Origin of the sequence: Clostridium lacusfryxellense, from assembly GCF_018861735.1 — a bacterium.
Lineage (GTDB): Bacteria > Bacillota > Clostridia > Clostridiales > Clostridiaceae > Clostridium_AD > Clostridium_AD lacusfryxellense.
Window position 1 is genome coordinate 1 of sequence record NZ_JAHLEB010000008.1, and the last position, 57,671, is coordinate 57,671.

Below are 57,671 nucleotides of genomic sequence, written 5' to 3' on the forward strand. Positions count from 1 at the left end.
ATCCCCCCTGTAAGATAGTTACTACCATTTTACAGGAATTTAATGTTAGATGGTAAACTAATTCGATATCGAAATAGCTTCAAGTGGTACACTTATATAGTATCATTCACAGCTACTTTTTAATTTTAATGACACTGCACTAAATAATACTTTTATGCCAGGTGCTAAACTATCAATGATAGTAATCTTACTAATTCTAATATCATTAATTTATATAATGATAAAACTCTCTAAATCAGATAGAAAACTTAATACAGAAAACACTTTAGGGACTAATTTAAGCTTTACGCTACTAAAAGACGAAATAATAGATTATATAAGTGAAAGAAAGTTAATTAAAGATGGAAAAGCTATTAAAAAAGTTAAACTTGGTTGGATTTATTCTCCTGATAAAATAGAGGAATGGCTAGAGAACATGGAAATCAAGGGTTATAACCTTTATAGGATGAATGGATCAGGTAATACTTTTTACTTTAAGAAAGGTAATTCAAGAAACATAAAATATTCTTTAGACTTTCAAGTTAAAGTAAATGAAAGCTATTTCGAAATTCATGAGTCTAACGATTGGAAAATGATATTTACATCTTCTTCAATTTTCACAAAACATACATTGTGGTGTAAAGAGTATACTTGGCAAAAACCAGCCTTATACTCAGATACTAACCATATAATTAAACATGCAAGAAATCACTGTATGTTTTATTGCATTTTATTTACTCCCGTAACTATAATATATTTATCCCTAATAATTTTAAACCTAAAAATGTATTTAAAAGGTTTTACAGTAAACTGGCTATTACTTATAGTGTTTTCATTAGGAATAGTTGAATTTGGATATTTTATAGTAAAATCTCTAGGCTACTATATAAGGATTAAAAAGAAAATCAGTTAAATTATCTCCTGAGGGTTTCAATATTAAATACTTCAAAGTCTGTTAACCAAACGTTAACAGGCTTTGTGTTTTATACTGCTTAATTTTCAACAGTAATAATCTTTTCCTATTTTTATAATTTCATATTTTTAGCTTTTCTAGATTTTGTTGACATTAAATGCTAAAACGCATATACTGAGTATATAGTATATATACACTATGTACAAAGGAGTTAACCATGAATATTATAATATCTAATTCATCACAGGATCCAATTTATGAGCAAATAGTAACACAAATTAAAACCTCCATTATGAGAGAGGAGCTTTCAGCAGGAGATACCCTACCGTCTATAAGACTTTTAGCAAAAGAGCTTCAGATAAGTGTTATAACAACTAAAAGAGCTTATGAAGAACTTGAAAGAGAAGGTTTTATAGAAACAGTTCCTGGAAAAGGGTCCTATGTTTCTGGCCAAAACAAAGATTTAATTAGAGAAAAACGATTAGCAGCTATAGAAGAAAAACTAACTGAAGTAACCTCTGAGTGCAAACTGTTGAATTTAAGCTTAGGAGAATTACAAAATATGCTTACGTTATTATACAACGAAGAAAATTAACATCACTAAGTAAAACTAGTTAATAATCTATGATTATTATATTTTATGAACTATTCAAGGAGGCAAAAATATGGATAATATTTTAGAAATAAAAAATTTAACAAAGTCGTATAAGGATTTCACTTTAGATAATCTAAGTTTTAATGTTCCAAGAGGTTCTGTAATGGGATTTATAGGTCCGAATGGTTCAGGAAAGAGTACTACTATAAAACTTATAATGAATCTTATTAAGAAAAACAGTGGGGAAATAAATGTTTTTGGACTAGACCATTTAAAACACAATAAAGAAATTAAACAGAAAATAGGTTTTGTTTATGACGAAAATTATTTCTATGAGGAATTGAATATTATAGAGATGAAAAATATCATTAAACCTTTTTACACTGCCTGGAATGACACCTTCTTTGAAAAATATATAAAAGAATTTGAACTTCCTAAAAAAAATAAAATCAAAAACTTATCAAAAGGAATGAAAATGAAACTTTCTCTAGCGCTTGCCCTTTCTCATAATGCAGAGCTAATTATTATGGATGAACCTACCTCAGGACTCGACCCCGTCTTTCGCAGTGAGCTACTAGATATTTTGTACAGTATAATTCAAGATGAAAATGTAAGTATATTCTTTTCAACTCACGTAACTACAGATCTTGAAAAAATAGCAGATTATATTACATTTATAAATAAAGGTAAATTAGTTTTCTCGCAAACTAAAGATGAAATTGTAGAGAATTATGGAATAGTTAAAGGAAGTAAAGACCTTTTAGACAATGACATAAGAGGCGAATTTGTAAGTATAAAAGAAACTGATTTTGGATTTGAGGCTCTTACTAAAAATATTACTCGTGCAAGGCAAATATTTAAAGGTAAAGGTGTTATTGAAAAAGCTTCTCTTGAAGATATTATGGTGTATACAGTTAGGGGGAATATTTAATGATGAATTTAATAATAAAGGATATTCTTATTCAGAAAAAGATGTTGGTATATTCTCTTCTTTACACTATTTTTGCGGCACTCACTTTATCTTCCATGGGCCCGAGTGGACTTGCTTTATATGTACTATCGCCAACGGTAACTACCTATCTATTCATAACTACTGCTGTAACTTATGATGATAAAAACAAAAGTCAAATTGTATTAATTAGTTTACCGATTAAAAGAGATGATATTGTTTTTTCAAAATATATATCAACATTTGTATTTGGAGCTTTTGGCATTATCTATTCTATATTAATTGGGTTTATAGGCAAGATTATTGGACTACCAATGTTTACTAGATCAATTTCATTATTGGATATTGTTTTAGTTCTATCGTTTATATGTATATTTAGTTCTATATTTTTTCCTGTGTATTTTAAATTTGGCGATGCTAAAATGAAGATATTTACTTTTATAATCTTTATGGCAATTTTTTTTGTACCATCTTTAGCTTTTGACTACATTACTTCTAATCCGGATAATATTTTAGTTCATAAACTTAATTATTTTATTAATAACACTTCTAGTCTAACACAAAATTCTTTAGCTTTAATGGTAGGTTTAATTTTTCTTTTAATTTCTCTAATGATTTCAATCCGTATTTATAATAATAAGGAGTTTTAAACTCTTGTAATTCAACACTATAAAAAATAATAAAGATGGAGGTATTCCAAATGAAAAAAAATAAGTTTTTAAACAGGTTATCTAGCAATTTTCATACCTACAAAGTTAGTTACACCATGGTTCTGCTTGTTTTATCAGCTGAACTTGGTATCGTAGGAAATAAATTTGGTACATTATATTTAATTCTGTCGTTTTTACCTATTCTTGTATGGGGTCTTCTTCTTAGTAATGATAGGAATAATACTGATTTATAACTAAAGTAGAAATTAAATTTTCTCTGCGCCTTAAATTTAATTAACATTAACTAATACTTAACTCCTAAAATTACCGATTTCAAACCATTATTAGCCTCTTAGTTAAACTTTATTCATATTTTTATTAAATTTAATAAAATTCTAATTAATTTTACCAAATATAATTTATTTTTAAAAGGTATTTGGTAATATATGGAGAATACTATCTATATATAATTAGGAGGCGCATACAATGATTTATGATGCATTTAAAATTGCTAAACAATTAAACGTAAGTAAAGTAACAGCTTATGCTAAAATGAAATTACCTGAAATAAAACCTTTTTTAATATTCCATAATGGTAAAACCTGTGTAGATGATAAAGGTCTCGAAGCAATTAAACAAAGTCTAAAATATAATCAAAATTCTGAAGCCCAGGCAGAAGTTGCAGCAACTTCAGTTACACTATTAAAAGAAGATATGATTGAAATCCTTAAAAATAATATAGATTTTATTAAGGAACAATTGAATGTAAAAGATGGACAAATATATAATATTAATAAATTATTAGAAAATACACAAGTCCTATTTAAACAGGAACAAGAGAAAAATAAAATTGTGTTATCATTACCCGAAACCATTAAAGAGCACGATATTCAATTGGTTAATACTCTAAATGAATCTCTTGAAAGACAAAGAGCTATAACCGCTGCTGTGGAAGATTCACGTAGAAAAAGAGGAATTTTCCAAAAGTTATTTGATAGATAAAAAGAAAAAAAGTATATATTACTATTAATGCAGTCGCTTCGCTAAGAACTACTAATTTTTTTTAATTTAATCTGCTAAAAACATAAACTCGCTATCGCTCAAACATATGTTTTCCTTACGCATCTTAATTAAAATAAAATAAGAAGTTCTAAAGCTCGCTTCAATGCATTATACGTAATATATACTTTTTTAGCGCATAAAAACAGGCCTATACTCTAATCTTCAAAGTATAAGACCTGTTTTATAATTAATCTTATTATTTATATATTTCCTCTAATACGTCTTTCACTCCGCCTAATGAATTAAAAATAAGAGTAGGTTGTATTTCAGAATCAACTAAATCCTCCATTTTTGCTTCACCTGATAAAACAAGGATACTCACAGAATCGTTACCATTACTAATAGCTATATCTGTATAAAGTCTGTCTCCTACAAAAGCAATTTCTTCCTCTTTAAATCCAGTATTTTCGATTACATATTTTAATGTATGATGTGAGGGTTTACCAAAGTATTCTGGAACCACTCCAGTAGATGCTGTGATCATAGAACATATTGATCCGCAATCTGGAATGAATCCATCTTCAGTTGGACAATTAAAGTCAGGATTTACACCTAGGAATGTTGCTCCATTTCTTATATATTCACAAGCTTTAGAAACATTTTCATATACAAGAGATGTATCAAAACCAACCACAACAACATCAGCGTCCTCGGTAACAACATTAATATTTGCAGCCCTAAAATCAGCTTTTAAATACTCAGTTCCTAAAACAAATACTTTTTTATTTGGCATATTTTCTTTTAGATAATTAATAATTACAAAATTAGAAATAAGCATTTTATCATCACTTAAGTTATATCCCATTTTTTTAATTCTATTTATATAAACTTCTGCATTTTTAGATGAGTTATTTGTGAAGAATTTAAATGCTATATTGTTTTTTTCTAGCTCTTCTAAAAATTTAATAGAACCATCTAATATTTTATCACCTAAATAAACAGTTCCATCAAGATCAAGAATAAAGCATTTTACTCCTTTTAAAATATCTATTGAAGTCTCTTTTGTATCAATTGTTCTACCCATACCTATAACATCTCCTTTTATACATAGTTTTAGAGTAGCCTCTAATTTATTTATAATAAATATTTGTTATATAATCAGCGGCCGCGTCAAGCATTCCTATATCTTCAAGAAGTTGCATAATACCATATCTATTACGCATATCCTTTGCAGCAATAAAACTTTTTCTAAAGAGTTCTTTACTTAGTCCTACCTCACTCGGATTCCAAACTGCACCTGCTTTTTTCAATGTCTTAATTATTTCCTCAGGCTCTGGAACATTAACATCACAAACTTTTTTTATAGCGTCCCAGTTTGACACTATTTTATTCATACTTACTTTTCTTTCTGCTTCATTAAAATTAATAGCATCTTGCTTAAATTCAATAATATTTTTTGCACTTACAGTAAATACATCTGTTATATTTTGTATCCATTTATTTTTATCAAGATGCACGTAATCGCCTTTTTTAAGTATTTCGTTAATATCTAAATCTTTAGCATATTTAAATGCATAAGCTACAACTCCTACACCTACACCTACTGTATTACCATGGAGCCATTCTCCATTCTCACCACTGTTCAAAGCCATCATTTCATAACAATGGGATATATAGTGCTCTCCGCCAGATGCAGGTCTTGAAGCTCCAACCATTCCAATTGCGACTCCAGATAAAATTAGTGCATCAGTTATGTTTTCTACTGTTTTAGGATCTCTACTTGTTACCCCAGCTGCAGCTTCCTCACATTTCTTAAGTGATGTAAGAACTAATTTCTCAACTTCAGCACAAAAATATTCTCCATTTAAAATTTTTGCAATATGCCAATCTGCAAGGGCCGTATATTTACCTAGAATATCTCCAAGACCCGCTTGAATCATTAGCATAGGTGCATCCTTCATAATATCACTGTCGCAAATAATTGCTAGTGGATATACTCCATCATAAGTAACTTTAACACTATCGCGAATTAGTGGAGAAACTACTGATGCATAACCATCCATTGAAGGAGCTGTTCCCACAATAACATAAGGAATATGTAGCTTACAGCTCATAAACCTTGAAATATCATTAATTGTACCTGATCCTACTGCAATTATAAGTGATGTATCGCCAGGTATTTCAAGTAATAATTTCCCAAGAGCAAGTTCATTAGGATGTAAATGTTCCTCATTAAATACATACTTACTAACATTAAATTTATCTTTTAATAACTCTTCAACTTGTTTTCCCGCTACCTTGTAGGTATGTGTGTCTTCAATAATAAATACTTTTTTGCCTTCATAACTCTTAATTACTGTTGATAGTTCAACTATAACACCTTGTCCAACTTTTATAGTTTCTATTCCTACACTATGATTCTTACCACATGTACACATGTAATCAAGACCAGTCATTTCTTCCGCACTTAGGGTTGATAAATCTTTCATAAGCTCATCCTCCTTGGATTACATTTATTATATACCGCCATTACCTAACTTTTTATATTATTGTTTCTGTTTCGAAAGCCTTCCAAGGAATATCAACAGCAGCAGCCCCGCCATTAATAATATTATCAACATGCATTAATAGTGGGAAATCGCTAAGTTTTACAATTCCTCTTTTTGCAAGGGCACGCACGCCACGTGCTGTACGAGTAGCGATAACTATTGATTCTAGCGTTACTCCTTCTAATTTTTTGATAGATTCTTCGATTGAAAGCCCTTGTCCAAGTAGAGTTCCGACTTTACGTGTACGTCCACCAAATACAGTTACATAAAGATCACCAGCAGATAATATAATATTTTCTTCTCCACCACCAACTATTTCAAGTAGATGTTTCATTTCCTTTACGCTTTGTCCAAACAGTCCAGCCTGAGAATTATAATGTTCATGCCCTGATCCATCGGCTCCAATAGCAAGGCCTATAGCTAATGATACGCCTAGTGCATATCCGTTTTTAAGTGCTACTGCACACTCAACGCCTACAACATCTGTAGATAAACTGATATGATAGTAAGGAGCTTCGAATAAACTCTTAAGCATTCTAAGGGTTTCTATGTTATCTCCACAAAAGGATACAACAGAATTATCTTTGTCAGCAAGTTCATAACTAGTGCATGGACCGCCTATAGCATTAATGGATAGTTTTTTATTTGAAACAAGTTTGCTTTGAAAGTATTGTGGATAAGTAATCATAGTACCGTCTTCTAAATCAATCATTCCTTTTGTTATTGAAAGAAGAGGAACATTTTCAGGTATGATATGCAATATGTTTTCTGCAAACCAGTCAACACCAAAACTACTTACTCCACAAATAACAACATCAGCACCATCTAATGCTTTATCTACATCCTCTATTTGAAAGTACTCAATACCTGTTTTAGGTAATTGACGTTTTAATAAAGTATGAAAACCTGTAGATTTTGCTGTTTCAACGACTTCTCTATCAAGTGGAGTACCAACTACCCTTACCTTGTTACCATTTTCAGTTGCAGGAAATGATAAGGCACATGCCATCTGTCCAGCTCCAATAATTGTTATAATTTTCATAATATAGCCTCCTATTAAAATTATTAATAAAATTAATTATAAACCTAAATGTTTCCTTAAATATGAATTTATTTATAAATGATAAAGAGTGCCGGTTAGCACTCTTTAAGTTTTCATATATTACCTAATTAAAATATAAATCCACCTGTGAATACTTGGAATACTTTGACTATTATCCAATTTAAGAAGTTACCACCTAAATCTAAACTTGAAATCATAGTTGTTCCAGCTGGCATTTTAAACTGCGCCATTTGTGCAATTTGAGTGTGGAACCCAGCAATGTTTGTTGCCATGAGTAATGCAAGTGCCATAACTACAGTTCCAGATATAACTGAATGAATAATATTGCCCTTTGTTGATCCTACTATAAATGCAACATAAAAACATATTGTAGTTAAATCTCCAAAAGGTAGAACCTTATTACCAGGCAATACAACAGCTAAGAATAATGTAATAGGAACTAATACAAGTGCAGTTGCTATAACTGCTGGATGTCCAACTGCAACAGCTGCGTCTAGTCCTATTGTTAATTTTCTATCTTTACCAAAGTTAGTTTTCTGTAAAAATTCTCTAACTCCTTCTGAGATTGGAATTAAACCTTCCATTAATATTTTAACCATACGAGGCATTAAGAACATTACACCGGCCATAATAATACCTAATTGAACACATTTTCCAATATCGTATCCAGCTAGAAATCCAATTAATACACCAAGTACTAAACCCATCATCATAGGTTCTCCAAAAACACCAAACCTTTTTTGAATGGATTCTGGATCTGCTTTCAAATTCTTTACTCCAGGAATCATTCCTACTACTTTTGCAACTGGGATACCTATAAGACCACAAGCTGCAGTTGAACCTGTTGGTAATGATACTCCTTCAAGTCCGAAAAATTCTTCAACCATAGGTGCTGTCCAATCAGCAATTTTAAGAACTGCAATTTCATATATTACTGCTGCGAGTATTGCAAGTCCCCAATTTCCGTTTGTTAAAACCAGTACTGTTGCTCCTGCTGCTGTAAAGTGCCAATAATTCCATATATCTATATTAACTACATTTGTAAATTTTAAAAATAATAATATAACGTTTACAAGCATTGCTATTGGTATCATTACCGCTGCTATTGGAGAAGCCCAACTAATTGCAGCTGCTGCTGGCCAACCAACATCTAATACACTTAAATGTAATCCATATCTGGTTACCATCATTGATGTAGCTGCTCCTAAATTTTCAGTAAGTAGTCCTATAACTAAATTAATACCTACGAAACCAACTCCGATTGTAATACCTGATTTAAACGATTTCTTAAATCCTAATTTAAAACAAATTCCCATGATTGTAATTGTAAGTGGTAATATTACTGTCGGTCCTAAACCTAAGATGTATTGAACAACTTTTAGTAACATGAATTTTCCCCCTTATATTTAAATTTATTTTTAAAAAACTTTGTAAATAACCGGATTTATATATTAGCTCAAATCCTATTCTTTTAGAGCATCTATAATAGCTTGATCTACCTTTTGTGTATTTATGTTAGTTAAATAATTTATTGCCTTAATTACAGGGATTTTATATGTTCTTGATGCAATTGTTGTTGTAACTAAAAGATCTGCACTATCTTCATAACCAGGAACCTCCGAAATTTTACATTGAATAACTCTTGCATTTATATTATTAGCTAGTATTAAATCCTCTACCTTTTTACACACAACTGTTGAAGTTGCTATTCCAGTACCGCATGCAACCAATACTACTTTTTGCTTATTCATAATATTACCTCCGTTAAATTATTTTTATATTAAACACAATCGAATTTTGATACTATAGCATACACTTCTTCGCTATCTTTTGCTTCATTCAAGCTCTTTAAAATATCTTCATTTTGAATTAAAAGCATTAGTTGCTGCAACATCATTATCTGACTGTGAGGTTCATTTAGAACCATTGCAAATACAACATTGACTTCGACTTGACCATCCCCATCCATATTATTAAATGTTACTGGATGCTTTAATGTTGCAATCGCTATAGCTGGCTTAATTACATGAATTGCATCAGTATGAGGTATTGCTACATTGTATTCCCCGAGTGTTAAACCAGTTGGAAATTTACTTTCTCTTTTCACTAAGCCATCATAAAAGGAATCCTTTACATAGTTAGCTTTTAACAACATTTCGGACAAAGCATAAAAAATATCGTCCGTTGTTTTTGCTTCAAGATTGCTTATTATTAAATCCTTGTTTAAATATTCATTAATACTTTCTGCCATTACACTTCCCCCTTTTGGGTTTAATTTTTAATGATTTTCTTTTGTACTTACTCTTTCTACATAATTATTAAAGCAATTATCGTGCCAGAAACCTGTTGAAAAAGTAATAGATTGTTTTTTATAAAAAAGATAACCTTACTTACTAACTTTCCTATATGTAATTATTAAAGCAATTGTCGTGCCAGAAACCTGTTGAAAAAATAATGGGTTACATTTTCAATAAAAAAAAGAAGATAAAAGCCTCTACGCTTCTACCTTCTAATATATTTTATTAATATATTATTCTTCTAAAAATAAATTAGCAATCTCTTTCGCCGATTTTGCTTGACCTATTTTTCCAATTATTTCTCCTTTAGAGAATAAATCAAATAATTTCAAAATTATCTCCTTATCATTTTCTTTGATTGCTATCATAATTATTAAATTTGTTTCAATATCATTCTCCCAAGTTATAGAATGTTTGAGTTTAAAAATAGCTAATGAAGATTTTACAACGCATTCCGGTAATCCATGTGGTATTGCAACATTACCTACAATTATTGTCCCACCCATCATTTCTCTTTTATATATACTCATTGCATAATTTTCATTAACATTACCTGTCACTTTTAAGAGCTTGGACATCTCATCAATTACATCAACTTTTAAAAATAGATCATCCCGAATTTGTATGAGTTCTTCATCTATTACATTTGCTAATGGACTAATTACCTTTATTCCCATTAGATTCTTTAACAATCGTTTGCCATCTTCTTTTAAAATATCCTGAAATGAAATGAATGGAATCTGTAAAATATCTGGATTTATAGTCCCAACTATTGCAATTATATTATGATCTTCACTAAGCTTACGGATTTTATCTTGTGCACTATCTCTGTTCATAATTCCAATTGGAATTATATTTATATTTTCACTCGAGCAATCCATTATATCTTCAAGATATGTCTTGATTTTAAGTGCTGTTCCCTCACCTGTTATACATACCGTAATTATTGTCTTTAAATACTTTTTAGTTCCCTTTACCTGACCGACATAGGATTTATCTCCATCTAAAGCATCAGCTATTTCGTCCAGATCACTTGTTATCAGTGCACGCCTAACCGCTTCGAGAACCATTACTGTGTCCACTCTACCAATTATCCTTGTAGGAATTCCTGTCTGTTTAGTAATAATCTCGCCAAAAGTGACTAATGACCCCATATCCACGAGTAACAAACACCCTTTACCTTCATGCACTTTTTTTACTGTTTCTATTGTTTTTTTAAGTAGTGTTTGAGGACTCTCATCAAGGGACATTTCAATTCCTATAGCGAGGTTTGTTCCTAATAGCTTATTTGATACATCGGCCATTCCACAAGCTACGTGACCATGACTTAATACAATTACATTAACTCTACTTATCTCTTGGTCTATAGTAGAAAAGGTTTTTAAATACATAGCTATAAAACCAACTTCATCTTCTGGTAACTCTATATCTAAACTGTTATTTATCTCTTCAGTAAGTATTTTAGCAACTCTGTATTCATTATGATATTCATTTTTAATATATTCTAATTGAGAATTTATAATTATCTTTCCTTTTTTTATACGATCATAAGTAGAATTAAGATGCACTGCTATACAATAATAAAAATTTTCCTTTAAATTCTTTATATAACTTTTAGCTATGTTAGTTACATTTTCAACAACCCTCAATACTTTTTCATCAACTATATTCTTTAATTCTTCTTTAGAAAAAAATGTATTTGACTCTATATTTTTAGCAAATCTATTTAAATCAAACTTCATTTTATTCCATATAATCTTATTTATTTCCTCTTTTTTAAGTCCCTGTTTTTCAAGATGATAATATTTTTCTTGTATATTACTATATATTTCATCAGGCAATATATACCTGTCATCTTTTAGCTTATGTGTGCTTACAATTCCAGGATTAACAACTAAATCATCATTGCATATATCGTCTGTTATTGAATTCCTGCTTGCAACACTTAATATTCCCAAAGGTACATGATCAGGTAAGTCTGTTATTTCAATAACCACAGCTAAATTATTACTTAATGAATTCAAAAACCCTTTCGCACATGCCACCTGTATATCACTTCTTAATTGCCCTATATTACCAGGACAATTATATAAAAGCAAAGACCTAATAACATAAAACCTAATAGTAATCTCTTTTCCAACCCTCTGTGCTTCCTGCGAAAAGAAATTTTCAATCAATATGTATCTTTCGCTAATTGGCCTGTCATTAATAGACGGTAGATCAATTATCATTGGTATTCTTCGACGAAAGGTTAACAACAATGATGATTCTGGATCCTCTGTCGTAGCAGCAGTAATCATAACATTGGCTGTTCTACTATTTTCGGTTTCACCTAGTCTCCTATAATTACCCTTGTCGAGTAAATGAAATAAGATTTCTTGCCCTTCATTAGGTAATCTATGCACTTCATCTAAAAATAATATACCACCATTAGCCTTTTCTACTACCCCAATTTTATCAGAATTTGCGCCAGTAAAAGCACCTTTTACATATCCAAATAATTGAGATAGAAGTAATTGGGGATTCTCCGCATAATCTGCACAATTGAATACTATGAATGGTGCGTTATTATTAAAATTAGAGGAATTAATTGCAAATTTATACATAGCTTCTGCAAAAAAACTTTTCCCTACCCCAGAAGGACCAAGTATTAGTGTATGGAGCCCATGTGGTGGATATAAAATTGCTGCTTCCGCTTGCCTTATTTGATTCCTGAGTGATCCATGGTATCCTATAATTTCCCTTAAATTATTATTTATATCTTTCTTGTTCAAATTTTCCCCATTACTTAAATTAGTATCAGTAACATTTTCTACAACTTTTATTATACTTTCCACTGCATTTTCATCATTATCAACTTCGTGCGTCACATCTAAATCAAGTTGCCTTCTTATTTGAGTGGCAGAGTACCTAGAAACGTCATATCCAATATCCAAAAGTCTTTTACTTAACATATTATCTGATATTAATTTATCATTAGTAATAATTCTTATAATATCATCTCGCAATATCTCTTCTCTTCTTTGGTTTGAATTAGGTACATTATTTTCTTTTCTAAATTGAGTTATGTATGCTCTAGTTGTATTTACTCTCTTTGCAATATCATTATCAGTTAATGGATTTTTTTTGTCTTCAGTTTCAATTAGCTCAAGTATCGTATTTTCAATCACATTTCATACCTCCCATAACCATTTTGAATTCTACATTTAATTGTATTCGATTTCAAATACAGTTTCAATGTAAATATATGTTACAATTAAAAAAAGTATGATTTATCATTAGAAATGAATTCATACTTTTATTGATTTTCTCTTTCCTAATTCTATATTGTTTTGAAAACTACTAATTATTATGGTGGAGATAGGGGGACTCGAACCCCCGACCTCTTGAATGCCATCCAAGCGCGCTCCCAACTGCGCCATACCCCCATATAGATATCTTGAGAATATTTTATTAATATCCTTAAATAATTATATCACAGATATTCTATAATTTTTATACTCAAATAAAAATTTCCTTGGAAATATTACTTATTAAAGCGAATCTATCTCACTTGTGCTAAACTATATATTAAAGAAGGTGCCAAAATGAATAATAAACTCACTAAAAAAGATGTTGAGGAACTTCAAAAGGAATTTGATTATCGTAAAGGTCCATTAACAATGGAAATTGCTCATGAAAAGATGATAGCTGCAGCCCATGGTGATAGAAGTGAAAATGCTGAATATAAAGCTGCTAAAACAAGTATGTACGAAAACTTCAGAAGAATGGGTTATTTAATAAAAATGATTAGATCTGCCCAGATTATAGATGATATTATTGATAATACTAAAGGTGCAAATATAGGTAATAAGCTAACAATAAAATTTGAAGGAAGTGATGACATAGAAGAAATAGAGCTTGTTACAACATTACAAGTAGATATATTAAAAGGCAAGTACAGTATTGAATCACCAATAGGAAAAGTATTATTCGGAAAAACAATAGGATCTATAGTTGATGTTGGATCACCTGATGGGAATTATAAAATAGAGCTAATTAACATATCTAAAAATTGATATTCCCCCGAACTATAAGTCCGAGGGAATATCAAACAGCCTATTTTTTTAACATTAATTCTTCTATTCGACTCGCCGGCATTGGTTTGTAGTAATAATAACCTTGTATTTCATCACACATTTCATCTCTTAGGAAATCTAATTGTTCTTTTGTTTCCACACCTTCTGCAATTACTTTTAATCCTAGATTTTTAGCTAATGAAATTATAACCCTAATAATTGCTTCATCTTTCTTGTCTATGTTTATTCCTTTAACAAATGACATATCTATTTTTATTTTATCCACTGGTAATTGTTTAATATAGTTTAGAGAAGAATATTCCGTTCCAAAATCATCTATTGCAATTTTTACCCCAAGTTGTTTTATTTGTTTTAATGATTCGATGATATACTCTGTTTCCTTCATAATTATATTTTCTGTTATTTCAAGTTCTAAATCTTTTGGATCTAAACCCGTTTCATTTAATATTTTAACAATATCTTCAATTATTCTTATATTTTGAAACTGATTTACCGATAGATTAACCGCTATTGGAACATTTAAAATACCTCTATCTTGCCATTCTTTGTTTTGACTACAAGCGCGTTTAATTACCCATTCACCAATCGGCAATATCAAACCTGTTTTTTCAGCAATGTGTATAAAACTTCCTGGATTCACCATACCGAGTTCTGAGTTATTCCATCTTATTAATGCTTCTAACCCAATAATTTGACCTGATAATATATTTACTTGAGGTTGATAGTATAGTTCTAATTCATTTCTCTCTATAGCTCTATATAAATCTTTCGTTAACTTCATTTCTTCAACCAAACTATTTTTAATAAGTGTTGTACATAGCTCAAATTTATTTCTACCTTTTTCTTTTGCACTATACATTGCAATATCAGCATTTTTTATTAATGTCTCTACGTCATTTCCATCTATAGGATAAATGGCGCCACCAATACTAGTAGTCATATACAAATCATTGTTATCTATTTTGAATGATTCATCAAACATATTAAGAATTTTTTCTGCAACTCTTTTAACGTGAAATTCGGTTTCTATATTCGGAATTAAGATAAGAAACTCGTCACCGCCAACTCTGCAAACAGTATCACTTTCCCTTAATATATCAACCAACCTCTTTGAAACCATTCTCAAAAGTTCATCGCCATTAGAATGTCCCATTGTGTCGTTTATCCTTTTAAAAGAATCCAAATCAAGAAATAGCACCCCTAGTGCTTTCCCATTGCTAAATGCGTCAAAGATACACTGATTTAATCTATCAATGAATAATCTTCTATTTGGTAGACCTGTTAAATAATCGTAATAAGCTAGTTTTTTAATTTTTTCTTCCATTACTATACGAACATTTATTTGTTGCTCTAACTCTTTATTAGAATTACTTAGCTCACTAGTTCTTTCCTTAACTTTTATCTCAAGCTCATCATAAGACTTTACTAATTTTTTTTCGACTAACTTAATTTCTGAAATATCCTGAAATATACACACAATTCCTAATGAATCTCCCCATTCATCTTCTAAAATTGATGAAGATAGAAGAACCGGTAATTTATTATTGTTACTTTGCACAATTTCAATTTCCAAACTACTACAATTTGTTAGTTTTGATAAATCTATAGTCTCCGAGAACAAATCACTTATCAATTTATCCTTAATTTGATTTTTTTTAAAACCTAATAATTTAAGGGCACCATTGTTAATGTTTTTTATAATACCTTCATGATTAGCAATAATTAATCCCTCACTCATTATTTTCAAAACCTCTAAAGCGAAATTTTCAGGATTAAGGTCCATTAGTTTATATTTTTTTATAGAATACCATATTCCAATAATGGGTATTCCAATTAAAATAATACCAACTGAAGGCATAAATGGTCTTGTAAATATTGGAATCAGAATATCCGTAGTTCCACCTAATATTATTGTTATTAATATGGTAATTAATATAAGTTTTGCCTGTTTTCTTTCCCTTATAATTTTTGAATTTTTCCACCATGTAACGAGAAAAAATATTACTGTTATCATATAAGTAAAATAATATAGGTTGTAAAAATTTGTCCACATAAATCCTTTATCTGTTGAAGCAATATAAACCCACCCTAAATTTGTTCTCACAAAATTTTGCGATGTTTCAGGTTGAAAAACATACAAATATAATGCCAGTAAAGCAGGAAAATAAATAATTAAATATGCAAATCGCTTTTCTATTATGTGTTCTTTATCTGTTAATATGATAACATAATGTAAAAATAAGCAATAAAAAGTTGTCCACGAATATGTAGAATATAGATAGAAATCACTTGCAGTTTTTGCATCATTAGATCCATTCATTAAAGCGGTCATGAATGCCCAATAGGCTAAATTCATACAACTTATAGTAAATAATTTGTTTAATTTATTCTTTGAATCATTAAAAAATGTAAATATACCTAATATTAGATATGTTATCCCGCACAAAAGATATAAAGTTGTTAAAACAACCATTATGTATTCTCCTCCAGTAGTATTTATTTATTATTGATAATATAACTACCCGAATACTTTTTGGGCAAATATAATTAATTCTAAACTGTATCTTTTTATAATATAATTAATTATCGTACTTATTACACCTAATCTTTAGTTTTTCATAAAAATAATTTATATTATATAAGTATACTATTGAATTCAAAAAAACGTAAAGATAATTATTGAAAATTGTCTTCACGTTATTTTTAGATTAATTATATGTAACTGACAAGAAACTAATTTATTATATAAATATATATTTGGCCCTTTTACCTCAAGTACTTATATTCTCTTACTTATTAAAGCAAATTTATTCCATTACTTGTTAAAGATTTTTGCATATCAACCATCATTAAATCAGGTGCATGTAATACCGGTAACCCTGAAAGAATACGTACAACAAGTGCACCAGCAAAAGAACCGACCGCATACGCTCCAGGGGAAACCTGTGAAGCTGGACACGGCTTGCCATCATCCATTAATACTAGGGCTTTACCTACTGCATTTAATACACTTGGATCCAACTGGTCCTGAAGCCTATCGATAACTTTTGAAAAAGTTTCGGCGTATTGGTAATTATCAACTGGACCTTCAGCAGGTAATGAAAATATTTGTCTGAATGTACAGATTGAATCTGGATCAAAGTAAATACATCCTGCACCCCATCCAATAGCCAAAGCTGAAATTATATGCTTTCTTTGTTTTTTACACTCATCATGCAACGCTACAATTCCCGTCAAATCCAAAAAATCAATTGTGTCAAAGACTATATCTGCTTCATTAACAATTTCAGTTACATTTTTTTCAGATATAAATTTATCAAACTGTTTAACTTTAACTGATGGATTAATTGCTTTAAGCCTTTCTGCTAATGCTTTTACTTTAAGCTTTCCAATATCATCTGCAGTGAAACATTGACGATTTAAATTATGATCATTAACTATATCCCCATCTGCTAAAATTATATTTTCAAATCCTAATCTAACCGCTACTTCCGCAAATGAACTTCCGATTCCACAACCTGCTATTAAAATAGTTGTATTACGTATTTTATTTTGTAATTCGTTTGGTATATAGTCTATGTTTCTTAACGTGAATTGTTCATACAACATGTTTATTCCCCCTTTTAGTCTTGCTCATACTTTATCATAATTATTACTTTATTACTTTATTTTTTACAAAATAATCTTCCACATCATTTAATATTAAACAAGTTGGAATTGTATACCCTCCGAAATAATCCTTGCCCTCTTTTATAGGTTTAAAAGGGTAACCCTTTCTATTTATATAAACCATAAAATCATTTTCAATTATTGAATAAGCGTGTGTCATTCCATTTTTAATTGCCCATTCAAAAATTGTTCGAATTAATCCCATCGAAATATTATAACCTCTTTTATCTTTCGGAATAACTAATCTAGAAACTTCCAACCTCTTTTGATTAAAGTCTGAGGCAATTTGAAAACTTTCTTCTATTGGAATCTTCATATTACTCTCCGGGAAAATAAGTCTAACGCTTCCTACCAATATATTATTAATATCAAAAGCACCAAAGTGAAGGGAAGTTTCATCATACTTATCTTTTTCTAAACATTTTGAATATTCAGATGAGTCTAACCATCTTTTCTCCTCACAATAAATATCATATCTTAACTTGTATATAAGTTCTTTTTCTTCAGCGTCTTCGACTATTCTATACGTATACATTTTTTTACAACTCCATTCATTAAACATTAATATTTTAGCATATTAACTAAGAATTTACAATGCTTCTGAATTTCTATTCAAAAACAGCACCCGTTGCCGAGTGCCTCTGGTATCGAAGGATAATGTTGATTTAAGTTTAGGTGTCTATATACACATTGTGTTTATTTTGATATCTTCAATTTTACTTAAGTCTTCCTTTAAATTTGATATCTCTTTTTCTTCCCCACTTAGTTGCAATATTATGAGCCCTCTATCTGCACACAAATCTTTTGATGCTTCATGTAGACCTAATCTCATGCTAATTATGCAACCGTGTTTTGTTAGAATTTCTTGTAAATTTGGAGCAAACCTATTTCTTCCTTCTAAAGCAATAGCCATGATTGTAGTTTTCATATTAAAACCTCTTCCTTCCTAATTATTTTGTTGTTAATCTTTTTTATTGATAATAGCATTATTTTATACAAATTATATCATATAAAACAAATAAAATGTATCATAGCATTCGACAATATAATCTAACCTATACCAACAAATATAAAGGCAGGTATTAAAAAAAACTATACTTTGTACATAATATATTTTATTTGGTATATAACTATAATTTTGGGCAATATTTATAAGTATAAGAGCTAATTTATAAATTTAAAAAATTGTACAGTATAATTAGGAGGGTAAAATGTTAGAAATGAACAACATGGACGGAAATAAACGATTTATAACTATAGACGATCAATCTTATTTATTAACAGTAGGTTGCAAAACTATTTTAAATAAAGGAATAATAACAAACTATTTAATTAATATAGAAGACTATGCTGGCTCTATCACTGTATTACTTGATAAGAATGGAGATTCTATGCTCTCTCAATTAAGTTTATAATAAGTTAAAAAAGTAGGTCATCTAATTAATCAGATGACCTACTTTTTATTATAGTACCTTACTTAAAAATTCTTTAGTTCTTACATTTTTAGGATTGCTAAAAATTTCTTCTGGTTTTCCTTCTTCAACGAGGTATCCATCTGACATGAATAATACTCTATTTGCTACTTCTCTTGCAAATCCCATTTCATGAGTTACTACAATCATAGTCATGCCTTCTCTTGCTAGGTCCTTCATAACCTGAAGAACTTCTCCAACCATTTCAGGATCAAGTGCGGAAGTAGGTTCATCAAATAACATTATTTCTGGTCCCATAGCTAGTGCTCTAGCTATAGCCACTCTTTGTTTTTGTCCACCAGACAATTTATCTGGGTAAACATCAGCTTTTTCTCTCAATCCTACTTTATCTAAAAGACTATAAGCTTGTTTTTGTGCTTCTGCTTTAGTTAATTTCTTTATTTGTAATGGTGATAAAGTAATATTCTCAGTTACAGTAAGATGTGGAAACAAATTAAATGATTGAAATACCATGCCCAATTTTTCTCTAAGCTTATTTACATCTAATTTACTGTGAGAAATATCTTCTCCATCAACAAAAACCGCGCCTCCATCAATCTCTTCAAGCCTATTAAGGCATCTAAGCACCGTACTTTTTCCTGATCCCGAAGGTCCTATTAAGCAAACAACTTCTCCTTTACTTATAGTAAAGTCTATACCTTTTAAAACCTCTAAATCATTAAACACCTTTCTTAATCCTTTAACTTCTATCATCTCTGCACTCATCTTTGCAATCTCCTTTCCACGTACCTAGCTGCGTAAGTTAGTGTCATAATCATAATAAAGTAAAAGATTGCAATGAAACTCCAAGTTTCAAATACGCGATAATTTGTTGCAATAATTATTTCACCACTCTGCGTGAGCTCTCTAATTCCAATTACAGATAAAAGTGAAGTATCTTTTAATGAAATAATGAATTGATTAATAATCGCCGGAATCATATTCCTTATCGCCTGTGGCAATATAACTAGTTTCATAGTTTTACCATAAGGCAATCCTAAACTTCTAGCTGCTTCCATTTGTCCCTTATCCACAGCCATAATACCTGCTCTAAAAATTTCTACCATATATGCACCCGCATTTAAACTAATACAAAGTACACCTGCTACAAATACCGGTATCTTTAAATCAAAGGCAGCTGGAATTGCGAAATAAATAAATATTGCTTGCACTATAAGAGGTGTTCCTCTTAATATATCAACATAGATAGTAGCCACAATTTTCAAAATTTTATTCTTGCTTATTGACATCATCCCAAAAGATAAACCAATTATAGTAGCGATTACTAATGATATTGCAGTTATTTGTAATGTTACATATGCCCCGGATAAAAGAGAAGGAAGGCTTTGTTTTAGTAGTGTTAATATTTCCAAAGGTCTTACCCCCTTTCAATCTATATTATAATTTTATTTTTTAATATATTTTGCTATTATTTTGTCATACTCACCATTTGCTTTTAATTTTTTTAGACCATCATTGAAAGCAGTTAATAGTTCTGTATTGCTTCCTTTTTTAACTGCAAAACCGTAATTTTGTTTTGTTATTTTCTCACCAACAATTTTTAAATTAGATTTTGGATCTACTGAAATCATGTATGCAATTACAGGGTAATCCTCAAAAGTAATATCCGCATTACCATTCTTAACTTCTTGCATCATAGAAGCTGTGTTATTAAAATACTTAACTGTTATTCCTAATTTAGCTTTATTTTCTTCAGCATACGAAGCTCCAAGTGTTCCTTTTTTAACAGCAAAAATCTTACCCTTAAAATCTTCTATTGATTTTATTTTATCGTTACCCTCTTTAGCAACTGCTGAAAGTCCAGATTCAAAGTAACCCTCTGACATATCTAAAACCTTTTTACGATCATCTGTAATTCCCATACCTGCAATAGCACCATCAATTTGATTTGCTTGAAGTGCTGGAATTATTCCTTTGAAATCCATTGGCTTTAATTCATATTCAAATCCTTCTGATTTTGCTATAGCAGCTAATAAATCAATGTCAATACCAATATATTTACCATCTTTTTCATACTCAAAAGGAGCATATGTTGCATCTGTTGAAATAACATATTTTTTGCTGAATTTTTTATCTGTATTATCACTTGTATTTTTACTCGTATTTCCACACCCAACTAATCCAATTGTAACCATTGCTACTATTAATACTTTTAATATTGTTTTTTTCATTATTTTCCCCCTTGTCTTGTCTACACAAATCTTGTATAAGAATCATAATACTAAAAATCAATGCAGGATGCAATACTAATTTATTCACTTTATCTATCTTTTTGATTATTCAAAGATGTATTATGCAAGTTACCGTTATCATATTTCAAATTATATCGACTTTACTAGCCTTTCCATTGACATTAATATTTTTTAATGTTAAGATTCTCCTTAAATTAACTATATTATTATTGCGAAGATGGAGATTGTTATTTTATAAGCTTAAGTTACAGAGAATCGATATTGCTGAGAGTCGATACTAAGTGTAAAATTCAAATCACTCCTGAGCTGCTTTTCCGAATAAAGTAGGATAAGCCGGAGAGCCCCGATAAAAAGCTTAGGTTTTATGAACCGAAAGAGAGGTATCTTTTTATTAAGATACAATTAAGGTGGTACCGCGACTTACACTCGTCCTTGAATTTATTTTCAATGACGAGTTTTTTTTGTATAAAAAGAACTTTATTATTAAATTGGAGGCTTTAAATATGGAAAAGGTATATACAAATTTATCATCAAATCGAGAATTAAAAATTCACCTTCGCGAAATTCAGAAGGCACAATTAAATTTAAAAGGTATTTCTAAAAAAACAGCCCTTATATACAGTGATGTTTTCTCAAGCGAATGTGGGAATGAAGTTTATATTAAACCTGAAAATTTGCAGATTACTGGGGCCTTTAAAATCCGTGGAGCATATAACAAGCTTTGCACCTTAACACCTTCTGAGAGAGATCGAGGTGTAATTGCATCTTCAGCAGGAAACCATGCACAAGGAGTTGCATATTCAGCGCAGAAACTTGGTATTGCAGCCACAATTGTAATGCCTAAAACAACACCGCTTATTAAGGTTGAGGCAACAAAAAGCTATGGTGCAACTGTAATTTTAATCGGAGACTGTTATGATGAAGCTTATGCAGAAGCAAAAAAACTGGAAAAAGAACATAATTATGTTTTTGTACATCCTTTCGATGATTTAGATGTAATGTATGGTCAAGGTACCATCGCCTCAGAAATTTTAGAAGAAATCGATGATATAGATTGTATACTTGTTCCTGTTGGTGGTGGTGGCTTAATTGCAGGAATTGCTCTTGCAGCAAAAGCCTTGAATCATAACATTAAAATAATAGGTGTTGAGCCCGAGGGTGCAAAAGCAATGAAAGAATCTCTAGACAATAATGGGATTGTAAACCTTAAAACGGTTCGTACTATAGCTGATGGTGTGGCTGTAAAAAAACCTGGAGATCTCACCTTTGAGATTATCAGAAATTATGTGGATGAGATAGTAACAGTTTCAGATTTTGATATAATGGAATCTTTTCTACTACTACTTGAAAAACATAAGCTTATCGCAGAAGCTTCTGGGGCATTATCATTTGCAGGACTTAAGAAAATAAAAGAAAAAGGTAAAAAAGTAGCATGTATATTAAGTGGCGGAAATATTGACGTTGTTACAATATCCTCCATGATAAATAGAGGTTTGGTATCTAGAGGTAGACTATTCTGCTTTAGCATAGAACTCTCAGATAAACCCGGAGAACTAGTTAAGGTATCAACAATTCTATCAAATGCAAATGCCAATGTAATAAAGCTCGATCATAATCAATTCAAAACTAGTGATCGCTTTATGCAAGTACAACTTGAAATTACCGTAGAAACAAATGGCCATGATCATGTTAACGGAATCATAACAGCATTAAATAATGAGGGATATAAAGTCAATAAAATATACTAATATAATGATTAAATAACCAAGTCAAAACACTTTGAGAAAATACCATAATTTCTCAAAGTGTTTTTTTTATTGGCACAATTTATGAAGAGTATTTTTCTATATTACTGATGGTATCCCTTTTATAAACAAGTTTTAATAGCATAGGTGTTAAAAGTGTAGTTACTATGACTACAATAACCACCGGAACAAAAAATACTTTACTCATAAGCCCCGCTACAGCACCTTTTCCTGCTACTATAAGAGCAACTTCGCCTCTAGAAATCATTCCAATACCAATTTTCAAAGAATTTTCATTGGTAAAACCAGTTAGTTTGGCTCCTAATCCGCACCCAATAATCTTTGATAAAATTGCTACCAATAGTAAAAGTGTTGTGAATATTAAAAGATTACTTGAAATACCAGTAATATGTGTCTTTATCCCTATGCTTGCAAAAAATATAGGTGATAGAAGCATATAAGATAACACTTCAAACTTACCTAATATATAATCGGATTGATTGACATTTGAGATAATAATACCAGCCAAATAAGCACCTGTTATATCTGTTATGCCAAAGAATTTTTCTGATACATAGGATAACATCAAGCAAAAAACCATTCCATATATCGGCACTCTTCTCTTTTGCACATATTTATCACTGAGGTGCTTGAATACATAATTAAACACAATTGCTATAATGATTGCAAATACAAAAAACAAGAGAATTCTAATTAGGATACTCATTACACCAATAGATGGATCTGCAAAACCTAAAATAATTGTAAATAGAATTATTCCGATAATATCATCAATAACTGCAGCACCCAAAATAGCTGTACCTGTTGGCGTTTTTAGTTTCCCCATTTCCCTTAAAGTCTCAACTGTAATACTTACTGAAGTTGCTGTAAGAATGACACCGATGAAAATATTCTTCAATAATTCAATTTGAGACATTGCACTTAATGGTGTGTCTGAAAAAGCAATAGCAACAAGAAAACCACCACCTAAAGGTATTAGAACTCCCAAAAGTGCAATAACAAAGGATGATTTGCCGCACTTTTTCATTTCTTTAACATCTGTTTCTAATCCTGCAATAAACATCAACCCTATAACACCAAGTTCAGCCATTTTATCAATAAACGCTGTTTCATGAACTACATTCAAAATTGTTGGTCCAAGTATTAATCCTGCAATTAAAGCACCCACAACCTGTGGCATCTGAATTTTTTTAGTTAAAAGACCTAATACTTTTGTGCTAATTAAAATAATAGCCAAATCTAATAAAAAATTAATATCTAACAAATAAATTACCTTCTTTCAACAAATTTAAGATTGTTCTATTATTATTGTTATCAAGATATTGCATTAACTTTATAGGCTTCGCTAATATCAAAATTAACTGATTTTGCGGTGTATACGTTTAATACTATACTAGTCTTCTTGTCCTGTTTTGTCAATTATAGATAATATTTACAAGCAACTTTAAAGTAAAAAAAACACTTTGAGAAAATATAATTTCTCAAAGTGTTTTTTTATAACTATTTATATAGTTATATATAATATTCTTTATAAAAACCTAATTTAACTTCATCTCACATTGGCACAAATAATTCAGTCTCTCTATCTTAAAGTTTGACTTCGAGAGTATTTCTGGCCAAATTTTAACCATCTGATATACCTTTGTTTTCTTCTCCTCGAGCAATTTGCACCAAGGTACAAGTGCTGGATCAGTTTTTTTAGCCGCGTCTTTAGTTTCACCATACTTCCAACCACTCTTTTTTCTAAGGCGGTATAACCTCATATGTTCCTTTTCGGCTAAAATATCTAATTCTTTAATTGTAAATTCATTATATTCTGGTTTATCCTTAACGGAGACAACATCATAATTAATTTCCAGTAAGGAGTTAGGAATACTTCTAGCTCCATTTCGATTAGAGTTTTTAGACTCTTCGCTCAGATCTTGCCATGGCACTATACTGTTCCCTATCATACCGCCTTCTTCTTCATTAATTAGTCCACACTTTTCATAAATTGCTATAGCAAGGCTTTCAATTTTTTCACTATAAAATGCATCATGCATTAAATGGCGTAAAAACTGATCTTCATCTACATGCAGTTTCAGCTGTTCTTTGGAAGGCAAATGCGATTGCTCCCATTTCCTGGCATTATTTAACATACTCATCTCAAGTATAGCTTCCATAGACCTTGATTCATGTTTATATCTTGGGATTTTAAGAAGCGCTCTTAATACACCATTATCAATCTGAGTCTCACCACTATCATTTATAAGATGTGGTACTTTACGTTCAAGTAACGAACGTAGCAACATTGATCTTCGAATTATAAATAGCTGATCTCTTTTATCATCGGTTTGATTTGGTCCAAGAATATTTACATAACCTCTTAAACGACTTATAAAGTCAGGACCTTTTGCACCCTTAAATTCTAGTGAAAACTGTTTTTGTTCTTTTTCTCCCTCAATATCTTCTCCACAAAATCCTTTAAAAGTACTGCTTGTTCCTCCAGCAAATGCAAAAATAGCTTTTCCAATAGGATGAATCGAATCACCTTCCCTAAATAAGCCATCTTGCATCGGTGCTAAGAAATACTTTAACCAGCCTAGTTTACCTTCTAGAGCAGAATCAAATTCATCGAAAAATACTAGTGGAATTTTATCTCCAAGTGCGATATCTCGTACCTTATGAAAAGCATTTACTAAATCTAGCGGAGTACGGAACTGAGATAAATTAAAATCTATTTTTTCAATTACATTTGATGCAATACTATTAGCTACTTCAAGGATACCAAAAGATTTTCCAGATCCAGGAGTTCCAAATACTGCAATGCAAAGAGGTCTAACTGTATTTTTAGTTGATATATACTCGAGCATAAGATTTTTAATACTCCTATAACTTTCTATTTCCGCCTTATCTACTGTTGTCAGCTTTCCAAACTGTGCTATTGGTATAAATTTGAGCGCACTGTCTACTCCATTTTTAACAATATTATAAGCTATCTCTTCTAAATTAGTAGAACTTTTATCCTTTAAAATGTACCAACAAGCACGGCAATTCAGGTTAGGAGATGATGGCACTAGCACATCCTGGACATTCTCCCTAAGGATAAAATCATCTTCCTTTTCAACAAATATAGAAGGGCTTGGAAATGGACAATCTTCGACATTTATACCAAATGCCTGTATAAAATATTTTTGAGCCGAAATAGTGCCTTGACGTATCCCTGTGCTTATTGATTCTGATAACTCTTCATTTTCTTGCCTGCCTGTTACAATAAAGCTTGCAAGGCCTGCAACAAATGCAGACGTAAGGCCATACATTTTACCTTGAGTGTCTTTAATAAAACCTCCTTCGAATTCATATGGAAGGAAATACAATCTAGTTTCAGGTTTACCTTCAGTCTTATAATAGATAGCTCCTTCAAGCCCAATAGGAACTATAAGGTGATGACAATTTGAAAGAAAATTAAGACTCGGATTATTATTTATTTGCCAAACAAAATCTTGTGCTGTCCTCTCCCAAGATAGACTCTTACTAATATTAACTCCCTTAGATCGTAAATCATCAACATTTATAATCACTATTGTCTTTTCATTGTGAAATTTTTGAAGATGTTTCCATAGAGCACTAGTATCAATAGGATTATTCATTTTATACAAGATTATTGGTGATGTTCCCTCAGTCTTTAATGCTTTAGGCCAAAACTCTTCGTTAGAATTAAACCCATTATTTTCATCATCCAATATAATAATATCAGCCTTTTCATCATCATTTATAATAGGAAGTAACCTAGACTCCCCAGACTGGGGTCCTGTAAATCCCATAAGACGGCTTATCCTATATACTTTCCCGTTGTTATTTTTACCATCAAATAAAGGAAAAAGTTCGACTTCTGCAGTGGAGCTTAGGAAATCTCCTTGCCTAATTGATTCTATATCTTTCATCTGTGGTGAAATAACTGATGATTCTGTTGCTAGTGATACAAGTTTTGCTAGAAGTAATGCTCCGCCTGGTTTTGAATTAGTAAACATGTTTAACTGAGTTTTCCAATTAAGACCTTTATCACTCTGAGGATACGTTATTCTTTGAACGAAATTTACACATATGTCTCCTGATACAACAATTTTCATATCTTTATTTTTCATATTTAATCTCCTATTATGGATGAGGATAGATTAACAATATCCTTATCTTATTTATTATTAATATTTAAGCACTCTATCTATATATTAATCCAATTATAATCTAAATTTCAGAATATTTGTTTTTTATTCTATCATGCTTACTTTCCTTTATCAACTCTTTAAGGTAATAATGTTATATTACTTAAATTTTTTAGTCTCCAAAATTGAAAACAGAAGTACATGCATAATTTAGATTATGCATGTACTTCTGTCTTTACTCCTGTTTAATATCATCTTTTATACCATATTATATTAATTCCAATTTTCAGCATTCTTAATTAAATGGTCTGCATTTACCTTCTTAAGCACTACCACAAATCCTATACATATTAAACACATAAGCGAAATAATCCTGTATATAGCAAATATACTTATATGCTCTAACAATAATCCGCAGCCTATATTCCCTATAAATGCTCCAAGTCCACATGCCGCTCCAAAAAAAGTCATGGAAGACGTTTTCATTTTTCTTGGAGTAATAATATTCAAATATTCCAGTGCTGCCATAAAAAATAGTGGAAAAGTGATACCTTGCATTACTTGAATCATTATTACATAAACATAAGATGTACATATTGAGTCTAAAAAATATCGCAAAGTAAAAAGTAACATTCCAACAATAAATACATTAAGCTCACCATGCTTTTTTAAAAGGTTTTTTCCAAAGAAAAATATAGGTAATTCGCTTATGGCAAGAATAAACCATAATAATCCAAGCTGCGAAACGTCTCCCCCAGTCTCTTGTATAAGCAAAGAAATATAGCTACCGTTGCTTCCATTAGCAATATTTGCGAATACAATAGCAACTATAAAAACAAAGAATTTTCTATCCTTTATTAAACTTGTGATATCAGCTAAATCAATTTTTTGAGGAGTAGTTTTATCTTTGTAATCTATACTGCATACAATCATAGCTCCCGTAAACATAATTATAGAATATAAAAAGAAAGCGCTATTTATACCAAAGTATTTTATTAATATCCCCAAAAATAAGGCTATAATTGCAAAACCAAGTGAACCCATTAGTCTTATTCTTCCATATTGTATCTCTCTATGATGGTCCATAATTTCATAAGTATAAGCATCTGACACAGATATAAGTGAACTCTGAAAACTTAAAAGTAAAGCTATACTAAATAAAATATAATAAAAGTTTTTAGCAAAAACAAAATTATAAATTGAAACTGAACTTAATACCATTGTAATTATCATTGTCGTTCTTTTGTTTAAATATTTGTCAGTTATTACACCCCATATTGGTTGAGTTATTACTCCAGTTATAGAAGATACCGCATATGCAATGCCTATTTGCGTATAGCTTAACCCCCTAAGTTGAAAATAATATGTTAAGAATGGAGAAAAACATGCAATAGCTCCAAACTCAACAATATAAAGTATTTTTAATTTTAAAGATAATATGTTATTATTCATAATTGCTTTCTAGGCTTATAAATTTTATACAAACAGGGCTAGGAACTTTAACACTCTTTTTTAGTGCTTCTAGTTTCCCTGAATTCAAATCTATTTTAAAAGTTACGATAGAGTTAGAATTCTGATTACAAGCGAAAAGGAAATTACCTGTAGGTTCAATTACAAAATCCCGTGGATATTCTCCATAGCTAGATGAATGACCTAATAATTCTAGCTTACCTGAAACCCTATCTATTTTAAATATAGCTAAGCTATCATGCCCTCGATTAGATGCATAAAGAAAATTGCCATTTAGTGAAATATGAATAGCCCCACAGGTATTTTCTCCTTCATAATCCTTAGGCAATGTCGAAATATACTGAACTACTTCAAAAGTTTGATTCTCTTTTGAATATAATGCTACAGCAATCTCAGAGCTAAGTTCGGTAACGATATATGCATTTTGTCCATTTGAATTAAACTCCATATGTCTTGGCCCACAACCGGATTTCATTTTTAATGATAATTTCTCATTAAGTGTAAAACTGCCCAATTTACGGTCGTGATCATAAAATTTCACACTATCTATTCCTAAATCTACCACACATAGATATTTCCCATCTGGGGTTAATGTAACATAATGCACGTGAGGTTTCGACTGCCTTATTTTATTTGGTCCTACCCCTTCATGTTTTAACACTATTGATAATTCTTTTAGACTTCCATCATCATTTACCGGAAATACCGATACGCTGCCACCCTCATAATTAGCTACAAAAACATAATTGTTATCGCTTGTTGTGCATACATTACAAGGTGACTTTCCTTTTGTTATCTCAACATTCATTAAATCTATTTTGCCTGTACCTTGATTTATAATATAAGCTGCAACAGCTCCGCCAACCTGACCATTATAAACTTCATTTTCTAAGGCCGCGTATAGAAATTTATTATCAGAACTTATATGCAAATAGCTTGGATTATCAACTTTTGAAGTTACATAGATATGCTCCAGGTTTCCTGTTTTCATATCAAGATTATATGTGTATATGCCATCACTGTCATTTTCATTTGTATATGTTCCAACATAAGCTATATATTTCCTTGTCAAAATACCCATTAAACAATTCCTCCTTAGCTTATTATTTTATAGATTATTTTTCTATTACAGATTGAATAAATCTTCCATTCTCATAGAATAATTCACCGTCTGCATAAATCTTTCCGCCATTTCTCATATCGCAAAGCATATCCCAATGAATAGTAGATCTGTTTAGCCCCCCTGCCTCAGGCATTGAATCTCCAATTGCCATATGCACAGTGCCACCAATCTTCTCATCAAATAACATATTTCTTGTAAAATCCTTAATTCCATAATTAGTACCTATAGCCACCTCACCAAATCTGCATGCTCCTTCATCAGTTTCAATAAGCGCTTTAAGTAGGTCTTCACCCTTCTGCGCAGTTGCTTTAACTACCTTCCCTTTTTCAACCTCCAAAACTATTCCCTGAATTTCTTTTCCCATATATATTCCTGGAAAACTAAAGGTAATTACTCCATCTATACCATCTTCTACAGGTGATGTAAATATCTCTCCATCTGGGAAATTTACTTGTCCATCGCAATTAATCCATTTCCTTCCTGATATATTTACTTTAATATCCGTTCCCTCAGAAATAAATCGTAATTCTTTTTTAGTATCTAGGTATTTAACCCCTTTTTCTTGCTCGGCACTTATTCTTTTCCACTGCGCTACTGGATCCTCAGAATTAAGTTGCCCAGCACCGTAAACAAAGTCCTCGTAATCACTTAAACTCATTGAAGCTTCCTGAGCATCTGCATATGTAGGAAATTGTGTACCACACCATCTTAAGGAGCCATTACCCATTTTCTCTGAATATATTTTCCTCCAACTTGCTGCCCCTTGAGAAGACATTTTAAATTTTTCGGCATCTATTCTTGAATTAGTTTTTGTGTTTCTGCCTCCCCAGGCAGATATCCAAACATCTGCCTTTTCAAGCATAGTTTTAAAAAGAATATTTTCACTAAGAAGTTGCTTCTCACTACTATATTTAAGTATCATTTCCAAAACATCTTGTGAAGTTAATAAAGTTTCAACATGAGCACCTGCCTTAACAGCTTCTTTAACTACCTCTACCATCCAAGGTCTTGCAACCTCATCACAAGATACAAATACAAAATCGCCCGGTTTAACCTTGGTAGAATAATTAACAAGTAACTTTGCAAGTTTATTAAGTCTTTGATCAGCCATTTATAATTTCCCCTTTCTCATTAATATCAGGATAACTAAAGGTGTTTGTTGCCTTTTTAGTTCTCCACTAAAATAATTTATATTATATATTTATTTTACCAAATCTTAACTGATAATACTAATTAAATTTCAATGTTTCTACTCTTCTTATTTGGTGCCACTCCCGCAGAAATCCATACTAATATTATATTTAAACTAATATGTATCTACTATTTTCCACATACCGTTTCCTATAAAAAAAAGACACCATCAAATGATTTTGTAATCATTTGATGGTGTCCCTAATATTCATTTTTTAAAAGTTATCCACTTTTTTAAGCAATTTCCTTACTGTTATACACATTTATATCTAATTCATTCATTTTTTTACTTGAAACTAATCCTGCTACCATAGAATCACTAACATTAAGTGCTGTTCTAGCCATGTCAATTAGTGGTTCTATAGCTATTAAAAGACCTGCAAGTCCTACTGGAAGACCCATAGCTGATAATACAGTAAGGGCTGCAAATGTTGCACCACCGCCTACTCCAGCTATACCAAATGAGCTTATTGCAGTAACTATTATAAGTTTAACTAAAAATGCTGGTGCCATTGGATCTATTCCAACAGTTGGTGCTATCATAACAGCAAGCATCGCTGGATATATTCCTGCACAACCATTTTGTCCAATACTTGTACCTAATGAAGCTGAAAGATTTGCTATTCCTCTTGAAACACCTAATTTATCTGTTTGTGTCTCAACATTTATAGGAATTGTACCTGCACTTGTTCTTGAAGTAAAAGCAAAGATTAATACTGCTGCCGACTTCTTTAAATACGTTAATGGGTTTAACCCACTAACTGCAAGTATAATGAAATGTACTACAAACATAATTAATATTGCTACATATGAAGCTAAAACGAATTGCATCAGTTTTGCTATTTCTGCAAAATTACTTGTAGAAACCATCTTAGTCATAAGAGCTAATACTCCATATGGAGTTAATTCGAGTATTACCGTTACCATTTTCATAACCACATCATGAAGAGCATTTAAGAATTTAATAAAGGTTTCTGCCGATTCCGGCTTCTTCTTTTTAATTGCAACAGTTGCTATTCCAAGAAATCCTGCAAAGAAAACTACTGATAAAGTTGCAGAGCTTCCTTGTCCTGTTAATGAAAAGAAAGGATTGGTTGGTATAATTTCAACTATCTGATCTTGCACAGTAGTTGCTTTAAATTCTGTTAGTGATGCATCAAGTTCTTTCCCTTGTTTAACCTGAGCTTCTCCAGCTTGTATTCCATTAGCATTAAGTCCAAATGCCCCTGCAGTAAAAGCTCCTATAGCTGCTGACATTGCTGCCGTTATAACAAGAACAGCTATTATAGTTCCTGCTTTCTTTCCTAAGTTTTTAGAGTTTTGATTAATAATCGCTGTTGAAATTGATACAAATATTAGTGGTATAACTATCATTTTTAGAATTCTCACATAACCAGTTCCAATGACACTAAACCAATTGTTAGCCTCAATAACTACAGGACTTGTAACTCCATAAGCTATCTGGAGCACCGCTCCGTATAAAATACCTACAACTAGAGCTGTTAAAACTCTCTTAGTAAATGAGAGATGTTTTTTCTGCATCCATACTATTCCATATACCAAAGCAAGCATTATAATAATATTTAAAATTACGTGTATAATAGTGTTCATTTTTTTTGCTCCTTTAAGATTATTTATTTTATTTTAGAACTTATATTTTTATCAAATCGCAATACATACCATTCCTATATGTATTAACTTCATAATACCATCTTATAAGCGCCGTGTCAATAATATCACCTGATATATATCTTGTCAATCAATTTGTGTGTGTTAACCTTGATATTCCCATATATATAATTTAGAGGATCAACAAAATTAAAAAGCAGAAAGAGTGATAAATATAATATCACTCTTTCTGCAAATCTTATTAATAATTACTTATTTGGAGCCGTAAACTTGGGAATTGAAACCTTTGACCAATCAGTATCAGAAGCTAGATAAAAACTTGTATATGCAGGTTGATTATAACCATCGTTTTGCCTAGATACATCAGTTCTATATTGAGTATCATGCATTAGTGTGTATAATTTATGATTTGTAACCTCTGTACTCATGAATATACGAATAGCCGAGCTATCTGTTGTCCTCACAAGTAGTTCTTCTCTCCAATCACCCATTATATCAGCTACTAAGCTAGGGTTACCCTTTGTATAATTGTTAGTTCTTGTACCATCAGCTGTAAGAACCGTGATGTTTTTATTTGTAATATAGTCCCATTTCTGAATAGTAGGTGTTGTTTCCCTATCACCACTTACTATTTGTGTTGTCATATCTGCAGCCCATTTTATATTTGCATTTGTTCCTGGGGTATTATCACTTATTTTAGTACCATCAGCTGTCCATAATCCTACAGCCCAAGTTTCTAGTCCTGGCTTTGTTGGATCAACATCACCTATCATACATCGCCCTGTGTCTTTGCCTGTATATGCACCATAAATCACTTTACCTGTTGCAGCGTCACGTAGTGCATATCCATATGGAGCGTATGGCCCACCTTCATGGCACATATATATTTCAAGTCCTGGTCTACCGGGATCAATATCCGCAACATGTATTGAATCACCATGACCAAGGCTTGCTATTGTACCTGGTGCTGCACTCCCCTGTGGCATTAGACCTGAAGATACGTATAACAATTTACCATCATTGTCTATTGTTGCTGATCCGTAAATTATTTCATCACATCCGTCACCATCAACATCCGCGGTGGTCATAGTGTGAGCGCCTTGAGTTGTAATCGATGCATATTCTGGATTTCTCCCTGGCATTCCATGAGGACCATCATTAAAAGGGTTACTCATTACAGGAAAACCACTATCAACAAACCAGTTTTCCTTAAGATGTTTACCATCCCATTTATATGATATTAAAGTTGCTCTTGTGTAATATCCCCTGGCAAATACTGCATAGGGGTTTTTACCATCCAAATATGAAACTCCCGCAAGCATACGGTCAACACGATTTGCAGGCTCTATTCTTCCCATTGCATGATCGCCCCACATAAGACCATCATCAGTTCTACCTGGTTTATAGTCAATAGTTTCCATTTCTTTGCCTGTTTGACCATTAAATACAGTTAAATATTCTGGTCCTTCTATAATAAAACCTTCGAATTGTCTAAGTAGATTTCTTGTTGCACTTGTATCTTTAGGTGCCTTATGTGCAAATACATCAACATAATAATCTACTAGTTCCTTTGCATCTGCGCGCGACAGCGGGTAACTATATTTTGCTGGCAATCCAAAACATTCTTCAATAGTCTTTGGCCAATTGCCGTTTAGTACCTCTTCATGTTTATCCCAATTCATAAACATTTTCACAAGATATTCCACATAACTAGCACCACTTGTGCGATAATCATCTTTATTTGTGTAACCTGCAGCAATATCATCTTTAGGCATTGTTATATACTTTTCAGATGTAACTTTTCCTGCTCTATCATACCTTATAATTTTTGTACCAGGAGCCGTTTTAAGCATTGTTTCAGACTTCCCGTCTCCATCAAAATCATAAACTAAGAATTGAGTATAGTGAGCGCCTGCTCTTATATTTTTACCAAGGTCAAGTCTATAAAGTAATGTACCATCGAATTTATAACAATCTATATAAACGTTTCCAGTATAGCCGACTTGTGACACATCTTTTGAATTTGATGGATCCCATTTAACAAAGTATTCATATTGTCCATCTCCATCAACATCTCCAACACTCATATCATTTGCAGAATATGTATAGGGTTCTCCGTTCGGCCATATTTTTCCTGGAGGAGTTACCCCATCAGCTGGTTTCTTTAATTTCAAATCATAATATTGATTAGTCCAAGGAGTTATAGTTGAACTTTGGTCTACCTCTTTTTTATTAACTACTGCAGACACATAATACTTAGATGTAGCTTTTCCATCCTTGTCCAAAAAGTTTGTGCTATCCTCTACTGTAGTAATTTTTACTCCATTGCGATAAACATTAAAATTTGCACCGGTTAAACCAGTTTTAGAAAAACCGGAAACCTCATTCCCTAAAAGTCTCCAACTAAGAAATATTCCTTCTGATGTAGCCGTTGCCACAATTCCTCTGTCAAGATACTCTAATTGTTTTGAGGTTTTCACGCAATTCACGGGCTTACTTAATGGATTTTCTTTTTTTACTTGCGTTGCTGATACACTTATTATGCTTGAATAAAGCACAGTAGTCGCTAAAACTAGCGGTAATATTTTTTTAGCAAGTGAATATTTCATTAAAAACATTTTAGTTTCCCCCTTAATTTTTTTGATTAACTTTAGTATAATTTGCAATTTATATAACTTAATTATACAATCATAGTATAATTAAATGAATACATATACTTGCTATATATATGCACAAAATTGCTATTGGAAGGTGGATCTATGATAAATATTAGGGGCATGTCAGAGCATTTAGCGAAGCACTTAATTAATGATTTTGGAATAGAAGACACAAAAAACCACATAGGTATAAGCAGCTGTGGTTATCAAAAGTTTATATCTAAAAATTTATCTGTCACTAGAAGCAAGGGTAGAACTGATTATCAAATTATATATATTATCAAAGGAAGATATGTTTGTACCATTCCAGGCAATGAAAACGTTATACCTGAGGGTAACTTTATTTTGTTTAAACCCAATGAACCACAATATTATTCATATTTCTTTGAAGACTTAACTGAGGTATATTGGATTCACTTCTCCGGATATGGTGCCTCTAAATATCTTGCCGAACTAGGTTTACTTAGAGATTCTTATTATTATGTAGGTCAAAGCAATAACTGTATCGATTTATTCGAATTAATATTGCATGAACTTCAAGTTAAAAATCCAGCTTATAATTATATTGCTGTAGCCTATTTTTATGAATTACTAGGAAAATTCTGTAGAATTTTAGCTAACATAAATAAAGGTGAAGAAATAATTGCAGATGATAATCTCCAATCAGTAATTCACCTAATGCATTCAAATTATAGAGAAAACTTTTTAATTAGTTTTTATGCAGACAAATGTAACTTAAGTACCTATAGATTTATACATAAATTTAAACAGGTGACTGGAATGTCACCGCTCAAATATATTACCAGTATTCGCATTGCTATTGCTAGGGATTTACTTTGTTCCTCACCACTAAGTATAGGAGAAGTTTCCAATCTAGTAGGATACGTAAACCCCTTGTATTTTAGCAGGATGTTTAAAAAAGTCAGTGGTTTATCTCCAACATCATATAAAATAAAATTCAGCTAAAGTGAAACATTATACATAATTTTTCACACTTTTACCACTTTTCATTTTATACATACCAATTATAAAAAATACTAGTGCAAATGATACAAGTATTCCAAGCTTAGGCATAACATAAAAAAACGATTTTCCGTTTTGTATCTCTCTAATTGCTCCTAATGCCCAGGTTTGGGGTAAAAAGTTAGCTATATGTTGCATAGTTTTTGGCATAAGTTCAATTGGCCAAAAACAGCCTGATAGCATACATGTTGGTGTTATAATTAAGGTAGCCATAGCCCCCACTTGACTTGTTGTAGTTGAAAAAGCAACTAATAATATTCCAAGAGTTACGCTTACAAGTCCAAACAAAGTGAGTATTACAAGAAGTTGCAAATCAGGAACTCCAGTAGTCAATTTTAATACATACTTAGATGCAAATATTACTAAAATTGATTGTGCTACCATTATACACATGTTTGCAAGTATATTTGCGCCAATATATATTTTGGTGTTAACTGGACTCGTAAATATTCTATAGTAGGTTTTTTCTTTCTTTTCCTTCAATATAAGACCTGAGGTTGTGGTTGCACCTTGAAGCATTAGCATTATTAAAAATCCTATACTTTGAACAGTCTTTAACTTATCTAGTGATTCATCCTTAACTACATTTTTATGAACAGTAAGAGTTTGAACCTTAAACCCATCATATAATTTATTGAAAGTTTCTTTATCCCCACCAGATGCCTTTCCTAGCATTGTGAGACTTTTGACGTAATAATTTACGTAGTTTTGAACCCAGGCTGTAGCTTCTTGACCTTTAATTGAAGTAATTTGTACCTTACTAATTTCAGACTTAAAAGTGCTTTCATCAAAGCCAGCAGGCAATGTAATTACACAATCAACTTTCTCCTCTGCGACTAAATTATTTATCTCATCAGCTTTTACTTCTTGAATTTTGAATTTATCTTGCGACTTTAATGCAGCAACAAAATCTTTAGCTATTACTCCACTTTTATTTTCATTATTTATTCCTACTCTAAGCTTTGAATCCATTGAAGAATAAGCGGTCATAACAAATATGACAATTACAACTGGAAGTATTAAGTATACTATTATAGCCGATTTTTTTCTAAAGGTAATTTTTAATGTATTAAGCGTAAGCAAAAGTAAATTTCTCATATTATACATTCTCCTTTCTAAATAACAAGGATGATATAGCAAGAAATATTACTGCTATGCTTAGATTAATCAAAATTGCGAATGGTACCTTGCTATAATTACTATTGTAAATCACATCAAATATTGATCTATTAACCCACCTCACAGGTGATAAATAAGTTATTGCTTGGAATGTCTTGCTTCCAAAACCATCTACAGGCATATAGCTTCCTCCTAGGAATACCATAACAGGTATCATAAAATTTATAATACCATTTGCAACATTTTCATTTTTAAATATAAATCCTAAGCCAACACCTATGCTTATTGCCATTATTATCTGGGAAATAAAAATAAGTAACACAGTAAAAATATCATTACCCCAATTTGATTTAAGGACATATTTGCTAAATAAAATTACTATAGCAATCTGGAGAATTGTACCCGCTACTCCCCCTATTGTTTTTCCAATAAGAAACTCATATTTTCTAACGGGACTTATTAAAATTCTATCCCTAGTCTTTGAATTTTTCTCGCTTGCAATTCCATATAACCCAGCCAATCCTGCATACATAATTATTAGAGCTATTTCTGCAATTGTATAATAATCTAAAGATGATGGCTGAGATGATTTATTAACAGAAGTTATTGTAGAATAGTCATTTTTGCTATCACTTAAAAGACTCCCTATTATTTTTGGATTTACCTTACTAATATCCATAACTACATTAAATTCCTGTACATATGTGGACAGAATACTTTCAACTACACCAGCTCTTAGGCTTTCTCCATTACTTTTATAAAATTCTATTTCATTATCACTTTTCATTTGAACTATTGCATCGTATTCTTTAGAAATGAGTTTTTTCTTAGCGGAATTTATATCCTTCATTTTTGTAAATTCTATTTTGAAATCTTTCCCTTTCTCAATAAAACTGGTCCTGAAATTATCAGAAGTAGATCCACTTCCTTCAATGCTATATAACACCTTAGGTGTACCAATATCAATAGAACTACTAAAACTTGAACTAAATGCCGCACTTATTACAACTATCAAAGCTATTGGGAATAATATCATCATTGCCATTGATTTTCTATCTCTAAAACTTTGTTTTACTTCCTTAATAATTATAGAAATAATATTCATTTCATCACCTCTAATCCCTTAATTTTCTGCCGGTTAACGTTAAAAATACAGTCTCAAGATCCGGCACTTTATTTTCTATGTTTTTAATAGGGATTTCATTATCGGTGAAATATATAATTATCTTATCCAAATTATTAATATCTTTTGAGCTATTAATTTTAACTACATTTTCATTAACATCAGCGCTGATTACTCCATTTATTTTCATTAACTCTTCTTCTTTTATTAGTGTTCCATCCAAAACTGTAACCTCAACGGTATTTTTATCTGTGACAATAGCTTTGAGTTCTTCCTTATTGCCTGTTACAATAACTTTGCCATGATCAATAATGCTTATCATCGTTGAAATTGCTTCTACTTCTTCCATGTAATGAGTTGTATAAATAATAGTACATCCTTTTTCATTTAATTTCTTTACAGCTTCGAGTATGTGATTTCTTGATTGTGGATCTATACCAACTGTAGGCTCATCCATTATTAAAAGTTTAGGCGTGTGAGCAATTGCACATGCTATATTAAGTCTTCTTTTCATTCCTCCAGAGAAGCTAGCAGGGTAACTCTTAGCCTTGTCACTAAGTCCAACAAATTCTAAAGCATCAAAAGCCTTTTTCTTTAACTGCTGCCCACGAATTCCATAAAGACTAGCAAAAAATTTTACATTTTCTAAACAAGTTAAATCTTCATATACCGCTATATCTTGAGGAACTACTCCAATGCTTCTTTTAGTTAAACTTGAATCCTTCTTATTATCTTTTCCAAGAATTTCTATAGTACCTTTTGTAGTCGTAATTAACCCACAAATCATATTTATTATTGTGCTTTTACCTGCTCCATTAGGTCCAAGTAAACCATAAATTTCTCCTTCCACTATGGAAAGATCTATCTCATCAACCGCGACAAAATCTCCAAATTTTTTAGTTAGTCCTTTTATTTTAACAATATCCAAATTAATAGCCCCCTAAAACTTTTTTCATGTTTTTCTTAATTCTACGTTAACCTAATATTATCCTTCTATTTTATATTTATTTAACATGGTATAATTTATAATAATTATTAAATATATGCTAAATTATATAATAAAATGAAGGAAGGTTATAAAATGTACTTATTCGAAAGAAAAAAGATATTCGATGATGATCTGCTTGAAATGCAGTTAAATGATTTTATTGATATTGATACTTATAATAAAATGTCAAAAGTTAGTAATGATTTTTACTATGAAGAAATTGAATTACCACAACTTCAGGAAACCCCTAGAAAAAATGTAACTTTTATCAAGAAAACAGCTTCTTCAAAACGCTCAAAAATGGTTTGTAGTGAACAAGATATTATAGAAAGAAAATCATCAATCTTACTAAACATTGGAGTCTTATTTTTATTCTTATCTGGACTTATATTTGCTACAACTAATTGGAACAATATGGAGTTAGTTGGTAGAGTTATTGTAATGGTGTTTATGGGAGGCATATTATGGACGGGAAGTTATATAGCAGATAAACGTTTATCATTAAAAAAGACTGGTTACGCTCTGTGGGTTTTGACAACTTTATATATACCAATAGTTGGCATAACTTTTATATACTCGTTAATGTGGAATAACGGTACTGCTATAGGCGATTCTAAAAGTTTAATGGCATTATCCCTTGTTTCATTAATATCGTGTTTTGTAAACTTTTTAAGTATTAATAAATATAAAGGTAGATTTTACATATGGGGTGTATATATAACAGCTGAATTATCTCTATTGCTACTTATAAGTAGCTTTAAAGTAGAATTTGAAGGTCTGTTTTTATCCGCAGTGTTGTGCAACATGATAACATTATGTTGTTACATAAAGATTAGCAGCGTGTTATATAAACTTTATACTAAGCAATATTTAAGAGTTATTAGCTATGCTTTGTTTATTGTCACCATAATTCAGTATAACAGTCTAATAAGCATCCCTTATGTCATTGCAATAATATTATTAGCACCTACACTGCTTATAACTTCTATAGTTCTAAGTGATAAGTATATCGGTATATTTTCAATGATATATGTATTTATCTTAAGTATATACATAGTAATTATAAATAATTTTAACATTTCGCTTTTAGTATTATCCGCTATATTATTATATATGATGTTCCATTTCAAAGATAAACTTAAAATAGATAACAAAACTGCATTTACGGCAATTTTACTATCCTTTATTACTTTCAATATATCTTCAATATCTAATAGTATGTTGTTTTCATTAGGTATAATTGGCATCATAATAACTGGGTGGATTATATACCGTAATGTGCAACAAATAAAAATAGGTACAGTTGATTTAAAACAAATTTATGAACTGTTATTGCCAGTATATACATATATACTTATATCGCGGACTCCATTTGTTTTAATAAATGACATAACGAACTTTCAAGCGATTTTGATATTATGTATAACCTCTACCTTCTTATCGTCAGTTAAACTTATCATTAAACAGAGTTACCCAGGTATTAAATTAGGATATGGCAAAATATCAACAATAATATTACTAATATGTGGATTAATCTCTGTAAGTTATATTGAAACTATGGTCCTTATGATAATTTCATTAGCAGTGTTTCAGGCATTAGATATTTATAAGAAATTCAATTTAATATCTTATGGTTTCAATTTAATTATAGGGGTTTTTATAGTCTTTAATGTTGTAAACAATTATAGTCAGCTATGGCAAATCATTTCTATTATTGCAATAATGTTATTATATCTTGGCCTTAGTGTGCTAAAACGCGAAGATAATAAATTCATTGTATTTGTTTCCTCATTATTTATAATTAGTTCCGCTATGCTATGTAATCACTCAAGAATTTCACTGATCTTTATTCTTATAATAGGAATATCCATGATATTAACCACTATAAAAACTAAGCAAAATAAAAGTCTACTAATATTTTCACTCGCTACTGGCGTTAGTATATATTTAATATCTAATCAAACTCTTAATCTATATAACGATAACCAGGTTATTATAATATTAATAGGTGTTATATATGCTATCATTTTATCTGCACTAAGTTCAATTTACTTTAAAGATATAGATGATAAAAAACACTTAGATAGTTTATGTATTGCTGCAATTATCATATTATCCATATTTTCAGTATTTTCATATGGTAGCTATGCTAATATTATAATAACAACAATAGGTTCATTAGTTTTGATTTTATTAAATATTAGAAAGCTAACGTCCACTTCATTGAAACTTTTTCTTGTTATAAGATTACTCTTAACCTATACACAAGTGGTTATTTTATTACCTATATCCTTAGGTCTAGAATTTACTATAGTCCCCCTAATTGCATGGGCACTTATCTCAAGATATTGGATTTTTAGTAATAATAAAATCGGAAAAATATCAGAAACTTTTACATTAGTAGTTTTAAACATAAATATGTTATCAATTGCATTTATTCTATCAATATTAAGTTCGCTTATAATAATAACAATAGGTATTATTATGCTGATAACATCTTATAGTAAAAAAATTAAAGCATATTTTATAACATCATTAATAATGATTGTGCCATTATTTATTAACAGTACCTTATCCTTTTGGGTTCTTATTCCTTGGTGGGTATATCTACTTATTATTGGAGCTACATTAATTGCTTTAGGTAGCATGGTTGAAAAGAAAGGATTAAAGATCAAAGAATTTAAAAACAACTTCTTTAATGACTGGACATAATCGTTTGAGATTTGCAAAATACTTAATAAAAAGAGATAGCACCCGTTGCGATGCTATCTCTTTGTTTATGCATCACATGAATCCATTACTTAGTATCCATCCCCCATTGATTCATTAATTCATCAAAAATCCCTGCACAAGCAACGGTATCTTTTAATGGAACAATATCACTTTCTATTTGTTGATTTCTAAACAAATCCGCAAAATGTTTAATTTCATACATAAAGCCATCTTCAAAATCTTCTTCAAAATGATCAATTAACTTATTCTCATTATCATACATTTCTACTTTCTTAGTACTTAAAAAGTCATACACTACAATTCTTCCCTTTGCTGCATATATATTTGCGTCCCTGTTTGTGTTTGCAATAATTCCACAACTGAGCGTTGCTAAGGCTCCACTATCAAAACTCATATTCATAGTAACAAATTCATCCACTCCAGTTTTGCCTGTTTTGCAAAAGCCATTAACCTGAGTTGGATTTTCGCCTAAAATGCCAGTTGTAAATTCAATAGGATATACTCCTGCATCAAATAAACTACCGCCTGCTAGAAACTAATTCTACACCCTCAACAGTGTTTAAAACTGATGCAAATCTTGCCGCTATTGCCCCCAGTCCAATAATACCAAATCTAACGTTCATAATTATTCCTCCTCTTAAAATTAATATCATTAAGTTTCTTTCATTTTAAATTCTCTTTATACTTTCAGCCTGTAACTAACGAAAGCTATAGTTTTGTTGTCGGGGGACCAAGAATTCACATTAAAGGTTCCCTGTCCTCCAAACAATTTAGCTACGATTTTGAATTCGTCATTTCCCTTTGACATCAAACGAATTTCTACATTTTTGTTTGCTGGATGGTCACAAGGATCTACATCCCCCTTCTTGTAAGTTATATAGGCTACTCGTTTTCCATCAGGAGATACATGTGGAAACCAACTGTTTGATTCATTAAAAGTCATCTGCGTTGCATTGGATCCGTCTTTTTCCATGCGCCAAACCTGCATTAAACCACTTCTCGATGAATTAAACCAAATATACTTACCACAAGGTGAATACTCAGGTCCGTCATCTAAACCAGGAAGATTTGTAAGTTGAGTCTCATTTCCTCCAATTGATGGGATAGTGTAGATATCATATTGTCCATTTCTTTCTCCGCAGAATGCTAGTATTTCCCCATCAGGTGAGCATCCATGCAAGTAACTAGGCGCCATAGGTGTAACTAGTGTTGGCTCTCCGCCCGTTACTTTGAATCCATATATTCTAGATTCTCCATCCTCCAATGTTTGATGACTTACCCAAATTCGTTTGCCATCTCTTGATAGAATATGGTCATTGTTACACTCCACAGCAATCCCTGAATAAATCTCCTTGCTTACTTTCGTTTCTATATCAAATATATATATATGCCCTTCGCTATTGTAAACCAAAGATTTTCCATCTGGAGTCCAATTTGGCGCTTCAATCAAATTATCGTATTCTCCCATTACAATCCTTATACCTGAATCAACATCCACGGTTTCTAAAATACTGATAACACCTCTATCTTCGCGTCTACGCACTGAAGTAAGAACATTCATATTATTATCCCTCCATATTATATAGTAATTTTAAATTTAATTATTAAAAGAACTTTTAATATTTCATGAAGCTCTTCATTTTATCGACCTCCTCCTTGCTACACTCTTCATCATTGTAACGCGCCTTTTCATAAATAACTGTAGCCTCACTAATATTCTTTTTTAAAACTTCTTTAACCTTACTTTCAATTTCAAATGGTGTATTAAAACTATATGCTGAAAATCCTTTTATTTTATATGATTTTATTAACTTATGATATAGTTTTCTGATTTTTTTGCTGTTGGACATATTAAAAGGAAATTCTAGTTTTACTTTAAACCCCTCTGCACGTTTTTTAATTCCAGTAATTACATCATCTAAAGAAACAACAAATTCTCTTTCTTCTTTTTTATATAGTTTCTTAATGCCTAAACCTTTATAGAAATTCTTTATGCTAATATAAAGTTGAAATAATAAATATATTGCTACTAAGATTATGACTACAAAAATGATGAACTTTAATATATTCATTATAGTTGTAATCAAGTTATTACTGTCACTTGTGGTGCCTAGATCTTTTAGTGAATTATTAAGGCTAGGTGGATCTATATTTGTCTGTTGATTAACCTTTTCTGGCTGAAGATTATCAGATCGTGGTGCATTAATATAAGCTAATATTTTACTTGTTAAAAAATCAAATAATGCATATAATCCAACCTTATCTGCCAGTATTATGAAAAATCCAATCACTCCAGCAATAAAAGCTATGCACCCTAACTTTACTCTCTTCATCCTCTTTGAATAACTCTTAATAAATTCTCCTTCCCATTCCATAAAACTTGCCATTCTACTAATACATACATACAAAATAGAGGTTATGGATACATTAATTGACGTTAAATTTATTAATTGCATCATAAAGGTTAATTTAAAATTCATGGCAATAAAGTAGCATATCACAAATAAAATTTCTGACCATACTAAATTACTAATTTTATAAAATGATATAACTTCTATCCTTCTTTTTTTCATGGAAATAAAAGAGCAAATAATTATAGGGGCTAAAAAAATCACTTTTTCTATTAGAGTAAATGAAATTATGAAAACGCATAAAACTATAAAAATATTGGCTAATAAGTATTTTAAAGACCCTAGTATATTTCTTCTAATTATGGTCATTGCAAAAATTGGTATTATATATGTAAATCCTTTATAAATCAATGTTGTATCTTTTGATATATAGTTTAAAGCTAATGCTAAAGGTATAAAAAATGTCCAGAAAAATATCCAGTCCTCCGCAAACTCATATCCTAAAGCTTTGCTTTTAACTAAATACATAAAGCTATTACTTGTTTGTACTATATTTATTTCACCTTTCATATTTCTTCCACTTCCCACACAAATAAGTCTTTATGATCGTCCATTTCAACCTTTGCATTTTTTAGTTTTGGTAAAATCCATTTAACATCAAAATTTTGTTTCCTTAAAACATTTATCTCATTTTGAAGATCTAACCCAAAATAGTGTGAAACTACAACCCATAAGGGAACTTTGTTATATTTTACCTGTTCTTCTTTAAGGGTTGTACTTAAATGCGCCGATACCTTAGTAATATCTAATCTGGCTAAACTTTCATAAAAATTCAAATTCTGATTTATTCCGTATATAGGAGGTAAATTTATTTGCTGCCCTGTAATTGAGTCACAACCATTAACCCTGAGCCCCACCTTCATGCCTTGCTTAAGATATTCGGTAATAATTGATGCTGCAAGTCTAATACCCTCTTCAACAACATTTTCTGGATCCCACTCATTGTATTTTTCTACATTCAAAAATATAATGACTTCTTGTGAAGCTGTAAAATCGTATTCATTAACTTTAATCTCAGAAGTTTTGGCGGTTGCGGTCCAATTTACAGCCTTTATACTGTCAAAAGGATGATACTCACGAATTCCTCTTAATTGAAAAGGATCCTCCACGATATTCCTTTTGGCTAAAACTTCTCCAGTTAAACTTTTAAATTGAACATTTAATTGCAAAGGTATTATCAGTTTAGGATAAACATAAATATTAGCACTACTTTCATATGAGGCAATAATCTTATTTATTCCAAACAAATCTCTCGTATGTAACTCGATTTGACCTATTCTATAAAACCCTCTTTTTCCACCCTTAATATTTAAGGTTTTAGTTACCTTCTCATATGGCATAATAGAAAAAAAGTCCTGTCTATAGTTATCGTTTCCCCTATTCTCATTTATTTCTTTAATAAATATTAAATTTCTCGAAACTTGATATTTTACAGTAAGCCACCATAGCGGCATTAATTTTTTATTTGATACAACTTCAATTAATTGGGCATCTTCTCCCTCAAAAATCCCATTATTAATAAATTTAACATCAGTTGTTACCTTTTTAAAACAGTTATTTGAATATATACGGCTCTGCAGAGTATAAAACAAAAGTACAATAATTAACACAATAAGTATTCTCATTCCTATCGCCTGTTAGCCCATTTTTCTGTAGGTACTTCAATTGTAGTTAATAGTTCCTCAATAATTGAATCATTAGTAACTCCTCTAAACTTTAAATTATCTTTTATAATAATTCTGTGACTAAATACATATGGGCATAAGATTTTTACATCCTCAGGTGACACAAAACTATTACCCTTTAACGCCGCATATACTTGACAAGCCCTTAAAATAGCTAAACTCCCTCTAGGACTCACTCCTAAAACTACTGAATCATGTTTTAATGTTCCCTCAACGATTTTAAGGATATACTCTTGAATATCCTCACTTACGTAAACCTTTCCAATACTTCTAGACGCATCATTAAGTTCTTCCTTAGAACACACTACCTCTAATTCCTCTAGTGGATTATTTATAATGAATCTCTGCATTATCTGTTTTCCTTCTTCAATACTTGGATATCCCATACTTAGTTTAACTAGAAATCTATCTAGTTGAGCCTCTGGTAAATTGAAAGTCCCTTGCGTTTCAACAGGATTTTGAGTTGCAATTACGAAAAAAGGTTTATCTAAAATATGAGTTTTTCCATCTATAGTTACCTGTTTTTCTTCCATACATTCAAGTAAACTTGACTGGGTTCTTGGTGTTGCCCTATTAATTTCATCTCCAAGTAGAATATTTGTGAAAATAGGACCACTTCTAAATGTAAACTCTCCAAGCTTTTGATTATAATAATTAATTCCTGTTAAATCTGATGGTAATAAATCTGGTGTAAATTGAACTCTTTTGAATGTTGCCCCTATGGATTTAGACAAAGTTTTCGCTATAACTGTTTTTCCTGTTCCCGGTACATCCTCAAGAAGTACATGTCCACCTGCAATCATTGCGGTTAACAAAACATCAATTACCTCGGATTTTCCAATAATAACTTTATTTATATTTTGTTTTATCTTTTCACCTAGTAACTTTATTTCTTCAATCTTCAATCTAACCCCTCCAATAACGAAACCTAATTTAATAATTAAATCTGATCATTCTAAATATTCCTCTAATTCAATTATACACTTATTAAAAATCAATTAAATTAGTAAAACTCACAATATTATGTGCACCCTATTAAGTATTCTCACTAGATGGAACTTCCTTATTATATCAAAATAAATTAATAAAATAATATTGCATAACCTCTAAATAAATTGATAAAAATATAATTTGGCATAAGTTAAAATTTACACTACAATTAGTCTTATAATAAAATATATTTTAAAAGGAGCCTTAAAATGAATAATAATGAATTTAGAGCAATATTAGTCTCAGAGACAGAAAACAAAGAATTTAAAAGAGAAGTTGTAACTAGACATATAAATGATTTACCAGACGGTGATGTCTTAATAAATGTTAAATATTCTTCTCTTAACTATAAAGATGCTCTTTCTGCTACAGGCAATAAGGGCGTAACTAGAGATTACCCACATACTCCAGGAATTGACGCTGCAGGCATAGTAGTTGAAAACAATAATAGTTCATTTGCAATAGGCAGCACAGTACTTGTAACAGGATATGCATTAGGAATGAGTACATCTGGAGGTTATGCAGAATATATTAGAGTTCCTTCTAAATGGGTTGTAAAGCTACCTGAAAAGCTTTCACTAAGAGAGAGTATGATATATGGTACTGCAGGTTTTACTGCTGCCTTATCAATTTATAAATTAATAAATTCAGGTGTTAAGCCAAGCGATGGAGATATATTAGTAACTGGGTCCACAGGCGGAGTAGGTAGCATCGCAATTTCAATCTTAAGTAAACTTGGCTATGATGTCACTGCGTCTACCGGGAAATTATCTGAAAAAGAAATGCTCCTTGGAATTGGTGCTAAACAAATAGTTGATAGAAATGATTTAGATGACAATTCTGGAAGGGCAGTTCTTAAAAGTAGATGGGCCGGGGTAATAGATACAGTAGGTGGAAATATACTAGCTACAGCAATTAAATCAACTAATTATGGTGGCACGGTAACTTGTTGTGGAAATGTAGCGTCCGATCAATTTTCAAGTTCAGTTTACCCTTTTATTTTAAAAGGAGTTTCATTGCTAGGAATTGATTCTGTTAAGTGCCCCATGGATATTAGACTAATAATTTGGGACAAATTATCCTCTGATTGGAAACCTAATAATCTTGGTACTAATGTAGACGAAGTGTCTTTAGACGGATTAAGTGAAAAAATAGATATGATACTTGAAGGTAAACACAAAGGTAGGACAATAATTAATATTGAACTATAAAATGCTAATAAAAGCATATAACCACAGAAAAATAATTCTGTGGTTATATGCTTTTAATTACTCCAAATTAATGTTCTAGCTGGAATATTATTATATATAAATTTAGCATTGCTTAAAGCTAATCTTACACATCCGTGGGATACACGGACTCCTAAAGTATTATCTATAACATAACTTCCATTTCTATTATATAACACGCTATGAAATAAATAATTGCCACTTATTTGAGTATAGTATTTACACCTAGCTCCACCAGATGATATGAAATAACCGCCTTTACTTCCCACTCTAAAACTACCTCTAACTGTAGGAGTGCTTGATTTTCCAGAAGAACAAACCATTGACTTAACAAGACGCCATTTTTTATTAGAACCCTTAAATATATTTACCTTTTGGCGTGGTAAATCAATCCAAATAAAATAAGATGTAGCGCTTGAAAAGTTTTTAGTGTTTACATATTTCTCTAAACTACTGTTAGAAGTAGTAGTAGGTTTTTTTATCACAGTGGGTTTATACATAGTGGCTGAAGTTGGTTTTAACTCCATTTTCTTAAGTGTCGAAACATCTACTACACCATTTCTAGTCAGCTTATTTCTCATTTGAAAGTCCATCACTGCATTGTAGGTTAATTTACCGAAATTACCATCTGAATTAAGTTTATATCCAAAATTATTAAGTTTTATCTGTATATCTTTCACCCTGCTACCCTTATCACCTTGTTTAAATGTTGTTTGAACAACTGTTTGTTTTTTAACCTTATAGCTTGTGTTTTGTAATTTCGCCTTAAATACATCTTTTTTAAACAATACATCATTCTTCTGAAACAATATAGTGTTTTTTTGATATACTCTTGCTCCAATAGGCGGTAATTTTGTTGTTACGTTCTTTTTATCTGTTGCATTACATCCACTTAAAATAATCATAAGTATAACGAGAAAAATTGATAAGTACCTTTTATTCATACGGAATACCCCATTTTTTTTAAAAGTATGGATCTGTTCCTTATCAATATATTCTCTTAGAGTTGAATTGTTACTTAAACATTAACATCAATTAAATTGTATCCTGAGCCTTCCATCTTCATAACTAGCCTTAACAACTTTCTTTGAATATAATTTTTGTGGAAGCATAAAATTTCGTTTTTCATTTTTAATTGAAATACAAATTTCATCACCGTTTTGAAGTAAATTCAACTCTTCTTTTGAAACGAAAGGCATATTTATATTTAAATAATAACTCTGGTCTGCAGTTGACTTCTCAACCTCAAAAATCTTATCCTTAAATAGTACTTTTTCGGCAGACTCTTCTTTAAATATTTTTTCTCCCATATTTAATAAAGTCTTATAATTTCTAACCTCGCTTTTCATGAGCTCAATTTGAAATATTGGTACTGGGCTAAAACTTTCAGTTATATCTTTTATGTTTTCACTTTGAAGTTTCATCCATTTCACTTCTTATTCTTTCTACCATCAGCTTTTTTTCTAGCCTTGCAATAACACCTGTAGCAGTATTTAATGGTGCCATTATATATTCGGCTATTTCCGTCATATTAGCATCTTTTTTTCTATATAAAAATAATAAAGCTAATATTTCATTTTTATAAAAATCTAAAAATATATTACTCCACTGCTGGGGAAAAAATAACACCTTAAACTCATCAATATAATTAAAAACAATCTGTTCAACTTTGTTTGTATCCATAATGTCCTCCAATTTAGTTCTTGCACCGAAGTATTATGTTGTCAATACTTTAAAAATTAATCTCATCTTGTATAGTTGACTATTCAAGATGAGATTATAAATTAGAAAAACTAGTTATGGAGTTACCTCCCTAACCCCATCTGCTGGATAGACTTTTGGTAAATCAACAGTCCTTAGCTTTAGCTTAGATTGTTCCTTTAGACTATTTATGTCACTTGCTTTTATTAATCCATTTGAGAGTGTATATATAGTGTCTTTTATATACAAAATTCTATCTACAAAATATCGTCCATTTGACACTTTATAGATTGAATCATTGGTAACCTCCGAATTATTTTTGCTAGAGTTTTTCTCTTCATCAATGTGTGTTATTTTCCCTTTAAGCTTTATACCATTCACTAAATCAATATTATAAATGTAAGCCCCTTGATAACCAAGCCCAGAATTATTGGTGTTATCATCGTAATTGTTTTCAGTAACAGGTAGTGCCAATAGTTTTTTTTCTTTGGAGAAAAGTAAAGCCTTGTGATTATTTAATACCTCTGAATAGGTACCCGCACCACCTATTGTTGTCGCAAACTGCTGCACTGGTTTTGATACATTACTCACATCAAATATTGCAATTTTAAGTCCTTTTGTTTTGGCTCTATCCTCCCCACCCTCATTTATTACTGTTGTGTCCATTCCAAATCCTATTAAGTGTGTATCATCATAAGGATGCAAATAATTACTAAAGCCCGGTATTTTTAATTCTCCTAAAATCTTTGGGCTAGTTGGATTCTTTAAATCTATAACAAACAAAGGGTCAGTCAACATAAATGTTACCATATATGCCCTATCGCCAATAAATCTAACCGAATAAATTTGTTCTCCGCTCGCCATTCCTTGAATTTTTCCTACTACTTTCATATCTTTGCCTAGTATATAAAGATTATTAGACATTTGATTTTGTGATTTGTTACTTACACTTGTGCTAGGCTTTTCACTTTGAATAGTAACTTTTCCATCGACTAGCGGCCTAACTGCTGAATTATTATATTGCGTTGTAGCAATTCTAAAGTTGCCATTATGCTCATCCATAGAAAACTGGTTGGTGATGGTACCTGGAACTTCACCTTTAGACACAAATTTTACACCTTTCTCCTCATAAGCAAATTTATAAAGTATAGTATTCGTAGATCCATTATTATTTTTATCCCTATTCAACTTGCTACCGGCAATATATAAATTCTTATCTGATGAGTATATATTGTTTCCCGAACCAAGAATGGTGTTAATACTTACCTTTTCCTTATTATCATCAACATTATAAGATGCCACCATTATATAGTTTGGCTGGATGGAATCTGGAAGATAATTTATTCTTTTATAATCGATAGCTATCTTCTCTTTGCTTACCGCAGTATCACTATAATAAGCCTTCCCTGCATTTTCATCATTTTTAATGTTCCCTATATTATTTAAGTATTTGTTAGCAACAATATATACCCTCGGTCCAATCATTCTAGCAGAGCTATAAACACCGTCTACTTCAATATCTCTTACTTTCTTTATATTTTTTTTATCTGATATATCAAAACTTATAACCTTTGTAACTTCATTAGAGACCATCATATATGAACTTTTACTTTGCTCAGTATCAGCAGGATTAACCTTACCATTATCTACATTTTGATAACTATTTCCAACAACTACTAAGGTATTTCCCTTTAAAAAAATACCACTTATATTATAATTTTCTTCAAAGGTAATATCCTTTATTGAATCCATTTTAGAATATGTTCCTGTTTTTATAACGTTTATAATCTTTTGTGCATTCACCTTAAAAATATATTCTCCATCTGTTTTCACTAAATCCTCTTCGTCTACCCCCTCAACCTGTAGGTTTGTTGTTGAATGATCTGCTATAGAATTACTTGATGTGCTTTTACCGACAGAGTTACTGGCCTCACTCTTTGTTGTTACACCATTCTCTGGCATCGATTCTACGCTATCGTCACTTGTCATTTCGTTTTTAATTCCACTATTCTGACCAATGTATGTTTTTAATAACTTTTCAAGGTTTTTAGACGTCCCAACAACTGGTAATGTACTGCTGGAATTTTTCACAATAAGTTGCGATTTATTAACACTTATAATTCTTACACTTGATGTGATTCCAACTGCTAAAACTAAACCTGCTGCCACAGCCCCAAATACTTTTACCATATGTTTTCTTTTATAAACCTTTCCTTTCTTTATACCTTTTTCAATAGCTAAATCGATTTCTGTTGGAACTTCTATATTATCGTATTCTTTTTTTAATTGATCCATACTATCTTTATTTATATTATCCTTATTCATAACAGTTCCTCCTTTAAATCTAGCCTAAGTTCCCCTAGTGCTTTATGAAGTCTTGTTTTTACTGTTCCAAGCGGACACTGAAGTATCTTAGAAATTTCAATTAAAGTCATATCCTGAAAATACTTTAGTATAACAATTGTTTTATATTCTCCATTTAAATTATCAACCGCCACATTAAGATCAATTAGTTGCTCATCATCCTTTACAATTATCCCAGTATTTACACATATATTTTCCTCAAAGGCTGCTGCCTTACTGCTTTTTTTAATTGAGTCTAAAGAAGTATTAATAAGTATCCTAGTTAACCAGGTATTAAAAAAGCTTGGTTCCTTTAATTTTTTAATAGATATGTAGGCCTTATAAACTGTATCACTTACAATATCCATAGCCTCTTCTTTGTTTTTAACATAAGCAAATGCTGTTTTATAAAGTTGACTCTTTCGCTCACTTATAAGTTCATAAAAAGCATTGTCGTCTCCCTTTTGGGCTAATTTTATTTTTAAATTAGTATCCACTTTGTAACCCTCCGCCTCTAATATAATTATTATTTTTTTTACATTACCTTATTATAACTTATTTCTCTATACTAATTAGACTGAATATAAGAGCATTTGGTTTTTATAATTTTACTTACTATAGTTACAAAAAAAACTAAAGAGATGCCTTATTGCATCTCTTTAGTTGTGCATTTTTAATTAGAACCTCTAAACTCCATGGGTGAAATCAATACATACTTTTTAAACATAGCACAAAAATAACTACTATCTCTATAACCCACTGATTGCCCTATATCCTTAATAGTCATATTTCCGTTTATAAGCAGTTTTTTAGATTCTTGAATTCTCCTTTTTGCAATATATTCAAAAGGGCGCATATATACTCGTTTTTTAAATACTTTGCATAGATGTTGTGGAGTAATCTTAACTAACTTTGCAAGGATTTCTAACGAAATATCTTCTGAAAAGTGCATATTAATATAATTTATAATAGGCACTATTATAGCAGTATCCTGAGGGCAATTTAAACCTATTTCATTATTTGAAGATCTATATAATTCAATCAAAAGTCTATATAATAAATGTGAAGATATGAATCCTTTTAAGGAATCATTGCTTTTCTGCGTTGTCATTATATCATTATATAAATTTTTAATGTTTCCATTGCTTTGATAGTAACCTATAGTGGAGCTCGTGAATCCGAGTTTGCTTAACGTATTTTGTATATTGTCACCTGTGAAGAGTATCCAATCCGTTGCCCAAGATTCTGTGATCTTATAGTATTCATGATATTCATGAGGTTTTAAAAAGAAATAAGTTCCTTCTGTAATTTCATATTCCTGTTGGTTCGTTTTAAGAATGCCTTTACCTTTTATGCAAAATACAATTTGACAAATGTTGTAGCCCTCATTTCTTACAATATGACATTGATTTGATTGTGATCCTATTCCAAAAACTACTAAAGGCAACCCATTTTCTTCATTAACAATCGGATAAATTACTGAATTCATATATCCTCCTTTCGATATTAATATTCTTATATATGATAATATCATATCATTGACAAGGCAACAATAGACGTATAATATTATATTAAAAGATGATTCAAATAATTATATACATATGGAAGGAAGTTATATTATGGTAGATGTAAAAGGGAAATGGGCACTTATTACAGGAGCAAATAGAGGTATAGGTTATCAGATAGCTATTTTTATGGCAAAGCAAGGTTGCAATCTTATTCTTCATAGTAGAAATTTAGAACATACAAAAATAGTAGAAGAAGAGTTAAAGGCATTTGGTGTTGATGTATATAGTGTACAAGCAGAGCTTTCTAACCACCAGCAAGTAGTTGCTATGTTAGATGAAATCGAGGCTAAGAAAACAGTTGTAGATATTATTTTCAATAATGCAGGAGTACAAATCTACAGAACAGATTATTTTAAAACTCCAATTGAAGATTTTGATACCAGTTTTAAAATAAACCTTATTGCAGTGGCAACTATTTGTTATCGTTTAATTCCAAAGATGATTCAGCGAGGTTTTGGGCGTGTCATAAATACAACAAGTGGAGTCAATAATGAGCCAGAGCAGGCTGGATATTCAGCTAGTAAGGCAGCACTTGATAAGTTTACAAAGGATTTGGGGTCTAAACTTGAAGGAACTGAAGTTATGCTTAATTTAGCAGATCCAGGTTGGTGTAGAACTGATTTAGGAGGCAAGCAAGCGCCAAATTCAGTAGAAAGCGTTATTCCTGGAATAGTAGTTGGAGCTTTTGTAGATGATAAGAAGAGCGGACGTTGTTTAAGTGCACAGGATTTTACTGGTATGTCCTTAGAAACTGCAGTTGCAAAAGCAGAAACTATTCAAAGTAATTAGAAGAAATATTAGAATATTCAACAAAAACATATCTACGAAGATGGGATTTATTTATAATCCATCTTCTTTTTTATTCCTAGAGACCTATTTTAATATAATTAGTTTAATTACAAAATATAAAAATTTGATATTGTTATTTAAAATAAATTAAAAGATCCCTAAAATATATAGTGATCTTCTAATACATTGTTCAGACTATAAGTCATAATAAAGTACTACTCTTTCAATATTTAATATGATAATATTTAAAGAGCATATTTATGTTTATACTCTATTGGTGATAGACCTGTTATTTTTCTAAATGTCTTTGCAAACTGCTTTGCATCCTTGTACCCTACCATATTCGCAATTTCATAAACTTTGTATTCAGAATTATTAAGTAATAATTCTATAGCTTTTTCAACTCTTATTTTTTTTAAATAATTAATAAAGGTTTCCCCTATATATAGCTTAAATTGTTCACAAAAATATGTATAATTCAAACTAACTTCATTTGATATAATAGTTAAATTTATATCTTTACTAAAGTTTTTATTTATATATTCTACACTTTTTTTTATAGCTAAGTTCGCAGAAGTATTACGACTATTTACTAACTGTTGATCTACAATAAATATACATTCCTTTAAATGGCTAATGTATTCATATATACTAGGATACCCGTTAATGCTGTAAATTTTAAAAGTATTATCAATTTCGAAAATTTTTCTTTTTAATAATTTACTAAGTTCAATAAAATATTCCACATTTAATTCATCAACATACTTTTCATTAAATAATTCATCTATGTTTTTAAATATTTCATCAATTCTTCCAGAGCTTATCATGTTTATTATTGAATTAATCTTATTTACATCAATAGTGAATTTTTTATTCCTTTTTTCAATAAGTTCATAGTGAAGAATTGTTTTTGGCGATAAAATTCTATGTCTAAAGGTTTCATTTGATTGAAAGTAAGCCTCTTTTATTGTTTGAATAGATGTATGATTTTTACTTATTCCTACAACATAATTTGATTTTACATTAATTCCTAGAAGGTTTATAACAAAATCAATTTCTTTTGTAATTACTACAAGCCAACCTTCTGCATTAAAGAAATATATGAGTTTCCCATATTTATTTTCCTCTATTACATTAATAAATGATTTATCTAAAATGGTAATGTTGTAAATACATATATAGTAATCATTAAATATTTTCATATTAGTATTCTTTTCTATTATACTCAGTATTTCCATAGATAAAGTTTCAGATTGCAATAGGCAGTTAAAGAGATTTGAAGAATAACCCTGGGCATATTCCTCGTTTTTACTAATTTCTTTTTCAATATCCTCCATGCATAGATATAGTTTTTCTCTATTTACTGGCTTTAGTAGGTAATCCTTTGCACCACAACGAATTGCTTCTTTAGCATATTTAAAATCATCGTATCCACTTAAAATAATGATTGCTGTTTCTTTATGAAAATCTTTTAGATGATTTATAAGCTCAATTCCGTCTGATTCTGGCATTCTTATATCAGTTATTAAGATATCTATATTTTCATTATCTAATATTTCATTTGCTTGATTTCCATTTGAACATAAATAGATATCATAAAAATCATCTCTATACCTTTTAATCATTGCTTTAAGTCCTTTTCTTATAAGTTCCTCATCATCTGCAATCAATATTTTTCTCAAAACCCTGACCCCCAATCATCTTATAATGGGTAATTTTAATATTACCTTTGTGTATTCTCCTTCCTTGCTATAAATAGTTATTTTATATTCATTTCCTAAAAATAGTCTGATTCGCTCATAAACATTCTTTAGACCAATTCCATGTATTGTTTTCAAAGTGTAATTTTCAATATTATTACTTTTTAAATGTTCCTCAATGTTTATTTCTGGGATTTCAAAATTATTTCTTATTATTTGAAGTTCCTTATTTGTCATGCCTACACCATTATCGAAAATTTCACATCTGATTATATCTCCATCTAAATATATGCTTATATATATTTTTCCAATAGAATTTTCTTCTGATATTTTCTTTTTAAGACCATGTTTAATACAATTCTCTACTATTGGTTGAAGTGACATTTTTAAGATTTTAAATGTAAGAATATGATCATCAATATCTAAAATAAGCTGAATTTTATTATTAAATCGAATATTTATAAGTGAAGTGTAATCTTTAATATAATCGATTTCATCTTTAAAATTTACAATTTGGTTATCCCATTTCATATTGTATCTCATCATATTTCCAAGAGCTGTAATAGCATCCGATATATCATATTTTTCTTCTATTTCTGCCATCATTTTTATATTCTCAAGTACATTATATAAAAAGTGAGAATCTATCTGGTTCTGTAGAGCTCTTAATTCTGCTTCCTTTGCCACTGTCTCTTTTTTTATTATGTCCGAGACAAGCTCATTTATCTTATTTGAAAATTCACTGAAATGATAAGCTAATTCTCCAATTTCATCGTTTGTTACAATTGACAGATGGATGTCAAAATTTCCTTTTCTCATTTTCTTTAGTTCCTTAATTATAGTTCTCAAATTCTTTAGAAT

General features: G+C 30.7%; 50 protein-coding genes, 1 tRNA gene and 1 other annotated feature (1 of these 52 running past the window's edge). Of the genes, 13 read left to right on the forward strand and 38 right to left on the reverse strand.

The features are described from left to right. The first annotated feature begins 154 nt into the window (after positions 1-154). The 6 genes from KPL55_RS06605 to KPL55_RS06630 all read left to right on the forward strand — a co-directional run bounded on the left by KPL55_RS06605 (position 155) and on the right by KPL55_RS06630 (position 4,088). The gene (locus KPL55_RS06605; protein ID WP_216305918.1) at positions 155-892 is read left to right on the forward strand and encodes a DUF2812 domain-containing protein; all 738 of its coding nucleotides are present in this window, start codon (positions 155-157) and stop codon (positions 890-892) included. Between the two features lie 217 nt (positions 893-1,109). Next, positions 1,110-1,487, forward strand: coding sequence for a GntR family transcriptional regulator (locus tag KPL55_RS06610; protein ID WP_216305919.1), 378 nt, complete (start codon positions 1,110-1,112; stop codon positions 1,485-1,487). Positions 1,488-1,557: 70 nt separating this feature from the next. Next, positions 1,558-2,418, forward strand: a complete 861-nt coding sequence (locus KPL55_RS06615; protein ID WP_216305920.1) for an ABC transporter ATP-binding protein — start codon at positions 1,558-1,560, stop codon at positions 2,416-2,418. Next, positions 2,418-3,086 (forward strand): ABC-2 transporter permease, encoded by a 669-nt coding sequence (locus KPL55_RS06620; RefSeq protein ID WP_216305921.1) that lies wholly within the window; start codon positions 2,418-2,420, stop codon positions 3,084-3,086. Before KPL55_RS06615 ends, KPL55_RS06620 begins: the two co-directional genes overlap by 1 nt. A 50-nt stretch (positions 3,087-3,136) precedes the next feature. After that, a complete protein-coding gene (locus KPL55_RS06625; protein WP_216305922.1) occupies positions 3,137-3,340 on the forward strand; it encodes a hypothetical protein in 204 nt (67 codons plus the stop codon). 232 nt (positions 3,341-3,572) lie between these two features. Further along, positions 3,573-4,088, forward strand: coding sequence for a DUF536 domain-containing protein (locus KPL55_RS06630; RefSeq protein ID WP_216305923.1), 516 nt, complete (start codon positions 3,573-3,575; stop codon positions 4,086-4,088). Positions 4,089-4,344: 256 nt separating this feature from the next. Here KPL55_RS06630 and KPL55_RS06635 read toward each other — a convergent pair whose 3' ends face one another. The 8 genes from KPL55_RS06635 to KPL55_RS06670 form a co-directional block, all read right to left on the reverse strand. Then, positions 4,345-5,172 carry an HAD-IIA family hydrolase gene (locus tag KPL55_RS06635; protein ID WP_216305924.1) on the reverse strand — a complete coding sequence of 276 codons (828 nt, stop codon included), beginning with the start codon at positions 5,170-5,172 and terminating at the stop codon, positions 4,345-4,347. Between the two features lie 46 nt (positions 5,173-5,218). Further along, complete coding sequence (locus KPL55_RS06640) at positions 5,219-6,577, reverse strand: sn-glycerol-1-phosphate dehydrogenase (protein WP_216305925.1); 1,359 nt, start codon at positions 6,575-6,577, stop codon at positions 5,219-5,221. 52 nt (positions 6,578-6,629) lie between these two features. After that, positions 6,630-7,679, reverse strand: coding sequence for a glycerol-3-phosphate dehydrogenase (locus KPL55_RS06645; RefSeq protein WP_216305926.1), 1,050 nt, complete (start codon positions 7,677-7,679; stop codon positions 6,630-6,632). A 128-nt stretch (positions 7,680-7,807) separates the two neighbouring features. After that, positions 7,808-9,088, reverse strand: a complete 1,281-nt coding sequence (locus KPL55_RS06650; protein ID WP_216305927.1) for a PTS galactitol transporter subunit IIC — start codon at positions 9,086-9,088, stop codon at positions 7,808-7,810. A 75-nt stretch (positions 9,089-9,163) separates the two neighbouring features. Beyond that, positions 9,164-9,451, reverse strand: a complete 288-nt coding sequence (locus KPL55_RS06655) for a PTS sugar transporter subunit IIB (protein WP_216305928.1) — start codon at positions 9,449-9,451, stop codon at positions 9,164-9,166. A gap of 29 nt (positions 9,452-9,480) precedes the next feature. Beyond that, on the reverse strand, positions 9,481-9,951 hold the full coding sequence (locus KPL55_RS06660; RefSeq protein ID WP_216305929.1) for a PTS sugar transporter subunit IIA: 471 nt from the start codon (positions 9,949-9,951) through the stop codon (positions 9,481-9,483). 279 nt (positions 9,952-10,230) lie between these two features. Then, the gene (locus KPL55_RS06665; RefSeq protein ID WP_216305930.1) at positions 10,231-13,167 is read right to left on the reverse strand and encodes a sigma 54-interacting transcriptional regulator; all 2,937 of its coding nucleotides are present in this window, start codon (positions 13,165-13,167) and stop codon (positions 10,231-10,233) included. A 182-nt stretch (positions 13,168-13,349) separates the two neighbouring features. Then, positions 13,350-13,425 (reverse strand) — tRNA-Ala (locus KPL55_RS06670). 159 nt (positions 13,426-13,584) lie between these two features. Between KPL55_RS06670 and KPL55_RS06675 the strand changes: the two genes are divergently transcribed. Continuing rightward, entirely contained in the window at positions 13,585-14,055 is a 471-nt protein-coding gene (locus KPL55_RS06675; protein WP_216305931.1) for a GreA/GreB family elongation factor, read from the forward strand. 40 nt (positions 14,056-14,095) lie between these two features. Here KPL55_RS06675 and KPL55_RS06680 read toward each other — a convergent pair whose 3' ends face one another. The 4 genes from KPL55_RS06680 to KPL55_RS06695 form a co-directional block, all read right to left on the reverse strand. After that, entirely contained in the window at positions 14,096-16,549 is a 2,454-nt protein-coding gene (locus KPL55_RS06680) for an EAL domain-containing protein (protein ID WP_216305932.1), read from the reverse strand. A 323-nt stretch (positions 16,550-16,872) separates the two neighbouring features. Further along, complete coding sequence (locus tag KPL55_RS06685; RefSeq protein ID WP_216305933.1) at positions 16,873-17,685, reverse strand: HesA/MoeB/ThiF family protein; 813 nt, start codon at positions 17,683-17,685, stop codon at positions 16,873-16,875. A 43-nt stretch (positions 17,686-17,728) separates the two neighbouring features. Then, positions 17,729-18,280 carry an N-acyl amino acid synthase FeeM domain-containing protein gene (locus KPL55_RS06690; protein WP_216305934.1) on the reverse strand — a complete coding sequence of 184 codons (552 nt, stop codon included), beginning with the start codon at positions 18,278-18,280 and terminating at the stop codon, positions 17,729-17,731. Positions 18,281-18,424: 144 nt separating this feature from the next. Then, entirely contained in the window at positions 18,425-18,673 is a 249-nt protein-coding gene (locus KPL55_RS06695) for a CPF_0552 family protein (protein WP_216305935.1), read from the reverse strand. 283 nt (positions 18,674-18,956) lie between these two features. On the opposite strand from KPL55_RS06695, the gene KPL55_RS06700 reads away from it, so the two are divergent. Continuing rightward, positions 18,957-19,160 (forward strand): DUF6440 family protein, encoded by a 204-nt coding sequence (locus tag KPL55_RS06700; RefSeq protein WP_216305936.1) that lies wholly within the window; start codon positions 18,957-18,959, stop codon positions 19,158-19,160. Positions 19,161-19,208: 48 nt separating this feature from the next. On the opposite strand, the gene KPL55_RS06705 is transcribed toward KPL55_RS06700, so the two are convergent. Genes KPL55_RS06705 through KPL55_RS25915 form a run of 3 tightly spaced genes read right to left on the reverse strand, consistent with a single transcriptional unit; the run spans position 19,209 to position 21,409 of the window. Continuing rightward, a complete protein-coding gene (locus KPL55_RS06705; protein ID WP_216306023.1) occupies positions 19,209-19,931 on the reverse strand; it encodes an amino acid ABC transporter ATP-binding protein in 723 nt (240 codons plus the stop codon). 8 nt (positions 19,932-19,939) lie between these two features. Beyond that, a complete protein-coding gene (locus tag KPL55_RS25910; RefSeq protein ID WP_246599331.1) occupies positions 19,940-20,590 on the reverse strand; it encodes an amino acid ABC transporter permease in 651 nt (216 codons plus the stop codon). A gap of 33 nt (positions 20,591-20,623) precedes the next feature. Beyond that, positions 20,624-21,409, reverse strand: a complete 786-nt coding sequence (locus KPL55_RS25915) for a transporter substrate-binding domain-containing protein (protein WP_246599332.1) — start codon at positions 21,407-21,409, stop codon at positions 20,624-20,626. Between the two features lie 226 nt (positions 21,410-21,635). Beyond that, positions 21,636-21,867, forward strand: a binding site (T-box leader). Between the two features lie 66 nt (positions 21,868-21,933). On the opposite strand from KPL55_RS25915, the gene ilvA reads away from it, so the two are divergent. Next, positions 21,934-23,178: a threonine ammonia-lyase gene (gene ilvA / locus KPL55_RS06715; RefSeq protein WP_216305937.1), complete on the forward strand. Its 1,245-nt coding sequence runs from the start codon at positions 21,934-21,936 to the stop codon at positions 23,176-23,178. Between the two features lie 79 nt (positions 23,179-23,257). Here the strand turns inward: ilvA and KPL55_RS06720 are convergent, their stop codons facing one another. The 7 genes from KPL55_RS06720 to KPL55_RS26325 all read right to left on the reverse strand — a co-directional run bounded on the left by KPL55_RS06720 (position 23,258) and on the right by KPL55_RS26325 (position 35,369). Continuing rightward, entirely contained in the window at positions 23,258-24,460 is a 1,203-nt protein-coding gene (locus KPL55_RS06720; protein ID WP_216305938.1) for a cation:proton antiporter, read from the reverse strand. 274 nt (positions 24,461-24,734) lie between these two features. Further along, a complete protein-coding gene (locus KPL55_RS06725; RefSeq protein WP_216305939.1) occupies positions 24,735-27,320 on the reverse strand; it encodes a RyR domain-containing protein in 2,586 nt (861 codons plus the stop codon). Positions 27,321-27,611: 291 nt separating this feature from the next. Next, positions 27,612-28,790 (reverse strand): MFS transporter, encoded by a 1,179-nt coding sequence (locus KPL55_RS06730; protein ID WP_216305940.1) that lies wholly within the window; start codon positions 28,788-28,790, stop codon positions 27,612-27,614. Continuing rightward, a complete protein-coding gene (locus KPL55_RS06735) occupies positions 28,783-29,889 on the reverse strand; it encodes a lactonase family protein (RefSeq protein WP_216305941.1) in 1,107 nt (368 codons plus the stop codon). The genes KPL55_RS06730 and KPL55_RS06735 overlap by 8 nt, the downstream gene beginning before the upstream one ends. Positions 29,890-29,923: 34 nt before the next feature. After that, positions 29,924-31,042 (reverse strand): aminopeptidase, encoded by a 1,119-nt coding sequence (locus KPL55_RS06740; protein WP_216305942.1) that lies wholly within the window; start codon positions 31,040-31,042, stop codon positions 29,924-29,926. A gap of 314 nt (positions 31,043-31,356) precedes the next feature. Further along, positions 31,357-32,733: an L-cystine transporter gene (locus tag KPL55_RS06745; protein ID WP_216305943.1), complete on the reverse strand. Its 1,377-nt coding sequence runs from the start codon at positions 32,731-32,733 to the stop codon at positions 31,357-31,359. A gap of 266 nt (positions 32,734-32,999) precedes the next feature. Further along, entirely contained in the window at positions 33,000-35,369 is a 2,370-nt protein-coding gene (locus tag KPL55_RS26325; protein ID WP_281418818.1) for a rhamnogalacturonan lyase, read from the reverse strand. Between the two features lie 141 nt (positions 35,370-35,510). Here KPL55_RS26325 and KPL55_RS06755 point away from each other — a divergent pair, with 141 nt between their 5' ends. Beyond that, positions 35,511-36,374 (forward strand): AraC family transcriptional regulator, encoded by an 864-nt coding sequence (locus tag KPL55_RS06755; protein WP_216305944.1) that lies wholly within the window; start codon positions 35,511-35,513, stop codon positions 36,372-36,374. A 9-nt stretch (positions 36,375-36,383) separates the two neighbouring features. On the opposite strand, the gene KPL55_RS06760 is transcribed toward KPL55_RS06755, so the two are convergent. The 3 genes from KPL55_RS06760 to KPL55_RS06770 are packed head-to-tail and all read right to left on the reverse strand — an operon-like array spanning position 36,384 to position 39,601. Further along, a complete protein-coding gene (locus tag KPL55_RS06760) occupies positions 36,384-37,529 on the reverse strand; it encodes an ABC transporter permease (RefSeq protein WP_216305945.1) in 1,146 nt (381 codons plus the stop codon). A gap of 1 nt (position 37,530) precedes the next feature. Further along, positions 37,531-38,655 carry an ABC transporter permease gene (locus KPL55_RS06765; RefSeq protein WP_216305946.1) on the reverse strand — a complete coding sequence of 375 codons (1,125 nt, stop codon included), beginning with the start codon at positions 38,653-38,655 and terminating at the stop codon, positions 37,531-37,533. A 10-nt stretch (positions 38,656-38,665) separates the two neighbouring features. Next, complete coding sequence (locus tag KPL55_RS06770; RefSeq protein WP_216305947.1) at positions 38,666-39,601, reverse strand: ABC transporter ATP-binding protein; 936 nt, start codon at positions 39,599-39,601, stop codon at positions 38,666-38,668. 153 nt (positions 39,602-39,754) lie between these two features. Here KPL55_RS06770 and KPL55_RS06775 point away from each other — a divergent pair, with 153 nt between their 5' ends. Continuing rightward, a complete protein-coding gene (locus KPL55_RS06775) occupies positions 39,755-42,373 on the forward strand; it encodes a hypothetical protein (protein WP_216305948.1) in 2,619 nt (872 codons plus the stop codon). Positions 42,374-42,458: 85 nt separating this feature from the next. Here KPL55_RS06775 and KPL55_RS06780 read toward each other — a convergent pair whose 3' ends face one another. The 5 genes from KPL55_RS06780 to KPL55_RS06800 form a co-directional block, all read right to left on the reverse strand. Then, on the reverse strand, positions 42,459-42,887 hold the full coding sequence (locus KPL55_RS06780; protein WP_376770428.1) for a Gfo/Idh/MocA family protein: 429 nt from the start codon (positions 42,885-42,887) through the stop codon (positions 42,459-42,461). Positions 42,888-43,073: 186 nt separating this feature from the next. After that, positions 43,074-43,955 (reverse strand): TolB family protein, encoded by an 882-nt coding sequence (locus tag KPL55_RS06785; protein WP_216305950.1) that lies wholly within the window; start codon positions 43,953-43,955, stop codon positions 43,074-43,076. Positions 43,956-44,010: 55 nt separating this feature from the next. Then, positions 44,011-45,315 (reverse strand): hypothetical protein, encoded by a 1,305-nt coding sequence (locus KPL55_RS06790; RefSeq protein ID WP_216305951.1) that lies wholly within the window; start codon positions 45,313-45,315, stop codon positions 44,011-44,013. Further along, positions 45,312-46,430 carry a DUF58 domain-containing protein gene (locus KPL55_RS06795; protein ID WP_216305952.1) on the reverse strand — a complete coding sequence of 373 codons (1,119 nt, stop codon included), beginning with the start codon at positions 46,428-46,430 and terminating at the stop codon, positions 45,312-45,314. The genes KPL55_RS06790 and KPL55_RS06795 overlap by 4 nt, the downstream gene beginning before the upstream one ends. A gap of 2 nt (positions 46,431-46,432) precedes the next feature. Next, positions 46,433-47,395: an AAA family ATPase gene (locus KPL55_RS06800; RefSeq protein WP_216305953.1), complete on the reverse strand. Its 963-nt coding sequence runs from the start codon at positions 47,393-47,395 to the stop codon at positions 46,433-46,435. Between the two features lie 294 nt (positions 47,396-47,689). Here KPL55_RS06800 and KPL55_RS06805 point away from each other — a divergent pair, with 294 nt between their 5' ends. Further along, positions 47,690-48,691, forward strand: coding sequence for a YhdH/YhfP family quinone oxidoreductase (locus KPL55_RS06805; RefSeq protein ID WP_216305954.1), 1,002 nt, complete (start codon positions 47,690-47,692; stop codon positions 48,689-48,691). A gap of 53 nt (positions 48,692-48,744) precedes the next feature. Here the strand turns inward: KPL55_RS06805 and KPL55_RS06810 are convergent, their stop codons facing one another. The 6 genes from KPL55_RS06810 to KPL55_RS06835 form a co-directional block, all read right to left on the reverse strand. Further along, positions 48,745-49,653: a L,D-transpeptidase family protein gene (locus tag KPL55_RS06810; RefSeq protein WP_216305955.1), complete on the reverse strand. Its 909-nt coding sequence runs from the start codon at positions 49,651-49,653 to the stop codon at positions 48,745-48,747. 87 nt (positions 49,654-49,740) lie between these two features. Continuing rightward, positions 49,741-50,133 (reverse strand): ArsA family ATPase, encoded by a 393-nt coding sequence (locus tag KPL55_RS06815; RefSeq protein WP_216305956.1) that lies wholly within the window; start codon positions 50,131-50,133, stop codon positions 49,741-49,743. After that, positions 50,117-50,392 (reverse strand): MarR family transcriptional regulator, encoded by a 276-nt coding sequence (locus KPL55_RS06820; protein WP_216305957.1) that lies wholly within the window; start codon positions 50,390-50,392, stop codon positions 50,117-50,119. The genes KPL55_RS06815 and KPL55_RS06820 overlap by 17 nt, the downstream gene beginning before the upstream one ends. A gap of 114 nt (positions 50,393-50,506) precedes the next feature. Then, positions 50,507-52,735 carry a beta-propeller domain-containing protein gene (locus tag KPL55_RS06825; RefSeq protein ID WP_216305958.1) on the reverse strand — a complete coding sequence of 743 codons (2,229 nt, stop codon included), beginning with the start codon at positions 52,733-52,735 and terminating at the stop codon, positions 50,507-50,509. Beyond that, positions 52,732-53,250, reverse strand: a complete 519-nt coding sequence (locus KPL55_RS06830) for a sigma-70 family RNA polymerase sigma factor (protein WP_216305959.1) — start codon at positions 53,248-53,250, stop codon at positions 52,732-52,734. The genes KPL55_RS06825 and KPL55_RS06830 overlap by 4 nt, the downstream gene beginning before the upstream one ends. Positions 53,251-53,426: 176 nt before the next feature. Beyond that, positions 53,427-54,242: an AraC family transcriptional regulator gene (locus tag KPL55_RS06835; protein WP_216305960.1), complete on the reverse strand. Its 816-nt coding sequence runs from the start codon at positions 54,240-54,242 to the stop codon at positions 53,427-53,429. Positions 54,243-54,372: 130 nt separating this feature from the next. On the opposite strand from KPL55_RS06835, the gene KPL55_RS06840 reads away from it, so the two are divergent. Then, positions 54,373-55,110: an SDR family NAD(P)-dependent oxidoreductase gene (locus tag KPL55_RS06840; RefSeq protein ID WP_216305961.1), complete on the forward strand. Its 738-nt coding sequence runs from the start codon at positions 54,373-54,375 to the stop codon at positions 55,108-55,110. 245 nt (positions 55,111-55,355) lie between these two features. On the opposite strand, the gene KPL55_RS06845 is transcribed toward KPL55_RS06840, so the two are convergent. Together KPL55_RS06845 and KPL55_RS06850 are read right to left on the reverse strand one after the other, a co-directional pair. Continuing rightward, complete coding sequence (locus tag KPL55_RS06845; protein WP_216305962.1) at positions 55,356-56,792, reverse strand: response regulator transcription factor; 1,437 nt, start codon at positions 56,790-56,792, stop codon at positions 55,356-55,358. A gap of 15 nt (positions 56,793-56,807) precedes the next feature. Then, positions 56,808-57,671 carry the end of a sensor histidine kinase gene (locus KPL55_RS06850; protein WP_216305963.1) on the reverse strand. 993 nt of this gene lie beyond the right edge of the window, so the window shows 864 of its 1,857 coding nt (coding positions 994-1,857); the start codon falls outside the window, past its right edge; its stop codon occupies positions 56,808-56,810.

Coding starts and splice junctions, on each gene's coding strand:
- KPL55_RS06735 (WP_216305941.1), bottom strand. CDS start 29,889: ATGGGTATTTTGACAAGGAAATATATAGCTTATGTTGGAACATATACA.
- KPL55_RS06685 (WP_216305933.1), bottom strand. CDS start 17,685: ATGTTGTATGAACAATTCACGTTAAGAAACATAGACTATATACCAAAC.
- KPL55_RS26325 (WP_281418818.1), bottom strand. CDS start 35,369: ATGTTTTTAATGAAATATTCACTTGCTAAAAAAATATTACCGCTAGTT.
- KPL55_RS06610 (WP_216305919.1), top strand. CDS start 1,110: ATGAATATTATAATATCTAATTCATCACAGGATCCAATTTATGAGCAA.
- KPL55_RS06745 (WP_216305943.1), bottom strand. CDS start 32,733: ATGAACACTATTATACACGTAATTTTAAATATTATTATAATGCTTGCT.
- KPL55_RS06645 (WP_216305926.1), bottom strand. CDS start 7,679: ATGAAAATTATAACAATTATTGGAGCTGGACAGATGGCATGTGCCTTA.
- KPL55_RS06605 (WP_216305918.1), top strand. CDS start 155: ATGCCAGGTGCTAAACTATCAATGATAGTAATCTTACTAATTCTAATA.
- KPL55_RS06675 (WP_216305931.1), top strand. CDS start 13,585: ATGAATAATAAACTCACTAAAAAAGATGTTGAGGAACTTCAAAAGGAA.
- KPL55_RS06785 (WP_216305950.1), bottom strand. CDS start 43,955: ATGAATGTTCTTACTTCAGTGCGTAGACGCGAAGATAGAGGTGTTATC.
- KPL55_RS06690 (WP_216305934.1), bottom strand. CDS start 18,280: ATGTATACGTATAGAATAGTCGAAGACGCTGAAGAAAAAGAACTTATA.
- KPL55_RS06825 (WP_216305958.1), bottom strand. CDS start 52,735: ATGAATAAGGATAATATAAATAAAGATAGTATGGATCAATTAAAAAAA.
- KPL55_RS06615 (WP_216305920.1), top strand. CDS start 1,558: ATGGATAATATTTTAGAAATAAAAAATTTAACAAAGTCGTATAAGGAT.
- KPL55_RS06760 (WP_216305945.1), bottom strand. CDS start 37,529: ATGAGAAATTTACTTTTGCTTACGCTTAATACATTAAAAATTACCTTT.
- KPL55_RS06725 (WP_216305939.1), bottom strand. CDS start 27,320: ATGAAAAATAAAGATATGAAAATTGTTGTATCAGGAGACATATGTGTA.
- KPL55_RS06705 (WP_216306023.1), bottom strand. CDS start 19,931: ATGATAGAAGTTAAAGGATTAAGAAAGGTGTTTAATGATTTAGAGGTT.
- KPL55_RS06805 (WP_216305954.1), top strand. CDS start 47,690: ATGAATAATAATGAATTTAGAGCAATATTAGTCTCAGAGACAGAAAAC.
- KPL55_RS06795 (WP_216305952.1), bottom strand. CDS start 46,430: ATGAGAATACTTATTGTGTTAATTATTGTACTTTTGTTTTATACTCTG.
- KPL55_RS06730 (WP_216305940.1), bottom strand. CDS start 28,790: ATGAATAATAACATATTATCTTTAAAATTAAAAATACTTTATATTGTT.
- KPL55_RS06620 (WP_216305921.1), top strand. CDS start 2,418: ATGATGAATTTAATAATAAAGGATATTCTTATTCAGAAAAAGATGTTG.
- KPL55_RS06815 (WP_216305956.1), bottom strand. CDS start 50,133: ATGAAACTTCAAAGTGAAAACATAAAAGATATAACTGAAAGTTTTAGC.
- KPL55_RS06820 (WP_216305957.1), bottom strand. CDS start 50,392: ATGGATACAAACAAAGTTGAACAGATTGTTTTTAATTATATTGATGAG.
- KPL55_RS06660 (WP_216305929.1), bottom strand. CDS start 9,951: ATGGCAGAAAGTATTAATGAATATTTAAACAAGGATTTAATAATAAGC.
- KPL55_RS06655 (WP_216305928.1), bottom strand. CDS start 9,451: ATGAATAAGCAAAAAGTAGTATTGGTTGCATGCGGTACTGGAATAGCA.
- KPL55_RS06625 (WP_216305922.1), top strand. CDS start 3,137: ATGAAAAAAAATAAGTTTTTAAACAGGTTATCTAGCAATTTTCATACC.
- KPL55_RS06680 (WP_216305932.1), bottom strand. CDS start 16,549: ATGGTTGTTTTAACAACTTTATATCTTTTGTGCGGGATAACATATCTA.
- KPL55_RS25915 (WP_246599332.1), bottom strand. CDS start 21,409: ATGAAAAAAACAATATTAAAAGTATTAATAGTAGCAATGGTTACAATT.
- KPL55_RS06700 (WP_216305936.1), top strand. CDS start 18,957: ATGTTAGAAATGAACAACATGGACGGAAATAAACGATTTATAACTATA.
- KPL55_RS06695 (WP_216305935.1), bottom strand. CDS start 18,673: ATGAAAACTACAATCATGGCTATTGCTTTAGAAGGAAGAAATAGGTTT.
- KPL55_RS06630 (WP_216305923.1), top strand. CDS start 3,573: ATGATTTATGATGCATTTAAAATTGCTAAACAATTAAACGTAAGTAAA.
- KPL55_RS06740 (WP_216305942.1), bottom strand. CDS start 31,042: ATGGCTGATCAAAGACTTAATAAACTTGCAAAGTTACTTGTTAATTAT.
- KPL55_RS06635 (WP_216305924.1), bottom strand. CDS start 5,172: ATGGGTAGAACAATTGATACAAAAGAGACTTCAATAGATATTTTAAAA.
- KPL55_RS06775 (WP_216305948.1), top strand. CDS start 39,755: ATGTACTTATTCGAAAGAAAAAAGATATTCGATGATGATCTGCTTGAA.
- KPL55_RS06650 (WP_216305927.1), bottom strand. CDS start 9,088: ATGTTACTAAAAGTTGTTCAATACATCTTAGGTTTAGGACCGACAGTA.
- KPL55_RS06755 (WP_216305944.1), top strand. CDS start 35,511: ATGATAAATATTAGGGGCATGTCAGAGCATTTAGCGAAGCACTTAATT.
- KPL55_RS06840 (WP_216305961.1), top strand. CDS start 54,373: ATGGTAGATGTAAAAGGGAAATGGGCACTTATTACAGGAGCAAATAGA.
- KPL55_RS06810 (WP_216305955.1), bottom strand. CDS start 49,653: ATGAATAAAAGGTACTTATCAATTTTTCTCGTTATACTTATGATTATT.
- KPL55_RS06790 (WP_216305951.1), bottom strand. CDS start 45,315: ATGAAAGGTGAAATAAATATAGTACAAACAAGTAATAGCTTTATGTAT.
- KPL55_RS06640 (WP_216305925.1), bottom strand. CDS start 6,577: ATGAAAGATTTATCAACCCTAAGTGCGGAAGAAATGACTGGTCTTGAT.
- KPL55_RS06835 (WP_216305960.1), bottom strand. CDS start 54,242: ATGAATTCAGTAATTTATCCGATTGTTAATGAAGAAAATGGGTTGCCT.
- KPL55_RS06765 (WP_216305946.1), bottom strand. CDS start 38,655: ATGAATATTATTTCTATAATTATTAAGGAAGTAAAACAAAGTTTTAGA.
- ilvA (WP_216305937.1), top strand. CDS start 21,934: ATGGAAAAGGTATATACAAATTTATCATCAAATCGAGAATTAAAAATT.